Raw genomic sequence first — 47003 nt, 5'->3', positions numbered from 1 at the left:
CGCCTGACGCAAGAGCGCGACCCCGCCAACCTGAAGTGGAACGAAGTCGGTGCCGACATCGTGGTCGAGTCCACCGGCCTGTTCCTGGACAAAGTCACCGCCCAGAAACACCTGGACGCCGGCGCCAAAAAAGTCATCCTGTCTGCGCCCTCCAAAGACGACACCCCCATGTTCGTGTTTGGCGTGAACGACAAAACCTACGCCGGCCAGGCCATCATCAGCAACGCCAGCTGCACCACCAACTGCCTGGCCCCTGTGGCCAAGGTGCTGAACGACAAATGGGGCATCAAGCGCGGCCTGATGACCACCGTGCACGCAGCCACCGCCACGCAAAAAACCGTGGACGGCCCGAGCAACAAAGACTGGCGCGGTGGCCGCGGCATTCTGGAAAACATCATTCCCAGCAGCACCGGTGCCGCCAAGGCCGTGGGCGTGGTCATTCCCGAGCTGAACAAGAAGCTCACCGGCATGTCTTTCCGCGTGCCCACCTCCGACGTGTCGGTGATCGACCTGACCGTGGAGCTGAACACCGAAGCCACCTACGCTGAAATCTGCGCCGAAATGAAGGCCCAGAGCGAAGGCGCCCTGAAGGGCGTGCTGGCCTACACCACCGACAAAGTGGTGGCCACCGATTTCCGTGGCGAAACCTGCACCAGCGTGTTCGACGCTGATGCCGGTATCGCGCTGGACAGCACCTTTGTGAAGGTGGTGGCTTGGTACGACAACGAGTGGGGTTACTCCAACAAGTGCCTGGAAATGGTGCGCGTGGTGGCCCAGTAAGCATCCGTTTGCCTGGTTCGAAAAAGCGCCTGCGGGCGCTTTTTTGTTGAGTGGCGGATTCGCGTGCGGTCAACCGGGTCTACAGGTAGGCGCCGCTGATCGGTCAAACCCGGCGCTTGGTCGTCACCTGGTGCGGTGAGACCTGTTGGAACCCTGCAGCAAACAACGCCTTCGTGCTACAAAAGCCCCATGCACCTATTTCATTGGCGAACGCTGATCGCCCCCGTTGTGCTGGCTGCGGGCTTGGCCGCGGCTGCGCCTTTGTTTGCTCAATCCATGCTGTCGGCCCCAACGGCAGATCCGGTGGCGTTTGGCTTGATCATCGGGTTTCGTGCCTCTGAAGAAGATGCGTCCCCCCCTGAAGCGCCACAGGCTTCGCGGCGCGGCGGGTTTGCACCCGGCCAGCAAGCTTGGGAGCACAAGGCAAGCCAGGGGCGAGAGCGCACCGCCCGCCTGGCCCGCGAAGCCGGTTTGCCGATGCTCGCTGCCGGTGAAGCTGGCAACGCCCAGCTGCTGCGTTTTGAGCGGCCGCTGCGTGGCCAGGCGCTGCAAGATGCCGTGCGCAGAGTCCGCCTGCATCCCGACGTGGCCTGGGTGGAGCCCAATGTGTTGCTCAAACGGCTGGAAACCACGCCGAACGACAGCGACTTCACGAAGCAATGGCATCTCCAGACACCCGATGCCGTGCGTGTCTCAGCCATCAATATGCCGCCGGCCTGGGCGCTCACCACGGGCAGCGCAGCCGTCACGGTGGCGGTGCTGGACACTGGCATCTTGCCGCACCCGGATTTGGCGGGCCGCACCTGGCCCGGTTATGACTTTGTGAGCGAGGTGGAGTTTGCCGGCGATGGCAGTGGCCGCGATGCCGACCCCACCGACCCCGGCGACTGGGTTACGCGCACCGGCAACCCTGCCCCCGTGCAGCAGCTGGTGGATGCCGGGTTGTGCGACGTCTCAGACAGTTCCTGGCACGGCACATTCATTGCCGGTCAGCTGGCGGCTGCGTCCAACAACAACCTGGGTGTTGCGGGCATCAACTGGGCCAACAAGGTGTTGCCGGTGCGCGTGTCGGGCCAATGCGGCGCTTTTCTGAGCGATGTGCTGGATGGCATGCGCTGGGCTGCGGGCTTGCCGGTGGCCGGCGTGCCGGCCAACCCCAACCCGGCCCGTGTGATCAACCTGAGCTTTGGCGGTGACGTACCTTGTGCCAGCAATGCGCTCTACCAGTCCGCCATTGACGATGTGACCGCACGCGGCACCTTGGTGGTGGTGGCAGGCGGCAATCTCAGCAGCCAGTTGTTGCGCCCGGCCGATTGTCAGCGGGTGCTGTCCGTGGGGGCTGCACGGCAAGATGGGTTGAAGACCGACTATTCGAGCTACGGCCCCAAACTGGGTCTGATGGCGCCGGGTGGCTCGGTGAATGAGCGGATTGAACTCTACTCCACCATCAACTCAGGGCTCACCACGGCGGTACCTGCGGAAAACGCCTACGGGTATTTGCAGGGCACCAGCTTTTCAGCGCCGTTGGCTGCAGGTGTGGCCTCCCTGATGCTGTCACTCAATCCGGCGTTGTCGCCCGCCCAGTTGGTGGACCGCATGCGCGCCGGTGTGCGCCCCTGGTCGTCCATTGCGCGGGTGCCGATCTACCCGCTTTGCAGCAGCTTGCGTGTGACGCAATCTGTTTGCAACTGCACCCCCGACACTTGCGGCCCCGGGCTGCTGGACGCAGATGTTGCCGTGCGGCTCGCGCTGGGTCCTGCGGTGGTGATTGCACCCATAGCCGACGTGCGCCCCGGTACAACCTTGGCGCTGGACGGGCGCCAGAGCGTATCCCTTCCCGGCGCCACCATCGTCAGCTTCGCCTGGCAGCAGCTGGAGGGCCCATCCGTGCCAATTGGGTCGGCCAACACAGCGCTCGCCAGCGTGGCGCTGGCCTCTGACCCTGCCACTTACGTGTTCCAGTTGACCGTGACCGACAGTCTGGGCCGCACCGGCACCGACCGTTTGCAGGTGGTTGCGGCGGTGCCGGTGGCGTCAGGCGGTGGGGGATCCACCAGCTGGCTCTGGGGTTTGGCGTTGTGGGCCTGGGTACTGGCCACAGCTGGGGCGGTGGGCCGCCGCGCTGCGGTCTGACGCCGTCTGGCGGCGCACGCCGCGTTTCAGTTGCAGGGGCGCAAGGGCTTACCCGCCAGCGCAGCACCGAGACCCGCCACCGCGTTACGCTGGGCCGGTGTGGCATCGGGCAGGCGCAGGCTGAAGCTGGTGGACTCGGCCCTCTCCTGGGCCACCCGGGCCGTGCGAACGCCTGCGCGCACGGCATCTTGAAGCGCTTGCTGGGCGGCTGCCTCGCTCGAATAGGTGCCCAGCGCCAGCCCGGGGCTCAGGCCTGGCGCTGACACCTGGCGGAAATCCACTTTCAGTTCGCGCAGCTCGACTTTTTTGCGCTCGAGTTGCTCAGCGTTGTCGTAGCGGCCCATATAGACGATCCAGCGCCCGCCGCTGCGGCTCTCGTTCAGTTGCCAGGTGCCGCGCGGCAGGTCCAGCAGCGTCAATGCCGCGCGCAAGGTGTCGGCCTGGGGTTCGGTGAACCCCCCCGCCAGCCAGCAGGCGCGGGCGCCTGCCACGGCTGGTGCGGGCACCGGCGCCGGCGTGGCTGCGGCAGGGCTCGGTGGTTGTGGTGGCACCTTGGGTGGGGCCAGCTCGGGGGTCTGCTCTGCTGCCGGTGGGCTTGGCGCTGCCGCTTGCGGCGCCGCTTCAGCCGATGGTGCCGGTGTGGAGTCTGCGCTGGGTGGCGGCTCTGGGGTGGCTACTGGTCCCGCGTTCGGCGTGGGTGGCGCGTTCAGCAGCCGCAGGGCTTCGGGTTTGATCTGGGCCTGCAAACGCTCGGGCTCCCGCGTTTCCTGGGGCGCCAGGCCCAGTGGTGCCAGATAGCCCTGCGCAAACGCGAAATAGCCCGCATTGGCCAGCACCAGCAGCCAGATCACCCACCTCAACATGGCCGCACGCTCACTTCGGCGCTGTTGATGGCACGCATGCCTTGGGGGGTCAGCACCTGCAAGGCGCCGGTCGCGTCCACGCCGCAGGCGGTGCCCCGGGTGCCATCGGTCAGCTGCACCGCCAGGCCTTGCAGCGCGTCGAGCTGGGCAAAGCGCTGCGAAAACGCGGCGAAGCCTTGGGATTCAAACGCCAGCAGGTCACGCACCAGCGCTGGGGCCACCTGACCCAGCACCTCGCCCGCCGTCACGCCCACCAGCACCTCTGAAAGCCCGGCTGGCGCCATAGCCGCCACCTGGGTGTCAGACGGGGCCTGCACGACCACCGCAGTGGCGTCGGGCCGGGCAATGTTGATGCCCACACCCACCACCACCAGCCGTTGGCGCACCGCCGGGTCGCCGGTACCCGCTGTTTCCACCAAAATGCCGCCCAGCTTGCGCTGGTGCAGCCAAAGATCGTTGGGCCATTTCAGGCTCACATCGGGGTGCAGGCTGTTTGCCAGGCTCACGCCCACCGCCAGCGACAGGCCCGACCAGTCGGCCGGTGCCATGGGCAGGGCCAGCGAAAACGTGAGCGACTGCCCGGCCCGGCTGTGCCAGCCCTTGCCCAAGCGCCCGCGCCCGGCGGTTTGTTCGTCGGCGGCCAGCAGCACCGGCTCCATGAGGCCCGCGCGTGCGCGGCGCATGAGTTCGGTGTTGGTGGAATCGATGCTGGGCAGCACCTCGACGGTGAAACCCGGCAGGTCGGGCACGACCGCCTGCCAGACGGCCTCTACGTGGGGCAAGAGATCAGACATGCGCGCAAAGTGGTTGCATGTGTGCACGCCTGACCGGAGCGACGACTTTCTCCGAGGCAGCCGTGGAAGCGGCTTTGCCGGGCCACCAGCTGCGTCCCCCCTTTCGGGGGGCTGAGGGCCGCAGCTCCGAGCCTGCCTGCGCAGGCTCGGACAGCCCGAAGAAGCATGGGCTCTGTCCCATGCTGCGGCCTGCAAGGCGAGCGAAGCGGCGCAGGGGGGTCATCCTAGTTTCGATGGTTTGCCCGCCCGCTTGGGGGCCAATAAAGTGCCGCGGCATGTGGGCGCACCGCACCAGCACGGGTACTGGGCCTTGAGCTTGGGGGTGTAGGGCTCGTCAATCACCAGGCCGTAGTCGTAAAACAGCTCTTCGCCAGCCGCAATGTTGCGCAGCGCCCGGATGAACACCCGGCCGTCATCGATCTCGGCTTCGCAGTTGGGTGCGCAGCTGTGGTTGATCCAGCGCGACGAGTTGCCACCGAACTTGGCGTCGATCACGTGCTCTTCGTCGATGTGGAAATAAAAGGTGTGGTTCGGATCGGTGGGGTCGTGCGGATGTCGCTTGAGCGCTTCGTCCCAGGTGATGACCTCGCCCACGTACTCAATCAGTGTCTCGCCTTCGGCAAGATCCACCACGGCGTAGACGCCTTTGCCGTGCACACCCGAGCGGCGGGTCTGGATGCGCCGTGCAGCCGATGGCTTATTTTGGGCGGGCGAGAGCGGCGGGCGGGGGCTTTGCGTCACGGCCAAAATTTTTGGTAAGGTTGATTCATGCAGGTGCGCGCGAGTGTGCGCGTGCCCATGTGTGCGCGTGTGTACGCGCGAAAGCTGATTGTAGAGATGAAAACTGAAGGTTTCGCCAAAACCCTGGTCATTGCGGAGAAGCCATCCGTGGCCCAAGACATCGTGCGCGCACTGACCCCCACCGCGGGCAAGTTCGACAAACACGATGACCATTTTGAAAACGATCAGTACGTGGTCACGTCCGCCGTGGGCCACTTGGTGGAAATCGCCGCGCCCGAGCAGTTCGATGTGAAGCGCGGCAAGTGGAGCTTTGCCCACCTGCCGGTGCTGCCGCCTTACTTTGACCTGAAGCCGATCGACAAGACCAAGTCGCGGCTGAGCGCCGTGGTCAGGCTGGCCAAGCGCAAAGACGTGGGCCGCCTCATCAACGCCTGCGACGCGGGCCGCGAGGGCGAGCTGATCTTCCGTTTGATCGAGCAGTACGCCGGCGGCCAGAAAAACGGCCAATACCAGAGCCTGGGCAAGCCGGTGCAGCGCCTGTGGTTGCAGTCCATGACGCCAGCGGCCATCCGCGACGGCTTTGCGCACCTGCGCAGCGACGAGCAGATGCAGGGCCTGGCCGACGCCGCCCGCAGCCGTTCCGAGGCCGACTGGATGGTCGGCATCAACGGCACGCGCGCCATGACCGCGTTCAACTCGCGCGACGGCGGTTTCTTCCTCACCACCGTGGGCCGGGTGCAGACGCCCACGCTGTCGATCGTGGTCGAGCGCGAGGAAAAAATCCGCGCCCACCGCAGCCGCGATTACTGGGAAATCCACGCGTCCTTCCAGGCCGAGGCCGGCGCTTACCCCGGTAAGTGGTTCGACCCCGCCTTCAAGAAACCCAGCGGTGAAGACGCCGACGCCGAGCTCAAGGCCGACCGCGTGTGGAACGCCCGCGAAGCCACCGCCATTGCCGATGCGGTGCGCGGCCAGCCCGCCACGGTGAAGGAAGAAAGCAAGCCCACCACGCAGGCCAGCGGCTTGCTGTACGACCTGACCAGCCTGCAACGCGAGGCCAACGGCCGTTTCGGCTTCTCGGCCAAGACCACGCTGCAGCTCGCGCAAAGCCTGTATGAGCGCCACAAAGCGCTGACCTACCCGCGTACCGATTCGCGCGCCCTGCCCGAGGACTACCTGCCCACCGTCAAGCAGACCTTCGAGATGCTGGCCGACAGCGGCATGAAGCACCTGGCGCCGCACGCGCTCACCGCGCTGAACAACGGCTACATCCGGCCCACCAAGCGCATTTTTGACAACAGCAAGGTGAGTGATCACTTTGCCATCATCCCCACGCTGCAGGCGCCCAGCGGCCTGAGTGACGCCGAGCAGAAGCTGTACGACCTGGTGGTGCGCCGCTTTCTGGCGGTGTTCTTCCCCAGCGCCGAATTCACGGTCACTACCCGCATCACCACGGTGGCGGTGCCTGCTGTGCCCGCTGGCCACAGCTTCAAGACCGAAGGCAAGGTGCTCGTCAAGCCGGGCTGGATGGCCGTGTATGGCAAGGAAGCCGCCGAAGACGTGAGCGATGCCAAGGAAGGCGACAAGGGCCAGAACCTGGTGCCGGTGCGGCCGGGCGAAACCGTGCGCACCGACAGCGTGGAGCCCAAGGGCCTGAAAACCAAGCCGCCTGCGCGCTATTCAGAAGCCACGCTGCTGGGCGCCATGGAAGGCGCGGGCAAGACGATTGACGACGACGAACTGCGCGAAGCCATGCAGGAAAAAGGCTTGGGCACGCCCGCCACCCGCGCCGCCACCATTGAAGGCTTGCTGACCGAGAAATACATCATCCGTGAAGGCCGCGAAATCATCCCCACGGCCAAGGCGTTTCAGCTCATGACGCTGCTGCGCGGCCTGGGCGTGGAAGAACTGTCCAAAGCCGAACTCACCGGTGAATGGGAATACAAGCTGGCGCAGATGGAAAAGGGCCAGCTCAGCCGCAGCGCTTTCATGGCCGAGATTGCGCAGATGACCGAGCACATGGTCAAAAAGGCCAAGGAATACGACCGCGACACCATTCCCGGCAACTACGCCACGCTGCAAACGCCTTGCCCCAACTGCGGCGGCGTGGTGAAAGAAAACTACCGCCGTTACACCTGCACCGGCGCCGACGGCCAGTCGGACGGATGTGGTTTCTCGTTTGGCAAGTCGCCCGCTGGCCGCACCTTTGAGCCCGAGGAAGCCGAAACGCTGCTCGCCGCCAAGAAGATCGGGCCGCTGGAAGGCTTCCGCTCCAAAGCCGGCTGGCCTTTCGTGGCCGAGATCGTCATCAAGTTCAACGAAGAAGACAAAAATTGGAAGCTTGAATTTGACTTTGGCGACGACAAAAAAGGCGAAGAAACCGGCGAGCTGGTGGACTTTTCAGCCAGCGAGTCGCTGGGCGCTTGTCCCAAGTGCGGCAGCCCGGTGCACGAGCACGGCGCCAACTACGTGTGCAGCAAAGCGGTGCCCACCGAAGCCCAGCCCACGCCCAGTTGCGACTTCAAGAGCGGCAAGATCATCTTGCAGCAACCGGTGGCGCGCGAGCAAATGCACAAGCTGCTGGAAACCGGCAAAACCGATCTGCTCGACAAGTTTGTATCCATGCGCACGCGCCGCGCCTTCAAGGCCTTCCTGGCCTGGGACAAGGAAGCCGGCAAGGTGAATTTCGAGTTTGCGCCCTCCAAGTTCCCACCGCGCAAGACCGCTGCTGGCGCGTCCGCGAAAGCAGCACCTGCCAAAAAAGCAGCGCCGGCGAAAAAGGCAGCCGCCAAGAAAACCGCGGCCACCAAAACCGCCGCCGTGAAGGTGCCCAAAGCGCCGCGCAAAACCACCCCCGGCGCCGGCCTCAAGCCCAGCGAGGCGCTGGCCGCCGTGATCGGCGCCGAGCCGGTGGCGCGCACCGAGGTCATCAAGAAGCTGTGGGACTACATCAAGGCCAACGGCCTGCAAGACGCCACCAACAAACGCAGCATCAACGCCGACGCCAAGCTCACCCCGGTGTTTGGCAAGCCGCAGGTCACCATGTTTGAACTGGCTGGCATCGTTGGCAAGCACCTGAGCTGAACCCCTTTTCATTCCCCCAAAACAAGGAGACTGTTCCATGAGCCTCAAGCTTTTCTTCGCCCCCGGCGCCTGCTCGTTTGTGCCGCACGCCATGCTCGAGCTGGCCGGTGTCGAGTTCGAACCTGTCAGCGTCAAGCTGCACAAAGGCGAGCAGCGCTCGGCCGAGTACCTGGCCATGAACCCACGCGGGCAGGTGCCGGTGCTGGTGGACGGCGGCGAGGTCATCACCCAGATCGTGACCATCTTGCTGCACCTGGACGCCAAGCTGCCCGAGGCCGGCATCCTGCCCGCCAGCGGCATGGCCCGCACCCGCGCGCTGGAAACGCTGACCTGGATGAACAACACCGTGCACCCCACGTTCACGCACGTGTTCATGCCGCAAAAATTCACCGACGACGAAGCGGCGCAGAACGCGATCCGTGGCTTTGCCGTGGCGCGTTACCGCGAGCTGCTGGGCGAAATCGAAACCCTGGCTGCCCAGGCCACGCCCTGGATGGCGGGTGAAAAGCCCGGAGCGCTGGACGCCTATGCCCTCACGCTGCTGCGCTGGGGTGGCTACGCCGGCATTGATCCCACCGACTTTCCCAAGACCTGGGACCTGGCTCAGCGCTTTGCAGCCCTGCCAGCCGTAGCGCGCGCGGTGGAGCGCGAGAAGCTGCAGTTGAACGTCTACAAAGCGTAGGCCATTGCCCCCACGCTCCGCCGCTGCGCGGGTCGCTGCCCCCCAATGGGGCTAGGGCCTGCCTTGGGGCGGCCTGGCGGCTGGCCTGGTTGCCCTGCAGCTCTGGCGCTGTAAAACGGCTTATTCCTGCGGTGGCTGCTTGGTGGGTGCGAAGCGCACCGACACCAGCAGGCCGCGGTTGGGTTGGTCGGGGTGGGCGTCGTCCATGTACACACTGGCGCCGTGTTGCTGGGCTATTTCATGCACGATGGCCAGGCCCAGGCCGGAGCCGTCCACGTTGGTGCCCAGCGCGCGGTAAAACGGCTGCAGCACCAGGTCGCGCTCGTTTTCCGGAATGCCGGGGCCGTTGTCTTCCACCTGCAAAATCTGCACGCCGCTGAAGCGGTCAAGCAGCACCCGCGCCGTCACCACGCCACCTCGGCCTGAATAGTTGATGGCGTTGTCCACCAGGTTGCGCACCATTTCTTGCAGTAAGGTGGGGTTGCCGTCCATCATGCAGTCGGCAGGCACGCTGTCGGGGCCCTCGTAGCCCAGGTCGGTGCCGTGCTCCAGCGCGCGCGGCACCGAGTCTTGCACCACGCTGGTGACCAGCTTGGCCAGGTCGATCCGGGCGCTGGGCAGTGTGCGGCCGGTGGTTTCGGCCCGCGCCAGGGCCAGCAGCTGGTTCACGGTGTGGGTGGCTCGCGCACTGGAGCGGGCGATCTGCTGCAGCGAACCGCGGATTTCAACCGGATCGGTTTCGCGCTGCGCCAGTTCGGCCTGCATGCGCAGGCCGGCCAGCGGCGTTTTCAGCTGGTGCGCTGCATCGGCCAGAAAGCGCTTTTGCGTGGTCAGCGAGGTTTTCAGGCGGGTCAGCAGGTCGTTGATGGACGACACCAGCGGCGCCACCTCTTGCGGAATGAACGACTCTTCAATGGGGCTCAGGTCGTCGGGTTTGCGCGCGCGGATGCGCTGTTCCAGCTCGTTCAGCGGCCGGATGCCACGCACCAGGGCCAGCCACACCAGCAGCACCGCCAGCGGCAAGATGACGAACTGCGGCACCATCACGCCCTTGATGATTTCGGTCGCCAGCGTGGAGCGCTTGCCCTTGGTTTCGGCCACCTGCATGAGCACCAGGCGCTTTGTGCCATTGCCGCGTGACAGCCAGGTGTAGGCGACCCGCACCTCGTCACCGCGCACCAGGTCGTCGCGCATCAGCACGCGGCCCGGTTCGGGGGTTTCGTTGTCGCGCGGCAGCGGAAAGTCGCTTTCGCCGCTTATCAACTCGCCGCGCGGGTCCACCACCTGGTAATACACCAGGTCGCTGTCATCGGCCCGCAGCAGGTCGCGCGCCTGTGGCGTGAGCGTGAAGCTCACCTTGCCGTCCTGGCTCACCACAAACTGCGTCAGCGCTTGCAGGTTGAATTCCAGCGCCCGGTCAAACGGTTTGCTGGCGATGCCCTGCGCCACAAACCAGGTCAGCGCCAGCGACAGCGGCCACAGCAACAACAACGGCGTGAGCATCCAGTCCAGGATCTCGCCAAACAGGCTGCGCTGCTCACGCTGGAACAGCCCGAACGACATATGGCCGTTGTCTTGTTTCTCGGGTTCGGACATGTCAGGCGCGGCTGTTCATCGCAAACTTGTCCGGCGCGAAGGGTTCCAAGCCAGGGCACCGTGGAACCGGCTTTGCCGGGCCACCCGTGCTGCCCCCTGGGGGGTGACGGGCTGCAAGCCCGGCGCGGGGGGGGCTCATCTACCCAGGGATCTTTTCAAGGCAGTAACCCAGGCCTCGCACGGTGGCGATACGGATAGGGCCTTTTTCAATCTTCTTGCGCAGGCGGTGGATGTAAACCTCGATCGCGTTGTTGCTCACCTCTTCGCCCCATTCGCACAAGCGCTCCACCAACTGGTCTTTGCTCACCAGGCGCCCGGCGCGCTGCAGCAGCACTTCCAGCAGGCCCAGCTCGCGGGCCGACAGTTCCACCATGCGTCCCTCAATGGTGGCCACGCGCCCGGCCTGGTCGTATTCCAGTGGGCCGTGCTTGATGGTGTTGGTGCTGCCGCCCATGCCGCGGCGCGAGAGCGCACGCACCCGGGCTTCGAGTTCTTGCAGCGAAAACGGCTTGGCCATGTAGTCGTCGGCGCCGTAGTCCAGCCCTTTCACACGCTCTTCCACGCTGTCGGCGGCCGTCAGGATCAGCACCGGCAGCGACGATCCGCGCGCGCGCAGGCGCTTGAGCACTTCAAGCCCGTGCAGCTTGGGCAGGCCCAGGTCCAGAATCAGCAGGTCAAACTCGTTGTTCGTCATCAGCGCGGCATCGGCCTCGCTGCCACTGGCCACATGGTCCACGGCGGCTCCGGCGGCGCGCAAGCTGCGCAACAGGCCATCGGCCAGAACCTGGTCGTCTTCGGCAATCAAGATGCGCATGGATGTCTCCTCTGGTCTGGCGGGCGGTTTTTATGCTGCAACGGACGGATCTCTTTGTGTCAGGGCGCACAAACGCCACACAACCAAGATCCGTGCCGGTCCATTTTAGGCTCCGGGCTGGCCCTTGGGCGCCTTTGGACCCCCGGGGTTTCACCGGGTCGCGGTGTGCCGGCGTGTGTCCACCGCCTCCGAGCCATAGGCCTCCAGGCCCAGCGCCACCACGGTGGCCACGTCGTTGCCCACCTGTGCCCGGAACTCGCTTTCTGCCTGCGCCACTGCCTGGCGAAAAGCTTCCAGCCACAGCAGCCCCGTGTCGGTGAAAACGATGCGGCGCGCCCGGGCATCCAGCGGGTCGGGTTCGCGCCGCACCAGGCCCCACGCATCGCATTGCGTCACCAGATCGCCCATGGCCTGCTTGCTCATGCCGGCCTGCTGGGCCAGATCGGTCAGGCGCGAGCCTTGCAGGCCCAGGTGGCGCGTGATGTGGATGTGGGCAGCCCCAATTTGCGCGCGTGCCGCCAGGTTGGACAACGCCAGCGGCACCTCCGCGTTGTGCGCCATCAGGTGCAACACCCGCTCGTCAAAACGGCGCAAGGCCTGGCCCATCAGACGGCCCAGGTGGCCCACGCGCCAGCGGTCGTCCGCACCTGCGGTGGTGTCTGTTGAAAAGGTCGGTTCAAACATGCCGCAAATAGTAAGGCAAACTGACCATAAATCTGGTGTTTGGCGTTTTACTTGGCTGTAAACTGCTGTTCAAGCATCCAGCCTGTACGCAAAAACACATGCTGGGAGCGACCACCCACTTACCCGCCCAGGAGCTTCAAATGGACGCAGCCGTCAAACCCAACCCCCTCAACAGCGAAAAAGCCAAGGCCTTGCAGGTCGCGCTGGCCCAGATCGAAAAGCAGTTCGGCAAAGGCACCATCATGCGGCTGGGCGAGGGTGAGGTCATTGAAGACATCCAGGTCGTGTCCACCGGCTCGCTGGGGCTGGACATTGCCCTGGGCGTTGGTGGCCTGCCGCGCGGTCGGGTGATCGAAATCTACGGTCCAGAATCGTCGGGCAAGACCACGCTCACGCTCCAGGTGATCGCTGAAATGCAAAAGCTCGCCGGCACCTGCGCCTTTGTCGACGCCGAACATGCGCTGGACATCCAGTACGCACAGAAGCTTGGCGTGAATCTGCAAGACCTGCTGATTTCTCAGCCCGACACCGGCGAGCAGGCGCTCGAAATCGTGGACAGCCTGGTGCGCTCCGGCGCGGTGGACCTGATCGTGGTGGACTCGGTGGCCGCACTCACCCCCAAGGCCGAGCTCGAAGGCGAAATGGGCGACAGCCTGCCCGGCCTGCAGGCCCGCCTGATGAGCCAGGCGCTGCGCAAGCTCACCGCTCACATCAAGAAGACCAATTGCATGGTCATCTTCATCAACCAGATCCGCATGAAGATCGGCGTCATGTTTGGCAGCCCCGAAACCACCACCGGCGGCAATGCGCTGAAGTTCTACGCGTCGGTCCGTCTGGACATTCGCCGCACCGGCACCATCAAAAAGGGCGAAGACGCCATTGGCAACGAAACCAAGGTGAAGGTGGTCAAAAACAAGGTGGCGCCACCGTTCAAAACCGCCGAGTTCGACATCCTCTTTGGCGAGGGCATCAGCCGCGAAGGTGAGATCCTGGACCTGGGCGCCAACAACAAGGTGATCGAAAAGTCGGGTGCCTGGTATGCCTACAACGGCGAAAAAATTGGCCAGGGTCGCGACAACTCGCGCGAATTCCTGCGCGAAAACCCCGACCTGCGCGTCGAAATCGAAAACAAAGTGCGCGCCTCGCTGGGTGTGCCGCTGCTGCCGGTGGATGAGCCCGCCGCCGCAGCCAAGGGGGCCAAAGCGGCCAAGGCAGACAAAGCCGAGAAAGCCGACAAGGCTGAGCGCGCAGCTCCGGCTGCCGAATAACCACCCTTGAACTTCCGCTGCCCGCACCTCGGCGTGGGCAGCGCCTATTCCCGCGATGGCCTTCGATCAAATTTCTCTCAAAGGGCGGGCCCTGCGCCTGCTGAGCGGCCGTGAGCATTCGCGTGCCGAGCTGGAGCGCAAGCTGCGCACCCACGAAACCGAGCCTGGTGAGCTGGCGCGTGCGCTCGATGAACTGGAGGCCAAAGGCTTCATCAACGAGCAGCGCGTGCTCGAATCGGTGGTGCACCGCCGGGCCAGCCGTCTGGGCGCGTCGAGGGTGAAGCAGGAGCTGCAGGCCAAGGGGCTGGATCCCGTGGCGGTGGCCGACGCCGTGGCCGCGTTGAGAGGGACCGAGTTGGAGCGTGCGCGCGAGGTCTGGCGCAAGAAGTTCGGCGAACCCGCCACCGACGCCGCAGGCCGCGCCAAACACATGCGCTTTCTACTGGCCCGTGGCTTTGGCTCCGAAGTTGTCCGCCGCGTGGTCTCAGGAAGTGACGACGACTGAATCACGCGGATTCAAGCAGGACCTGCGCAAAGCCGCAGGCGGTGCGAGCGCAAGATGGCTCCCCACTGGAGGGGAAGCCGCGCAGCGGCGCAGGGGGTTAAACCCCGAGCATCAATTGCAGGTTTTGCACCGCAGCGCCGCTGGCGCCCTTGCCCAGGTTGTCCAGGCGTGCGATCAAGACGGCGTGGTGGTGACTGTCGTTGCCAAACACGCGCAGTTCGAGCTTGTTGGTGTCGTTGAGCGCGGTGGCGTCGAGCTTGCCGCTCTCGGTGGCGGGTTCCACGCTCACCCAGCCGCCCGCGGCTGCGCTGGCCGCGTAGTGCGCCACCAGCGCATCCACCAGATCGCTGGTCTTGGGTGTGCCCGGCAGCGTATCCAGGTGCAGCGGCAGCTGCACCAGCATGCCCTGGCGGAAATTGCCCACCGCCGGAATGAAGATGGGCCGGCGTTGCAGGCCGGTGTAGCGCAGGATCTCGGGAATGTGCTTGTGTGCCAAGCCCAGCGCATAGGCCTCGTGCAAGGGCGCTTCGCCCTTTTCATAGGCCTCGATCATGGTGCGTCCACCGCCCGAATAACCGCTGACCGAGGGCAGCGAGATGGGGAAGTCTTTGGGCAGCAGCCCGGCATCCACCAGGGGACGAATCAGTGCGATGGCGCCGGTGGCGTAGCAGCCCGGGTTGGCCACGCGCGCTGCGGTGGCCACGGCTTCGCGCTGGCCGGCACACAACTCGGGGAAACCAAACACCCAGTCGGGTGCGCAGCGGTGCGCGGTCGACGCATCAATGATGCGGGGCTTGTTGCCGGGCAGGCTGTCGATCATGGCCACCGATTCCATGGCGGCATCGTCGTGCAGACAAAGAATGACCAGGTCCACCTGGGCCATCAGGTCGCGCTTGGCGGCCGGGTCCTTGCGGTGCTCGGGTGCAATGCTGACCACATCAACACCCGGCATGTTGTGCAGACGCTCGCGAATTTGCAGTCCGGTGGTGCCGGCTTCGCCATCAATGAAGACTTTGGCCATGACGCTGTTTGCCTTGTCAGTTTGGGTTCAGAGATGCATCAATATAATTATGCATTACGTATCGCGCAGCAGTGCATGCCTTTGGTGCGCTGCAGCATGATACATTCCCCGGTTGCTGTTCCCAGCGCCCGATTTTCGGCCGCCTCTGGTTGGTCGTTGACCCTTTTATCCATTCCTGAGAGAGACCTCATGAAGATTCACGAGTACCAAGGCAAGGAAATCTTGCGCCAATTTGGTGTGCCAGTGCCCCGCGGTATTGCGGCGTTTACGGTGCAAGAGGCGGTGGAAGCCGCTCAAAAGCTGGGCGGCCCCGTGTGGGTCGTGAAGGCGCAGATCCACGCCGGTGGCCGTGGCAAGGGTGGCGGCGTCAAGGTGGCCAAAACCATTGAAGACGTGAAGCGGATTTCGGGCGAAATCCTGGGCATGCAGCTCAAGACCCACCAGACCGGCCCCGAAGGCCAGAAGGTGCGTCGCCTCTACATCGAAGACGGCGCCGACATCAAGAACGAACTGTATGTGTCGCTCGTGACCGACCGCGCCACGCAGAAGGTGGCCCTGATCGCGTCGAGCGAAGGTGGCATGGACATCGAAGAAGTCGCTCACTCCACGCCTGAGAAGATCATCACCGAGATGATCGATCCGCTGACCGGCATCACCGTCGAGCAGAGCAAGAAGGTGGCTGCAGCCATCGGCTTGACCGGCGCTTCCGTGGACCAGGCGGTCGACATCTTCGCCAAGATCTACAAGTGCTACATGGACACCGACGCGTCGCTGGTGGAAATCAACCCACTGAACTGCGACTCCAAGGGCAACCTGATGGCCTTGGACGCGAAGTTCAACTTTGACGCCAACGCGCTGTTCCGCCACCCAGAAATCGTGGCCTACCGCGACCTGGACGAAGAAGACCCAGCCGAAATTGAAGCCTCGAAATTTGACCTGGCTTACATCAGCCTGGACGGCAACATCGGTTGCCTGGTGAACGGCGCTGGTCTGGCCATGGCCACCATGGACACCATCAAGCTGTTTGGCGCTGAGCCGGCCAACTTCCTGGACGTGGGCGGCGGTGCCACCCCCGAGAAGGTCACCGAAGCCTTCAAGATCATGCTGAAGAACGACAAGGTCAAGGCGATCCTGGTCAACATCTTTGGCGGCATCATGAAGTGCGACACCATCGCCACGGGCGTGATCACGGCTTGCAAGGCCACCAATCTGAACGTTCCGCTGGTGGTGCGCATGAAGGGCACCAACGAAGAACTGGGCAAGAAGATGCTGGCCGAGTCCGGTCTGCCCATCATCAGCGCCGACACCATGGCAGAAGCCGCCCAAAAAGTGGTTGCCGCCGTCAACGCCTAAGCCCAGAAAAGCGAGAACAAGTCATGTCGATCTACATCAACAAAGACACCAAGGTCATCACCCAGGGCATCACCGGCAAGACCGGTCAGTTCCACACGGAAAAGTGCCAGGAATACGCGAACGGTAAAAACTGTTTCGTGGCTGGCGTGAATCCGAAGAAGGCCGGCGAGTCGATCTTCAACATCCCGATTTACAGCTCGGTGCGTGAAGCCGCCTCAGAAACCGGCGCGACCGTGTCGGTGATCTATGTGCCGCCAGCGGGTGCCGCCGCCGCCATCTGGGAAGCCGTTGAAGCCGACCTGGACTTGGCGATCTGCATCACCGAAGGCATTCCGGTCAAGGACATGCTGGAAGTGCGCAACCGCATGAAGGCCAAGGAAGCCGCCGGCGGTAAGCGCACCCTGCTGCTGGGCCCCAACTGCCCCGGCCTGATCACGCCCGACGAGATCAAGATCGGCATCATGCCCGGTCACATCCACCGCAAGGGCCGCATCGGTGTGGTGTCCCGCTCGGGCACGCTGACCTATGAAGCCGTGGCGCAGTTGACCGAAATCGGTCTGGGCCAGTCGAGCGCGGTGGGCATTGGTGGCGACCCCATCAACGGCCTGAAGCACATCGACGTGATGCGCGCCTTCAACGACGATCCCGACACCGACGCCGTCATCATGATTGGCGAAATCGGCGGCCCGGACGAAGCCGAAGCCGCCCTGTGGTGCAAGGCCAACATGAAGAAGCCGATCGTTGGCTTCATCGCCGGTGTGACCGCCCCCGCTGGCAAGCGCATGGGCCATGCCGGTGCGCTGATCTCTGGCGGTGCCGACACGGCCGACGCCAAGCTGGCCATCATGGAAGAGTGCGGCTTCAAGGTCACGCGCAACCCGTCTGAAATGGCCAAGTTGCTCAAGGCGATGCTGTAAGCACCGCTTGCGCAAACGCCCGGCGGGCGAACCAAAAAGGGCAACGGAAACGTTGTCCTTTTTTTTGGCCTCTGCGTGAAATGACGCGTCAAATCCACACAGCGCCTTGATTGGGCCGCCTGTCTTGCAACAAAATGCAACAACTTCGGCGCCATTGACAATACTCAACCAGCGTTGAATACGCGCCCGCCCGAGTATTCACACGCTACCGTGCCATTTTGTTCACGCACAGAGGCCCATTTGTTTAACCGACGCCACACCGGAAAGTCCACAGGCCCCAAGCCGGTCTGGCGTTCGGACGCCCTTGTGGGTCTGCTGGTGGTGTTGGCTGTGCTGTTGTTGCATGCCGCCACCGACCTGTTTGGCGGGCTGGAGCGGCGCTTTTACGATTTCGCCAGCACCCGCACCGACCGCGTGCCGAGCGACCGCATTGCGATCATTGCCATTGACGACCAGAGCATGGCCAACATCGGCCGCTGGCCCTGGCCGCGCGAGGTGCACGCCCAGTTGATCGACCAACTGGCCAGCGCTCAGGCCAAAACGGTGGCCCACACCGCCTTTTTCTTTGAACCGCAGACCGACCGGGGCCTGGACAGCCTGCGGGAATTGCGCACGCTGCTCGGCGACCCATCGTCCGAGCCCGCTTTCCAAGACTTGGGCGAAGCGTCCCGCCAGCGCCTGTTGGGTTTCATCAGCAGCGCCGAGCAAACGCTGGATTCAGACGCCCGGCTTGCGGCCAGCATGGCGCAGGCGGGCAGGGTGATCGTGCCATCGGTGTTCAGCCTGGGCGAACCGGCGGGCCCGCCCGATGCGCCCCTGCCCGCGTTTGCCCAGCGCAGCGCCCTGGCTGCCAGCACGGGTGTTGCCGCCTTGGGCGTGCCGGCTTTCAAGTCGCAGCAGCCCTTGCAAGCCATTGGCCAGGCGGCCGCGGCTGTGGCCCACCTGAACCAGTTGCCCGACCGCGATGGTGTGGTGCGCCAAGAGCCGCTGCTGGTTGGTTTTGACGGTTTCAGCGTACCGTCCATGGGGCTGATGGTGGCCGCCCACAGCCTGAATCTGGGCGCGCAGGACATCCGGGTGCGTGCCGGAGAAGGCCTTGAGCTGGGTCGAAATTTCATCCCCACCGCCGCTGGCGCCACGGTGTTACCGCAGTTTTACCCCGAGCGGGGTGGACGGGCGGCCTTCCCCGAAGATTCCTTTTACGACGTCATCTCGGGCAAGATCCCTGCCACCAAGTACGCCGACAAGATCGTCATCATTGGCGCCACCGCCGCCGGTGTGGGCACCTTGTTCACCACCCCGGTGTCGGCTGCGATGTCACCTGCCGCCACCGTGGCGCACATCACCTCCAGCATCTTGAGTGGCCATTTCATTGCCCAGCCTGCTTGGGGTGGTGCGGCCATGTTGGCTGTGCTGTTGCTGGTGGCCGCCTATGTGGTGGTGGTGATTCCGCGCTTGTCTGCGGGCATGGCCGCATCCATGACGGCGGCCATGTTTGTGGCGCTGCTCGGCACGGAATACGCTTTGCTCGCCTCGGCCGCCACCTGGCTGCCACTGGTGTTGCCTGCAGCCTTGTTGCTGATTGGTCACCTGGCGCTGACCACCAAACGCTTTCTGGTGACCGAGGCCGGCAAGACGCGCTCTGACGAAGAGTCGGCCGAAACCAACCGCATGATGGGGCTGGCGCTGCAAGGGCAAGGCCAACTGGACATGGCGTTTGACCGCTTCCGGCGCGTGCCGCACACCGCCGCCTTGATGGACAACCTCAAACACCTTGCGCTCGATTTCGAGCGCAAGCGCCAGTTCAACAAGGCCGAAGCGGTCTATGAACACATGGCTCAGCTCGACCGCAGCGACGCCGACGTGCAGATGCGCCTCAAGCGCGCCCGCAACTTGTCTGAAACGGTGGTGCTCGGTGGCGCTTCGTCGCACCCGGGCGGCACCCTGCTGTTAAGCGGTGGCGGCATTGAAAAACCCATGCTCGGGCGCTACCAGGTGGAAAAAGAGCTGGGCAAGGGCGCCATGGGCGTGGTGTACCAAGGCCGCGATCCAAAGATCGGTCGGGTCGTGGCCATCAAGACGCTGGCGCTGAGCGCCGAGTTTGAAGGCAGCGAACTGCAGGACGCCCGCGAGCGCTTTTTTCGCGAGGCCGAAACCGCCGGGCGCCTGCAGCACCCCAACATCGTCACCATTTTTGACGCCGGTGAAGAGCACGACCTGGCCTTCATTGCCATGGAGTTTTTGCACGGCCGCGATCTCACCGAGCACACCCGCCCTGGCCACCTGTTGCCGGTGGCCACGGTGCTGGACATGGGGGCGCAGGTGGCGCTGGCGCTCGACTACGCGCACAGCCAGCAGGTGGTGCACCGGGACATCAAGCCCGCCAACATCATGTACGCCCCTGAAACGGGGGCCGTCAAAGTGACCGACTTTGGCATCGCCCGCATCACCGATTCGAGCCGCACCAAGACCGGCATGGTGCTGGGCACTCCCAGTTTCATGTCGCCCGAACAACTCGCCGGCCAACACATCGACGGGCGATCCGATCTGTATTCGCTCGGCGTGATGCTGTTTCAGCTGCTCACCGGTACCCTGCCCCTGCGCGGCGATTCCATGGCCGCGCTCATGTACCAGATTGCCAACCAGGCCGCGCCCAATGTGCGCACCCTGCGCCCGGAGCTGCCCGAAAAATTGGCCGGTGTGCTGGAAAAATTGCTGGCCAAACAGCCGCAAGACCGCCACCAGACCGGGCGCGAGCTGGCCAACGATTTGCGGCTGGTGGACGCCAGCGCAGAGCCCCCGGCCGCCGTTCCCGCTGCGTTACCGGTGGCAGCGCCGGGTGCCACCGAGTTCGAAAAGACCCACATCCAGTCCGTTCAAGCCACTGCAGCGCTGGGCGCGCACGACAATGCCGATACATTCGCCGCCACAGTTGCCACACAATCGGGGGACGAAGCCACCAACCCTGGTTCGGCAACGGTCCATGTCCGGCTATAAACAACCACACCATGATCTTCGAGTTTTTCAGCCTGACAGACCCCGGCCTCTTGCGTGAGAACAACGAGGACGCGGTCATGGTCGACCCGGACAACCAGGTGGCGGTGCTGGCCGACGGCATGGGCGGCTACAACGCGGGCGAAGTGGCCAGCGCCATGGCCACCACCTTCATCAAGACCGAGCTGGGCCGCTGGTTGTCCGAAGGCGGTGTGGACGCGAGCGCCCGCGAGCTCAAGCGCGCCATGGAAATCTGCATCGACAACGCCAACCGATCCATCTTCAACGCCGCCAACTCCAACCCCCAGTACGCCGGCATGGGCACCACGCTCGTCATGGGCGTGTTCCAGGGCAACCGTGCACTGATTGGGCATGTGGGCGATTCCCGCTGCTACCGGCTGCGTGCCGGCTCGTTCTCGCAGCTCACCCGCGACCATTCTCTGCTCCAAGAACAAATCGACGCGGGCCTCATTTCTGTCGAGCAGGCGCAGTACGCCACCCACAAAAACCTTGTCACCCGTGCGCTCGGTGTTGAAGACACGGTGTTGCTGGAAGTCAACGAATACCGGGCAGAAGACGGCGATCTCTACCTGCTGTGTTCAGATGGCCTGAGCGACATGATGACCGACGAGCGCATCGCCGCCATACTCGTGACCGCGGGTACGTTGGAGGAGAAGGGCCGTGCCCTGATCGACGCAGCCAATGACAGCGGCGGTCGCGATAATATTTCTGTGATACTGGCGTGTGATCGTTCGAAGCCGGTCCGCAGGGGGTTGCTGTCGCGCATGCTGGGTCAGTAAGCACATCTTTAGAATTAATTATTCAGGTTCCACAGGAGTCGGCCATGCCGAAAATGATCGTTTCCATCGACGGTGTTGTCATCAAGGAGGTGCAACTCACCAAAGACCGCACCACACTCGGTCGCCGTCCCTACAACGACATCGTGATCGACAACCTCGCCGTGAGCGGGGAACATGCCGTCATGCAAATGTCGGGTGCCGACGTGTTCCTGGAGGACCTCAACAGCACCAACGGCACCTACGTCAACGGCAAAGCCATCAAAAAGCAGCAGCTGCAAAATGGCGATACGGTCGAGATTGGCAAGTACAAGATCAAGTTTGTGCACGACGGCGCGTCGGACAATTTTGAGAAAACCATGGTCATCAACTCGGGTGCCATGGTGGCCCCCAACGAGCCAGTGGCCCCAACGACAGGCAACGCCGCCATCAAGGTGATGTCGGGTGCTGCGGTCGGCCGCGAGGTGCCCTTGGTCAAAGTGGTCACCACCATTGGCAAGCCCGGCGTGGCGGTGGCGGCCATTACCCGCCGCCCTCAGGGTTACGTGGTGGCGCTGGTTGAAGGTGCCATCAAGCCCACCATCAACGGCAAACCGATCGGTACCGAAGCGGTCAACCTGCGCCATGGTGACCTGATCGAGCTCGCGGGCACGCAAATGCAGTTCATCCAGCAGTGACGCTGGCCCACGCAGGCCAACGTGCCTGCGTGAACGGCCGGTCGCACGCTCCCACCTTCCGGCACCCATGCAGGCCCAGACCAAGCACGGCCCGCGCATCGCCGTCACTCTTCTGCCGCTCATTTTTGCCATCTTGCACGCGGTGGGCATGGTGCCTATGGGCGTGCTGCAGCGGCTGGACGACATCATTTACGACACCCGGCTGCGCGCCACCATGCCCGCCACGCTGGACGACCGCGTGGTCATTGTCGACATCGACGAAAAGAGCCTGGCCGAAGTGGGCCGCTGGCCTTGGTCGCGCCACCACATGGCCCGCCTGGTGGACACCCTGTTTGAAGACCAGCGCATTGCGCTGCTCGGTTTCGACACCGTGTTTGCCGAGCCCGACGAAAGCTCGGGCTTGCGCCAGCTGCAGCAGCTCGCCAGCGGCGCCCTGGCCAACCAGCCCGGCTTTGCCGAACGCGTGCAAAGCCTGCAACCCGAGCTGGACTACGACGCCCAGTTTGCCCGCGCCTTGCAGGGCCGCCCCGTGGTGCTGGGCTACTACTTCACCAGCGACCGCGACGGCCGCACCAGCGGCGTGCTGCCCGCGCCCGTGATGCAGCCCGAAGCCCTGCAAGGCCGCAGCGTGCTGGCCACCCGTTGGGACGGTTATGGCGCCAACATCGCCCCGCTGGCCCAAGCCGCTCCCCGGGCCGGCTTTTTTAACGCCATCACCGCCCGCGACGGCGTGGTGCGCTCGCTGCCGCTGCTGGCCGAGCATCAGGGCCGCTATTACGAGTCGCTTTCGCTGGCCATGTTTCGCCTGCTGCTGGGCTCACCCCGGGTGGAGCCTGGCTTTCCAGCCGAGCGCTTTCTGGCGCCCGACTACCAGGCGCTGGAAAGCGTCCAGCTGACCCAGGGCACACCGTCAGGCACCACGTCCCTTGCCATTCCGGTGGACGACCGCGTGGCCACCCTGGTGCCGTTTCGCGGCCCGGGCGGGCCGCAGGGCGGCTCGTTCACCTACGTGTCGGCGGTCGATCTGCTCGCCGGTCGCGTCCCGCCGGGCCAGCTGCAAAACAAGATTGTGCTGGTGGGCACCACCGCGCCCGGCTTGCTCGACCTGCGCGTGACCCCCGTGGGCGAAACCTACCCTGGCGTGGAAACCCATGCCAACCTCATTGCCGGCCTGCTCGACGGCGAGCTCATCACCCAACCCGACTACGCCCTGGGCTACGAGCTGGTGGTGCTCGTGGCGTCCGGGCTGGTGCTGGCCCTGGCCTTGCCGCTGCTCAGCGCTGGGCGTGCGGTCGCGCTCAGTGTGGGCGTGGTGGGCGCGGTGGTGGGGCTCAATTTCTGGCTCTACCTGGGCCACGGCCTGGTGCTGCCGCTGGCCAGCACCCTCGTCATGGCCGCGCTCGCCTTTGCGCTCAACATGAGCTACGGCTACCTGGTGGAAAGCCGGTCCAAACGCGAGCTGGCCCAGCTGTTTGGCACCTACGTGCCGCCCGAGCTGGTCGACGAAATGGTGAAAGACCCCGACAGCTACAGCATGACCGCCACCACCCGCGAGCTCACGGTCATGTTTTGCGACATGCGCGGCTTCACCCAGTTGTCTGAAACCATGGAGCCCACCCAGCTCCAGGCCCTGCTCAACACCGTCTTCAGCCGCCTCACCCTCGTCATACGCAGCCACCGCGGCACCATCGACAAATACATGGGCGACTGCGTCATGGCCTTTTGGGGCGCCCCGGTCGACACCCCCAACCACGCCAGCCTGGCCGTGCAAACCGGGCTGGAAATGGCCGAAGCCGTGCAGCAGATCAACCGCGAACACGCCGCCCTGGGCCTGCCCGCCATTGGCGTGGGCATTGGCATCAACACCGGCGCCATGTGTGTGGGCGACATGGGCTCAGACGTGCGCCGCAGCTACACCGTGGTGGGCGACGCCGTCAATCTCGGTGCCAGGCTCGAAGGACTCTCGCGCCTGTACGGTGTCGACGTCATCGTTAGCGAAACCACCCAAGCCCAGGCGCGCCAGTTTGTCTGGCAAGAGCTCGACCGCGTGCGCGTCAAAGGCAAAGCCAGCGCCGTCACCATTTACACCCCGCTGGCCCACTCCGCCAGCCTGAGCCCCGCGCAAGCCGAAGAGCTGCGCGGGTGGAGTCTGGCGCTCAAAGCCTGGCGCGCCCAAGACTGGGACGCTTGCGACGTTCATCTGCTCAACCTGCAGCGCCAAAACGCGGAAAAAGTCCTTTACCGGCTCTATGCCGAGCGGGTAGCCTCAAGCAGGCAACAGCCGCCCCGCCCCGCGTGGGACGGCACCACCACTTTCGATACCAAATAAGCCAGCCCAGGCTGGCCAACCCCGGGTTACACCGCCAATGCGCGTCAGAGTTCTCGGCTGTTCCGGCGCCATCGCGCACGGCTGCCGCACCACTTCCTTTTTGCTGGACGACGACGTCCTGATCGACGCCGGCACCGGCGTGGGCGACCTCACCCTGGACGAAATGGCGCGCATCCACCACGTGCTGCTCACCCATTCCCACCTCGACCATGTGGCCAGCCTGCCCCTCATGCTCGACGCCGTGGCCGCCCGCCGCCTGGCCGCCGGTGCACCGCCGCTGCAAGTGCACGCCCTGCCCGCCACCATCAGCGCGCTCAAAGCCCACATTTTCAACAACCTCATCTGGCCCGACTTCTCCAGCATCCCCAGCGCCACCGCACCGCTCATGCGTTTCGTGCCCATTGCCGTGGGCCAGGTGTTGCAAGTGGGCGGCCAAGCCATTGAAGTGCTGCCCGCCGTGCACACCGTGCCCGCCGTGGGCTTTGCCGCCGCCTCGGCCACCGGCTACTGGGTGTTCAGCGGCGACACCGAGCGCAACCCCGCCTTCTGGCAGCGCATCAACCAGCTGCCCGTGGCCCTCCTCGTCATTGAAACCGCCTTCAGCGACCGCGAAAAAGACCTCGCTCGCCGCAGCCTGCACCTGTCGCCCGGCACCCTGGCCGAAGAGCTCGACCAGATCAACCCCGCCCAGCCCCACCCGCGCTACCCCATCTACATCACCCACACCAAGCCCGCAGAAACCGGCTTGATCATGGAAGAAATTCAGCGCTTCGACACCACACCCAGCCACGCCCAAGACCTGCGCCACGACATCCGCTGGCTCAGCGCCGGCATGGTGTTTGAGTTGTGAACGGGTCGTGGCCAGTGGGCCTCGCAATGGGCGAAACAGATGCCAACCCGCCGGCCTGGCAAGTAAAATACAGGGTCGTTTTATCCACTGAGGCCCTACCCGTGAAAACGCTCAGCTTGAAAGCCAAAGCGGCCTACTGCGCCCAATCCCGCCAATCCAACTACGTCGCCAGCCTTCGACTAGAGGGCTACAGCGTCAAGCCCGTAGATGCCGAGCGCAAGCTACCCACCCGGGAAGCCGTGTTGAAAACCTATCAACAAGCACGGACTTGACCGCTGACAAGTACGGCACAGGCCAGGACCCCTATTGCTATCCTGGCTCAGATACCCTGAAGAATCGTCTCGGACTTCTCGACGATGCATTGTTGAGTGAGGCCGAACGAGAGATCTCGAGCGTCGCAGCCAACGAAATCGACTTCTCACCTCCCCCTTACGACCTTGGCTATCTGAAGCGCATCCACCAGCGGTTGTTTGCCGATCTCTATGACTGGGCGGGCGAACTGCGTAGCATCGACATCGCCAAGGGCGGCACCCGCTTTTGCAACATCCATCGCATGGAGCCTGAATCCGCGAAGCTCTTCGAGCGCCTGCGAAGGGCGCAGTGGTACGAGGGGTTTGAGCGCATGGAGCTGGTCAGGCTGGTGGCGCAACTGTTCGGTGATCTCAATGTGATTCACCCGTTCCGCGAAGGCAACGGCCGCGCCCAGCGCATCCTCTTTGAGCACATCATCATCAACGCAGGCCACCAGATCAGCTGGTGGGAGGCAGAGCCCGGTGAATGGGTTCAAGCCAACATTGACGCAGTGCTTTGTGACTACCGCGCGCTGGAATCAATTTTTGAGCGATGCATCGGTCGAGGCATTGAGGAGTGATTGACCCCAGCCCGGGCTGCGGTGACCCAGGGTCAACAGCGCGTCGACGCCACACCCAGCCACGCCCAAGACCTGCGCCACGACATCCGCTGGCTCAGCGCCGGCATGGTGTTTGAGTTGTGACAAAACTTGTCTGCGTAGCGTGATGTGACAATTTTTGTTACTCCAAAACGGCGAGGCAAGACACAAAACGTCACCCTTAGGTACTAAACCGTGAAAAAGGCCGCAAAAACAGCGTCATTTCAGGTTGGCACGGTCCCTGCTGAATAGAACCCGTAACCGACCCAACCATGTTTTCCCCCCTTCCAAGGAGTTTTCAAATGAAGCGTTCCATGCAAAAAGGTTTCACCCTGATCGAACTGATGATCGTGGTGGCCATCATCGGTATTTTGGCTGCTGTGGCTTTGCCGGCTTACCAGGATTACACCGTTCGTTCGAAAATTACCGAAATGATGATCGCTGCCAGCTCACCCAAGAGCCTGATCAGCGAGGCTTTCCAGAGCGATGGTCTGACTGGCGTGACGGCTGCTGCCACCGAGTACAACGCCCGTCCGGCCGCTGAGAAAACTTCGAAGTATGTGTCCGACCTTCAAGTTGACGTCGACAACGGCTCTATTACGGTGACCTCTGCTGCTGCAGCCACTTCGGGTTTGCCAACCGATGCAGCATTGATGACTTTGGTGCTCACGCCCAACGTGAACAACACGGCTCTGATTGCTGGTGCCACCGGTGCGATCGACTGGGCCTGTGCCTCGCTCAGCGCCAACACAGCAACGGCTCGTGGGTTGACTGCGGCGCCTCTGGGTACCATGCCTGCCAAATACGCGCCTTCCGAGTGCCGTTAATTCCGGGTTCACCCCTGGGCTAGAAAAGGGCGCTACGGCGCTCTTTTTTCGTCTGTGTACTCCCTCATCCCTTGTCGGTAATGCAGACTCGATCATTCGGTATGCTCAGGCCATCATTGCGATCGTTGGCACACACGACGCCGAGATACCTGCATTGCGATAAACCCATGACACTTCCCAGTTCCCGATTTCGTTATGCCCTTCGCTGGGCGCTGGGTCACCTCGCGGTCAGCCTGGCAGTGGCTGCCCTTTCGGCCTTCTTGGTCTTTGGCTTGTGGTATCCGGCTCCCTGGCGGCAAATGCTGGGCGTGGCTGGCATTTTTGGCCTGGTGATGGTCGCGGATGTGGTCTGTGGTCCCCTGCTCACGCTGGTGCTGGCCAGTCCAGGCAAGTCCCGTCGGGAACGCTGGGTGGATCTTGCGCTGGTTGCGAGCATTCAGCTCGCGGCTTTGGCTTATGGTTTGTGGTCGGTACACGGAGCACGTCCTGTCGTATTGGCTTTCGAGGTGGACCGCTTCGTGGTCGCTACAGCGAACGAGGTGCAGACCAGCCAGCTCCAAGATGCGCCGACGGAGCTGCAGAGCCTACCTTGGGCAGGTGTGCGTAGGGTGGCCTTGAGAAAAGCGACGTCTTCGCAGGAATTTCTGGAAAGTGTGGATGCCTCCTTGCAAGGCGTATCGGCCGCGATGCGCCCGGGTTGGTGGCGTCCTTTTGAAGAGGCTCGTCCTGAAATAGCACAGCGGGCCAAACCGCTGTCAACGTTGCTGGAAAAGCGCCCGGAGCAGAGAGCCCTGCTTGAAGCGGCAGCGTCGGAAACAGGGCTTCCCATGGAAGGCCTTCGGTATTTGCCGCTGACGTCCAGCAAGCAGATGGATTGGGTCGCGCTGCTCAACGCCTCGGGCGATATCGTCGGGCATGCGCCCGTGGATGGTTTCGACTGAATCGTGGAACATTTGGGATCAGAACAATTGGGGTCAGATACCGTCTTGAAAGTCAAGCCTTGGTCGAGCGATGCTTGGGTCAAAGGGCACCCCAGACTTCAAGACGCCGTAGATCAGTTGCACCAATTTGTGCATGCACGCACCGATCACCGCCTTGGGCGCCAAGCCAGCGGCTTGCAGGCGAAGGCCAAAGGCCTTGACCACGGGGTTGTATTTGAGTGCCACCATGGCCGGCATGTAGAGCGAGTGACGCACGAGGTAATCGGGGTCAGATTCCAATTACCTCAGGTGTACCAAAAAGTCGTCCCAGAGGCGCTGGACAATCTGGGCTTGCAGTGCGTCTTTGGGGCGCTTGAGCGGGTCGCGCTGGGGCGACGCGGCAATGGCGGTTTTGACCCTCACGAAGTCCAGCGGGTGCACGGTACGCATCATGGCCATGTCACCCTTGGGTGATGCAACCATCCGCTCGAACTTCCGGCCCGACACCAGTTGGTTGCCCGATGAAACCTGCACGGCCCAGAAGTCTTCTTCCTTGGCGCTCATGGGCAAGGGGTGCGGATCGCCATCGATCGCGGTACGACGGATCAGGTCTATTTCAAAGCCGTCGTCATTGACCGCAGTTTGCAACTGGTCTGAGCGGACGCGAAAGGTTTTGTCGGCCTTGCGGAAGATGTCGATCAGCGAAGAGTCCAGGCGTTTCAGGGTGGTCACGAACGACACATGTCGGCGGGTGTCGTACAGCAGGTCCATGTCACGTGTGGCCAGCGCGTCGGTGCCCACCCGCACGCCGCAAGCCGACTCGTAGGCGTACAGCGCATGGGTGCCCACGGTCAGGAACTGTTCGGCAATGCCCGCCTTCTCCATCGATTGCAGCAGCGAGACCACGACGTGCGGTGTGCGCCCGACGCCATAGACCCTGTTGAGCTTTCGCATCTCGTCGAGCTTGAGGGCCAGCGACTTTTTGCTTTGTTCGGCCTGCTTTTTTCGCTTCATGAAGCTGGCGTAGATCGCTTGTGTCTGCTCAGAATCGGGACCCAGGCTGCGTTGGGCACCAGCCGCCGAGGTGCGAATGAGGGTGTTGACGCCCCTGAGCTCGCGCCAGAACATGGTGCCCCGAACGGCGGCGGCTTCCTTGACTGCGCGCGAGTGGGCACCGAAGACGGCCGCCGCGTCGGTGTACTGGCGCAACTGGTTTTCGCTGTTCTCGGTGACGAGGTGCGCCAGGGTCATGGCTTGTTCAATGATGATTGCAGAAAATCACTTTTACATTGAACAATGAAATAAATCAATAATCTCTTGCGACAGGATGCTCCGAAGGCTGGGGATGCGTGGTCAGTCCTTTGCCGCCACAAAATGCCCACTCTTCCCACCCCGCTTTTCCATCAGGCGCACCCCGCTGATGGTCATGCCCCGGTCTACCGCTTTGCACATGTCGTAAATGGTGAGCAGCGCCACGCTGCACGCGGTCAGGGCTTCCATTTCCACGCCGGTCTGGCCGGTGCATTCGGCGGTGGCTTTGCACCGCACGCTGTTGGCCGCCGCGTCCACCTCAAATTCCACCGCCACGCGGGTGAGCGCGAGCGGGTGGCACAGGGGAATGAGGTCGCTGGTTTTTTTGGCGCCTTGTATGCCGGCTATGCGGGCAATGCCCAGCACGTCGCCCTTTTTGGCGTTGCCGCTCTGAATGAGCGCCAGGGTGGCGGGCTCCATGCTGATCTGGCCTTCAGCCACGGCCACGCGGTGGGTGCTGGCTTTGGCGGACACGTCGACCATGTGGGCCTGGCCCTGGGCGTCGAAGTGGGTGAGGGGGCTGCTGGGGGTGGCGTTTGTGTCGGTCATGGCGGTGGCTTTGCGCGTGCTTTACAGAAACCTTGTGGGGTTGGCGGCATCATACGGGCATGCGTTTGCCTTTGACTTTCCCTGTACACCGCACCCACGGTGGTGTTTGCCAGCTCACGGCCGCCTTGGTGGTGGCGCTGGGCCTGGCCCCGGTTTCTTTGACGGTGGCCCAAAACCTGCCGCCTGCGGCCGAACCCCCTGCGCTGGTGTCGGGCGGTTTGCCGGGCTTGGGCGATGGGCAGGGCATGTCGATTGCGGCCGAGCGCCGGCTGGGTGACCGCATTGCGCGCGACATTTACCGCGACCCGGACTACCTGGACGACCCGGTGCTGGGCGACTATTTGCAGGCCATCTGGCAGCCGCTGCTGGCAGCGGCGCGGGCGCGGGGCGATGTGCCGCCCGAGCTTTCAGAGCGGCTGGCCTGGGAGCTGATGATTTCACGCGACCGGCGGGTGAACGCGTTTGCGTTGCCCGGTGGTTACCTGGGCGTGCACCTGGGGCTGATAGCCGCCACTGACAGCGCGGCCGAGCTGGGCTCTGTGATGGCGCACGAGCTGAGCCATGTGTCGCAGCGCCACATAGCGCGGCTGGTGGCGCGGCAAGACCGCATGGCGCCCTGGATGATGGGCGCCATGATTTTGAGTGCTCTGGCCGCCCGCGCCAACACCGAGGTGGCCAGCGCGGCCATGCTGGGCAGCCAGGCGGTGGCGGCGCAAACGCAACTGAACTTTTCACGGGACATGGAGCGCGAGGCCGACCGGGTGGGCTTTGGCGTGCTCACCGGCGCAGGCTTTGACGGCCAGGGTTTTGTGGACATGTTTGACAAGCTGCAGCAGGCTTCGCGCCTGAGCGACGACGGCTCGTTTCCCTACCTGCGCAGCCACCCGCTGAGCAGCGAGCGCATGGCCGACATGCGTGCGCGCCTGCCGCTGGAGCCCACGCGCCCCGCCGTGGGGCCGCTGCGCGATGCCCCCATTGCGCCAGCGCCGGTTCGCCCGGGGCTCGCGCTCAGCCTGCCAGCGGGCACCGGCGCGGCCATGAATGGCGCGCCCACGCTGCGCAGCGCTGCACCGGTGGCGCCCGAGCTGCACACGCTCATGGCCGCGCGCGCGCGCGTGTTGGCCGAAAACGGGCCCGACCGGCTGCGGGCTTGGCTGCAAAGCGGCCAAGGGCCGCAAGCTGCACCGGGCGAGCGCTACGCCGCGGCGTGGGCAGCTCTGCGCCTGGGGCAACCCGACCGCGCGCTGGACCTGGCGCAGCGCCTGCGCCCGCAGGTGGTGCCGGCGGCGCACTGGGTGGTGGACGCGCTGCTGCTCGAAGTGCTCTTGACCGCCCCGCCCGCCACCGGCCCCGCCGCCACGGCACGGGCCAGCGCCCTGGCTGCGCTGCGAGACCAGGCCCTGGCCGGCAGTGGGCGCACGCTCACCCTGCTAGGGGCCCAGGCGGCCCTGGCCACTGGCGAGCCCCAGCGCGCGGCCACGCACCTGCAAAACTGGGTGGTGCAGCACCCACGCGACGCGCTGGCCTGGCAAACGCTGGCCCGGGCGTACCAGGCGCAAGGCCAGACGCTGCGCGCCATACGGGCCGAAGCCGAGTCGCGCGTGGCGCACCTGGACTACGCGGGCGCGGTGGACCGTTTCAAGGCCGCGCAAGCTTTGCCCGCAGCGCAGCGCGCTGCCGACCCGATGGAGCTGGCGATTGTGGACAGCCGCCTGCGGCAGGCCGAGGCGCTGCTGCGCGAGTCGGTGTTGGACGAGTAGCCTGTTGATGCGACCAGGCGACGGATCAACCGTTGGCCCTGGACCGGACCTTCGACAGGCTCAGGACGAACGGGATACAGGGCTTCGACAGGCTCAGCCCGAACGGAAATCAAGACTTCACTGGACCGGATCAATGGGAGCCCGCGCGGCTGGGCGCTTTAAGAGCGGGGAAACAGCGCCTTCAACGCCGCGTCCACCACCAGCATCAGCACGGAATAGATCAGCGAGCCCAGCAGCGCGGCCCAGAAGCCGTCGACGTGGAAACCGTCAAGCAGGCTGGCTGCCGCCCAGAACATCAGGGCGTTGATGACGAACAGAAACAGGCCCAGCGTGACCACGGTGACCGGTAGCGTGAGCACCACCAGAATGGGCCGCAGCAGCGTGTTGAACAAGCCGATGAGGGCCGCAGCGATGAGCGCCGAGCCGTAGCTCTGGATGTGCACGCCAGGGTGGAGGTAAGCCACCAGCAACAGGGCGCACGCGGCAAACAGCCATTTCACGATGAGTTTCATGCGGCTCAGCATAGCAGCGCACCGGCCTTGGCCCAAGCAAAAAAGCGCGGGCGGCCAGCGGCTGGGTGCGTCAGGCCTGTTGCAGCGCGTTGCGCGCGGCCAGCCGTTTGCCCACCGTCAACACCAGCAGCGCACCGGCCACGGCCGCACCGTAATGGATGGCGTTGGTCTGCTCCAGCTTGAGCATCCAGGTCCATTGGTCGGGGCTGGCAAAGGCAGGGTCGGACACCAGCATGCCGCCCGCGATCCAGCCCAGCAGCATGGCGCCAGCGGTGATGATGATGGGGAAACGCGCCATGAGCTTGATGACCAGCTGGCTGCCCCAGACGATGATGGGAATGGAGATGAGCAGACCCAGCACCACCAGCAGCATGGAATGTTCGCCGGCATTTTGAGCGGCGCCGGCAATGGCAATCACGTTGTCCACGCTCATCACCAGGTCGGCCACGATGATGGTTTTGACAGCGGCAAACAGCTTGTCACTGCCCGCCACGTCGCCGTGGCCGTCTTCGTCGGGCGCGAGCAGCTTCACGCCAATCCACACCAGCAGCAGCGCGCCCACAAATTTGAGGAACGGCACATTGAGCAGCGTCATGGCAAACGCGATCAGGATCACGCGCAGCACGATGGCACCCGCCGTGCCCCAGATGATGCCCTTGGTGCGCTGTGCCGGCGGCAGCTTGCGGCAGGCCAGGGCGATCACCACCGCGTTGTCGCCACCGAGCAAGATGTCGATGATGACGATCTGGCCCAGCGCAACCCAGAATTCGGGTGAAGTGAGGAAATCCATAGAGCTTTGTTGGTCGAGTTGTTGGGGGCCGGCTGGCCTGCGTCAGGCCCCGCTGACTGCGGCACGGGATGTTGTGCGGCCTGGGGTCCCTGGGGGGCGAATTGTATCGGCGGGTACCTGTCGGCAGCTGTCAACCCGGTACGCACTTTCCACACCTGCAAAGGCCCGGCACGGCGCGGGGCGGGGTGGTGCTCGTTATCATCCGCCCCCATGGCAGGCATTCACATCACCGACATTGAAGCCGCGATCAACTTCTGGCGTGAGCGCTCACCCTCGCCCGACGGCTTGTCGCTGGCTGTACCTTTGCGTGCGTTGGCCGAGGTGTATGCGCTGATGGTGTACTTTCATGAAGCCGAGGCCGACGAAGCCACTCTGCCCGCAGCCGCCCGTGAGGCATGGCTGGCCTGGTTTGACAGCATGCCCGACACGCCCTGCATTGCCATTTGCTCCACCAGCCAGGGCGATGCCCTGTGCAAGGGTTGTGGCCGCACATTTGACGAAGTGCAGCGATGGACCGAAATGTCGCCCGGCGAAAAGCGCGTGAGCTGGCGGCGCATCACGCTGGAAGGCGATTCCTGGCGGTTCAACCGCTACGCCGAACGGGCGCTGGAGAAAGGCTCCCCCCGCGCCGCAGTACAGTGCTCACCCCCATCGCTTGTTCGCTTCGCGTAACCGCTCCGCCCCACAAGGGGCGATGCGAGTGGCCCGGCGAAGCCGGTTCCACCGCATCCTGGGGCTGAGGCTTCTCGCGCCGGAGAGAAGAACTATGCCGCTGCGGGGGAGTTGATCCCAGGGCACCGCCGGGCCGGCTTTGCCGGACGGCCAGTGCCGCCCCCTGGGGGGTGACGGCGAAGCCGGCGCGGGGGGTTACTTGTTACTGAGGAACGGTGTAGTTGGCTTGCGTCAGGTGGTCCACGCCGCAGTCCACGGTGCCAATCCAGTCGATGAATTCTTTCACCGCCGGCCCGGCCAGGGGCGCGCCGTGCTGCGGCACGATCATGTGGATGGGCAGCGTGCGTGCCATGTTGGCCCACAGGCGCAACACCTTGTTGGACACCATGTAGCGGCGGTGAAACGCTTCCATTTTCGGGATGTGGGCGGCCAGCGAGGTGATGGGTTGGGCCGCGTCGGCCGAGGTGCCCATGGACACACCGAGGTCACCCGAAAACAGGATGCGGCTGACCGGGTCCCAAAACTGGAAGTTGCCTTCGGAGTGCATGAAGTGCGCCGGCAGCGCCACGATTTCGCTGCTACCCAGGCGGATGCGCATGCCGGGGTCGGGAATGCCGATGATGCGGCCCTGGGTTTTGCCGGGCTTGCAAAAGTGCGGCGCAAAGCGTTCCCACAGGCGCGAAATGTAGAGCGTGGCCTGGGTGCTGGTCATCCATCGGTCGAGCGAGGCGATGATGTCCGGGTCGGCGTGCGAGGCCAGGATCATGGACAGTTTTTGCGGCGAAAAATAGCGGCCCACCGTGAGCAGCAGCTCGTTGTAGGCCATGTTGCCGCCGGGGTCGATGATGGCGCCGGTGTCGCCGTGGATCACCAGAAACTGGTTGGCCTGCACCGCTTCACCGCCCTCGTCGCTGAGGTGGGCAAACATGAGGCACACATGGCCGTTTTGGTTGAACAGTTCGATCGCCATGGCGGCAGCTCCGGTGTTGGTCGTTGGGGGTCGCTTGTGTGCGACAAGGGCGGACCAACAGGGTGCGGCCGCGCAGGTGGCGACTGTAGGGGCGCGCCAGGAGCGGCTGTTTGCGCTATGTCAAACGGGTGGCAAACGCCGCTGGCGAGCCCGCCAGCGGTAAGTTCAAAGTGTGCAGTTCAGGCCGCTGAGCGCGGCGACCGGGCCATCAGACGCGCTGCGCCAGCTCGGTGGCCTTGCCGATGTAGCTGCCCGGCGTCATGGCCAGCAGGCGGTCTTTCTCGGCCTGGGGAATCTCCAGGCTGCGAATGAGTGCGTGCAGCGCCTCGGCCGTCACGGTTTTGCCGCGGGTCACTTCTTTGAGCTTTTCGTAGGCGCCTTGCACGCCAAAGCGGCGCATCACCGTTTGAATGGGCTCGGCCAGCACTTCCCACGAGGCGTCGAGGTCGGCCGCCAGGGCTTCTTCGTTCAGTTCCAGCTTGCCCAGGCCTACGCTCAGCGAGTGGTAGGCCAGCACCGCGTAGCCCATGGCCACACCCATGTTGCGCAGCACGGTGGAGTCGGTCAGGTCGCGCTGCCAGCGCGAAATGGGCAGCTTTTCAGAAAGGTGGCGCAGCACCGCGTTGGCCAGGCCCAGGTTGCCTTCGGCGTTTTCAAAGTCGATCGGGTTGACCTTGTGCGGCATGGTGCTGGAGCCAATTTCACCGGCCTTCAGGCGCTGCTTGAAATAACCCAGGCTCACATAGCCCCAGATGTCGCGCGAAAGGTCGATCAGGATGGTGTTGGCGCGGGCCACCGCGTCGAACAGCTCGGCCATGTAGTCGTGCGGTTCAATCTGGATGCTGTAGGGCTGGAAGGTGAGGCCCAGGCCCAGCGGCTCGGCGGTTTCCACCACCTCGCGGCTGAAGGCTTCCCAGTCAAAGTCGGGCCAGGCGCTCAGGTGCGCGTTGTAGTTGCCCACGGCGCCGTTCATTTTGGCCATGAGCTTCACGCCGGCAATGCGGTCGCGGGCGGTGTTCAGGCGCACCACCACGTTGGCCAGCTCCTTGCCCACGGTGGTGGGGCTGGCGGTCTGGCCGTGGGTGCGGCTGAGCATGGGCACGGCGGCAAAGGCGTGGGCCATGTCGCGCAGCTTGACGATCAGGCCGTCCAGCGCGGGCAGCAGCACCACGTCGCGCCCGCCCTTGAGCTGCAGGGCGTGGCTGGTGTTGTTGATGTCTTCGCTGGTGCAGGCGAAGTGCACAAATTCGGAGGCTTTTTCCAGCTCGGGGCGGGCGTCAAACTTGGATTTGATCCAGTACTCCACGGCTTTCACGTCGTGGTTGGTGACCTTTTCAATGTCCTTGATGGCCACCGCGTCGGCCTCATTGAAGTTTTTCACCAGACCCATCAGGTAGGTGCGGGCACCGGGCGAGAGCGGCTTGAATTCGTCGAACCCGGCGTCGGACAGGGCAATGAACCAGGCAATTTCGACCTGCACGCGGCGGTGCATGTAGCCCTGCTCGCTCATGAAGGGGCGCAGGCTGGCCAGGCGGCCGGCGTAGCGGCCGTCCAGCGGGGACAGGGCCGAAACAGGGGACAGGGCGGCAGAGGCCGGGGCGGATGAAGCGGTGGGGTTGGGTGTGGTCGGGCGCATTTGTCGATTGTAGGAGCAGGGCTGGCGCGGGCCTCGTGGTGTGGCCGGGGCGCTATGGGCCGTGTCAGCGCAGCGGTATGCGCGCATCGCTAAAATGGCGAGCCCCAGGGAACCCTGCAACAAAAAACCCACGTCCATGAAACTCATCGGTGCCATCACCAGCCCTTACGTGCGCAAAGTGCGCGTCGTCATGGCCGAGAAAAAGCTCGACTACCAGTTCGTGCCTGAAGACGTGTGGGCGGCTGACACGAAAATTGCCGCGTCCAACCCGCTGGGCAAGGTGCCTTGCCTGGTCATGGAGGGTGGCGAAGCGGTGTTTGACTCGCGCGTGATCGTGGAATACCTGGACACGCTGTCGCCCGTGGGCAAGCTCATTCCCACGCAGGGGCGCGAGCGCGCCGAGGTGAAAACCTGGGAAGCACTGGCCGACGGCGTGCTGGACGCGGCCATTCTGGCCCGCCTGGAAGCCACTTGGCCCGGGCGCACCGAAGCCCAGCGCAGCGGCGCCTGGATCGATCGCCAGATGGGAAAAATCCACGCGTCGCTGGCCTCCATGAGCCAGGGCCTGGGTGACAAGGCGTTTTGTTCGGGCGTGCACCTGAGCCTGTCTGACGTGGCGGTGGGCTGCGCCCTGGGCTACCTCGACTTCCGCTTTCCCGCCATTGAGTGGCGCGCGCCCTACCCCAACCTCGCCAAACTCAGCGACAAGCTGGCGCTGCGCCAGAGCTTCATCGACAGCAAGCCGGACTGAGCTTCGCTTGGGCGCCCCGCTCAGCTGTTGGCGCGGCGCTTGAGCCAGCGCATCAACCTGCCCACCACGGGCAGCTTTTCATACAGCTCCTCGGCTGCGTCCCAGTAGTCGCGGTGGTCGCTGATGCGGCCGTCCGCTGCCAGTACCAGGTGCGAGCCGCCCCGGATCACCTGTTCGGTGGTGGTGTCAAAGCGCTTGAAGCGAAAGCGGAATTCCCACACCAGAAAGGCCTGCGCGCCGTCCACCACTTGCTGCGTGACCACGAAGCGCGGCTCGTGGAGGTTGTGGAACATGTGCTCAAAAATGCCGGTGATGGCGGGCACGCCCTGCACCGCGTTGAACGGGTCTTTGAAGCGAGCGTCGGGCGCGTAGAGCGTATCCATCAGCGCCAGCGACTGCGGCGACAAGGCTTCAAAAAATGCGCTGATGCGCGCCACGGCGGCCCGGGGTTCGGTGGGGTTCATCGTTGGTTCACAGGCCGGTGAAGCGGCGCACGGCCGGGAAATACAGGCGGTAGGGCAGCAGGCGCAGCAGTTTCATCCAGCGCGTGAAGCGCTTGGGGTAGTGGATGTCAAAAGCTCCGTTGGCCCAGCCGTCAACCATGGCCTGCGCGGCCTGGTCGGGCGTGATCAGGGCAGGCATGGTGAAGTCGTTTTGTGCAGTGAGCGGGGTTTGCACAAAGCCGGGGTGCACCACACTCACGCCCACGCCCAGCGGCCCCAGGTCGAGGTAGAGGGTTTCGGCCAGGTTGGTGAGCGCGGCTTTGGTGGGGCCGTAGGCCAGGCTCTTGGGCAGGCCGCGAAAGCCGGCCACGCTGCTGATCAGGCTCACGTGGCCGCTGCCCCGGGCGATGAGGCTGGGCAACACGGCGTCGATCACGTGCAGGGCGCCGGTGTAGTTGATGTCCAGGTGGCGCTTCAGGTCGGCCATGTCCATGGCGGTGGCCCGCATTTCGCGGTAGTGCCCGGCGCAGTAGAGCACCAGGTCCAGCGGCCCTTGTTGCAAGATGGCCTGGGCGGTGCGGGTCACCGCCTGCGCGTCGGTCACGTCCAGCGGCCAGGCCTGGGGCGTGAGGCGGCTGCCGTCGGCTTCGGTGTGTTCGGCCACAAATGCATCGAGCGCGCCTGCGCTGCGGGCCGACACCAGCACCTGCGCACCCCGCGCCTGCAGCGCCGCCGCCGTGGCTGCACCAATGCCGCTGGACGCGCCAATCAGCCAGACGCGTTGGCCGCGCCAGTCGGCGATGGGTGGGTTGAAGGGGCGCAGCAGATGCCAGCCACGTTGCCGCTGCGCGGGGGGGGCTTTGCGCGCGGGGCTGGGTTCAACAAAACTGCTTTGGGGTGTCATGGGTGGGGCCGGTAGGTCAATGAATTCGTGTCAGGTGTTCGTGGCGCCGGAGTGCGACAGCAGCCAAGGGCACCGCCGGGCTGGCTTCGCCAGACGGCCAGTGCCGCCCCCCGGGGGGCGGTGACGCGAAGCGACGCGGGGGGGTCATCTTTTTATGAAGGTCAGCGTGACTTCACCCAGGCGCACGCCGAACTTGCTCATGACCGCTTTGTTGAGCATGACGCGCTCGTCCATCAGGTACATCCAGTCGTCAAACGTGACGTTCCAGACGCGACCGTCCACCGGCAGGGCCAGGGTGTATCCCCAGCGAAAGGCGTTGCCACGGGTTTCGCCCAGGGCCTCGCCCACCACGTCGTCGGCGGTGCCGCTGTAGCGGCCGTCGCCCAGGTGTTTCATGCGCCAGATGCGCTTGCCGGTGGTGCCGTCCGAGTACACAAAGTCTTCATCGAACACGCCGTTGTCGCCGTCCCAGGTGCAGCGCATGACCACGGTGAAGCGCTTGACCACCTGGCCCGAGCGGTCGGTGAACACGCCGTAGGCGTCCAGCATGCCGTTGAAATAGGTGCGCAGGTCCAGCGCAGGCTTTTCGCCCGCGTATTGGGCGATCTGTGGGCCGGCGCAGCCGGCCAGGGTGGCCGCGCCAGCCAGGCCGGCGGTGAGCAAAAGGCGTCGTTGCATGGTGGGGCTTTCAGGAAACAGGGGTGTGGACGAGGTGGCTGGCGGCGGCCCGGCGTTCGGGTCGGATCACCAGCCCATACAGGGCGCCAGCGGCCAGCAGCTTGAGGGCGCAAGGCAGCAGGCAGTAGGCGATGGTGAGGGTCAGCAGGGCTTCGGGCTCGCGCGCGCCGGGGGTGTAGCCAAACCAGGCCAACAGCGGCAGCGCCAGGCCGGCGGCGAGCGCCAGGTTGAGCTTGGCGGCAAAGCTCCACCAGCCGAAGTAGGCGCCTTCGCGCTGTCCGCGCTCGCCCAGTCGGCCAATGAGACCCGCCAGCAGGGCACTGGGCAGGGCCAGGTCGGTGCCCAGCGCGATGCCGGACAGCGCACACACAATGAGAAACGCGGTGGTGTCGCCCGCGCCCAATGTGGCCGCCCAGATGAACACCGCCACGGCCAAGCCCATACCCGTCAGCCAGGTGCGCGCCAGGCCCAGCCGGCCCACCAGCTTCACCCACAGCGGCATGGACAGCGCAGCGCACAAAAAGTAGGTGGCCAAAAACGCGGGTTCCAGGGCGGGCGACGCCTGCAGGCGGTCTTGCACAAAAAACAGCACCAGCGTGGCGGGCACGGCGCTGGCCGTGCCGTTGAGCACAAACACCGCGAGCAGCCGCAAAAAGGCGGGCTGGCGCAGCGGAGAAGGCGCTGGCACCGCACCCGGCAGTGGCGAAGCCGCCATGGCAGCCGGCACCAGCGAACGGCTCCAGGCCCAGCCGCCCAGGGCCAGCAGAACGGCAAAGGCCGACACCGTGGCGCCCAGGCCCAGCGTGCCGGGCAACACCGCGGCCAGCAGCACGCCCACCAAGGCCAGCCCTTCGCGCCAGGCCACCACGCGGCTGCGCTGCGCTTCGCTGCCGCCCAGCCGCGCGCCCCAGGCCTGGTGCGCCACGCTCACCACGCTGTAGGCGGTGTAGGTGACGGCCATTACCGCGCCCGCCCAGCCCAGCAAGGCGGCCATGCCGGCGCTGCGCACAGCCGGCGGCGGAAACAGCAGGCCCCACAGGCCCAGCGCCAGCACCACGGCAGCTACCGCCGCAGCAGCCAGCACGGCGCGGGTTGAGCGGGCAAACAGGCGGTCGCACCAACGACCGATCCAGGGGTCGAGCACGGCGTCGATCAGGCGCGCGCCCAGCAGCACCGCACCGAGGGCGGCCAGCGGCGCGCCAAATTCGCGGGCGTAGTGGTTGGGCAAGATCACATACAGCGGCAGCGCCACAAAGGCCAGCGGCAGCCCCAGCAGGCCATAGCCCAGGCCGTGGCGCCAGGCGCCGGGGCCGATGAAGCGCGCCGCTGGGTCTGTGGCCGTTGCGGCGGTGGGATTCATGGTGTGCGCGGCGCCGCAGCGGCCGCCTGGATCAGCGTGGCGCGCATGGCGGGTTGCGATGTTTTGGGCGACAGCCAGATGCCAAAGAACAGGCGCGAGAAATTTTCGTCGGCCAGTTCGCCGCGCAGCCGGCCGTTCAGGTAAAAGCGCGCGCCGCTGCCGGGCACGTGCACGCCGGTGATGCGGTCGCCGCGCTGCACGTCGGGAAACAGCGTGCTCATGGCCGCCAGCCAGCGCGTGGCCTGCTCGGGCGTGATGGCGGCAATGCCGCGCATTTCGTCGATGGAGCGCTCGGCGATGTCGCGCCCCTTGAAGCTGCGCAGGTAGTTCAGCTCCAGCGCAAAGCGGTGTTGCTCGTAGCGCTGGGCGTCAAAGGCGTTGCCGGCCCACAGGGTGGCGTCGTACACCTCAAAGCCCCACACGCGCAGCCGTGCGTTGCCCTGCAGCTGCTTGTCTTGCAGCGCAGCACTCACGGTGGGCTCGGGCGTGGTGGCTTGCACCAGGGCGGGCCACCACGCGGCGGCTGTCACAGCCAGCAAAAACGCGGCCGCGGGGTGGACGCGACGCAGGCGCAGGGGGCGGGTGGTGGACGGCATGGCAGGCTTTCGGTGGGCGGGCTTTTAGCCGGGTTTGCGCAGGGTGAACTGCACCACGTCGATGTTGGCGCCGGTGAAAGCGGCTTCGCAGTAGGCCAGGTAAAACTCCCAGATGCGCAGGAACCGCTGGTCAAAACCCAGCTGGAGCACACGCTCTTGTTCGTGCAAAAACTGCTCGCGCCACAGCTGCAGGGTGCGGGCGTAGTCGGGGCCGAATGCGAACTCGTCCACCACCTCCAGGCCGGCTTTGGCCGCCTGGGCACGCAATTCGCGCGGGCACGGCAGGCAGCCGCCGGGGAAGATGTACTGCTGAATGAAGTCGGTGCCGGCGATATAGCGTTCAAACAGCGCGTCGTCGATCACGATGCTCTGGATGCAGGCGCGCCCGCCCGGCTTCAGCAACTTGGCCACCGACTGGAAGTAGGTGGGCCAGTATTCGCGGCCCACGGCTTCGAGCATTTCAATCGAACAGATGGCGTCAAACGGCGCGTCGGCAATGTCGCGGTAGTCCTGCAAACGCAGGTCTGCACGGCCTTGCACGCCCAGCGCTTCCATGCGCTGCTGCGCAAACGCCAGCTGCTCGGTGGACAGGGTGACGCCGGTGACGGACGCGCCGAATTCGGTGGTGGCTTTTTCGGCCAGGGCGCCCCAGCCGCAGCCAATTTCCAGCACGCGGTCGCCCGGCTGCACACCGGCCATGCGCAAGGCGCGGCGCACCTTGGCGTGTTGGGCGTCCACCATCGGCTGGTCGGGCGCTTCAAACAGGGCCGACGAATAGTTCATCGTGCCGTCGAGCCAGAGTTCGTAAAAGGCGTTGCCCAGGTCGTAGTGGGCGTGGATGTTTTTGCGGCTGTTGGCTTTGGAATTGCGGTTGAGCAGGTGGCGCACGCGGTAGGCCAGGCGGCCCAGCCACGAGCCGTAAATGGCGTCTTCCACTTCGCGCCGGTTGGCCACCATCAGGCCCAGCAGCGCGGTGAGGTTGGGCGTGTTCCAGTCGCCGGCAATGAAGCTTTCGGCAAAGCCAATGTCGCCCGACTTGAGCACAGCGCGGCACATGTTCCAGTTCACCATGTGCAGGCTGGCGTGGGGGCCGTCGGTGCTGCCAAAGCGCTGCACCGAGCCGTCGGGCAGTTGCAGCGTGAGGCTGCCATGGCGCAGCCGCTGCAGCAGTTGCATGAGCGTGCGGGCGGCGGCGGGGGCGTTGCGGGGCAGGGCGAAGCCGGCGGGGTTGTCGGTGGCGGTGGTGCTGTTCATGGGCATTGAAGGGTTCAGCTGCGGCGCGTGTGCGCGGGCGTGTCGCCTGCGGTCACGAAGTCGGTTGGGGCAGCGGGCTGGCGAAAAAACGGGGTGTGCTTGAGCCACAGGCGCACGGCCTGCCAGTGGATGCGGGCGATCACGCCCAGCGTCATGGCCGGGTGCGCCCACAACGCGCGGCGTTGGGTTTGTGCGGTCAGCGGCTGCAGCACACCGCTGACGCTGGTGTTGATGAGCACCGGCTCGCCGGCGGCGTCGAAGTAGTCGATGCGGGCCACGGTGCGGTCTTGGCCGCCCTGCTGGGTGCGCATGAACACGAAACGGTAGTGGCCGCGCACGGGGCAAAACGGCGATACGTGAAACACCTTGTCGGCTGTGCAGGGCACGCCCAGGCGCGGTGCGTCCAGCAGGTAGCAGTGGCGCTCGCCAAAGGTGTTGTTCACTTCGGCCAGCACGGCGCGCAAGCTGCCGTCGGCCCGGTGGCAATACCAGAAGCTCACGGGCTTGAAGCTGTAGCCCAGCACGCGCGGGTAGGTGTGCAGCCACACCTCGCCCTGTGCGTCGGTGACGCCGTGTTGCAGCAGCAGCTGGTCAAGCCAGGCCAGGCTGTCCGGGCCGCCGTCGCCGTGGTCGCTGTCGTGAAATGCGAGCGCGGCGCGCCGGTTGCGGGACAGCGCGCCGGGGCCGTGTGCGCGCAGGCTGCGCATGGGCAGCATCAAGAAATAGGTGGGGTAGGCAAAGGCGTTGCGCTGGGGGCGGTGGCGCACGTGGCGCACCTGGCCGAAACCAATGAGGGCTGACCCGGCTTGGGTTGACCCGGCTTGGGGCGGCCTGGCGCTCAGGTCGGTGGCCCCCACGCTGGCGCCATTCCCACTCATGCAAACACCCCAGGCAAGGCGGCGCGGCGCGAGTCGGCAGGGTTGGCGGTGGTGGTGAGGCCGTGGACATCCATCAGGGCGCGGGCGGCTTGCAAGCCGGCTTTCAGGCCGTCTTCGTGGAAGCCGTAGCCCATCCAGGCGCCGGCAAAAAAGCTGTTTTGCTGGCCCTGCATGGCGGGCACGCGGGCCTGCGCCCGGATGGCGGCCAGGTCAAACACCGGGTGGGCGTAGGTGTATTCGCCCACCACTTTGGCCGGGTCGATGGGGCTTTGCGGGTTCAGCGACACCACCACCGGCTGCTGCACCGGCAGCGGCTGCAGCTGGTTCAGCAGGTAGTGCAGGCACACCTGGGCCGACTCCTGGCTGGCACTGGGCGAGCGCTCGTAGTTCCACGCGGCCCAGGCCTGTTTGTGCTGGGGCAACACGGCGGTGTCGGTGTGCAGCACGGCGTGATTGGGCTGGTAGCGGATGGCGCCGAGTACCGCGGTTTCTTCGGCAGACGCCTGGTTGCCCAGCAGCGCCAGCGCCTGGTCGCTGTGGCAGGCAAACACCACCGCGTCAAAACGTTCGACCTGGCTCTGGGTGACCACGCGCACGCCTTGCTCGTCGCGCAGCACCTGGTGTACCGGGGTGTTCAGGCGGCGGTCGGGGATGCGGGCGGTGATCTTGTCGACATACTGGCGCGCGCCGCCGGCCACGGTGTACCACTGCGGCCGGTTGGTGATCTGGATCAGGCCGTGGTTGTGGCAAAACCGCACCATGGTGGCCACGGGGAAGGCCAGCATCTGGTCGGTCGGGCAGCTCCAGATGCAGCCCATCATGGGCAGGAAATACCAGTCGCGGAACTCGTCGGAAAAGCGCTGTTCCCGCAAAAATTCGCCCAGGGTTGCAGCAGCGGGCTGTTGGGTTGCAGGTCTTCACCGCGCTGCGCCAGCTTCGTGGTGATGCGGTTGAAGCGCACGATGTCGGCCAGCATGCGCCAAAAGCGCGGGTTGGTCAGGTTGCGGCGCTGGGCAAACACGGTGGACAGGCTGGAGCCGCTCCATTCCAGCGTGCCGCCGCCGGGCGCAGCGCCGGGCGCCTGCACCGAAAACGACATGTCGGACTTGGCAATCGGCACGTCCAGGGCGGCGAAAAGCGCCAGCAGGTTGGGGTAGGTGCGCTCGTTGAGCACCAGAAAGCCGGTGTCTACCCCAAACGTGGTGGGCACGCCCTGCGCGTTGGGCAGGGTCATGTCCACGGTGTGGGTGTGGCCCCCAAAGTAGTCGCCCGCTTCAAACAGGGTGATGTCGGCCAGCCCTTGCAGCGTGTGGGCGGCGGCCAGCCCGGCAATGCCAGAGCCGATGATGGCGACACGCGGTTGGCGTGGGCGGTGTGCGGAAGGCTGGGCGGCGGGTGCGCGGGGGTCTGAATACATGGGTCAGACTCCGCTGCCTTGCGGCAGTGCACGGCCGGTAGAAAAAGAAAAGCCTGCGAAGCGCCCCAAGACGAACAAGGGAGGGAGGGAGGAGGAGGAGAACCGCCTCGGGATTGCATCCAGACACACGCCTGGAAGGCTTCGCAGTGCAGAAACGGGCTGAGGGTGGGCTACTGGCGCCTGCACCCGCAAGTTGCTTGTTATGAGCGTTGGCGGTTCAAAAAAGTTCCGCTGAATGTGGGTCATGGTTCCCTCCCGACCGGTGGTTGGCGTCCGCTTGTGTGGTGTGTTCAAGTGTGGCGGGCTCAAAAAATATACTAATTGGTTTTATTGTGACTGATCAGTCACAATTTGGTCGATAGAAATCGTTCAATGTCCTTGATCAAGTCAGGGTTATTGGGTTCAACCGCGCTGCCAAAGCTGCGCACCGTCTGGCCATCGCGCCCGATCAGGTACTTGTGAAAATTCCACTGTGGCGTCTGGCCGGTGCGCGTGGCGAGCTGTCGGTACAGCGGGTTGGCGTCGCGGCCCACCACGTTGGTTTTGCTGAACATCGGGAATTTCACGCCAAACGTGTTCTCGCAAAAATCGGCAATGGCCTGGTTGTTGCCGGGCTCCTGGCGCCCAAAGTTGTTTGACGGGAAGCCCAGCACCACCAGTCCGCGCCCCTGGTAACGCGCGTACAGCGCTTCAAGGCCTTCGTATTGGCCGGTGAAACCACAAAAGCTGGCGGTGTTGACCACCAGTACCACCTGGCCGGCGTACTGGCAGAGCGATTGGGGTTTTTCGTCTTGCAGCCGGTCAAAGCGGTGCTGCAGCAGGGGCGCGCAGGTGGCGCTGGCACCCGCCTTGGCTGGCAGCGGCTGGGCCTGCACAGCTGGGCTCAAGCTCAAGCCAAGCGCCCACCCCAAAGCAACAGCGGCGCGCCAGGGTTGCCATCCGCGTTGTGCGGGCTTGCCATAGACAACTCGCTCGTTCATATATAAAACTCCATAATGCGGTAAACCATTGGATCATTTGTCCATGACAAGTTCAAGCCTTACCGCCGAGATACGCCACACCATTGCCGATGTCGAACGCGACACCGGGCTGTCCAAAGACACGTTGCGGGTGTGGGAGCGGCGCTATGGCTTTCCCACGCCCGAACGCGACGCGCTGGGCGAGCGCCAATACGACGACACCCAGCTGCTGCGGCTGCGCCACATTCGCCGCCTGCTCGACGCCGGCCACCGCCCAGGTGGCGTGGTGGCGTTGCCTTTGGGACAGCTGCTGCAACTGGGTACGCAAGCGAGCGCCGAACGGATTCAAACCCCTGCCGCCGAACCACCAGCGGCACGCCTGGGCAAAACCCGCCCCCGAGCGGCCGCCCAGGCCGCTGAGGCCCCGCGCGGCGTGCCGGTGGATCACTGGATGCAGTTGCTGCGCCAGCACCAGGCCCACGAGCTGCGCCAGTCCATGAACCAGTACCTGCTGGCCCACGGCCTGGCTGCGCTGATCCGCGACGGCGTCACCGCCATGAACGTGCGGGTGGGCCAGTCCTGGCTGGATGGTCAGCTCGCGGTGTTTGAAGAGCACCTGTACACCGAGGTCGTGCAAGCCCTGCTGCGCCACGCCATGGCCCAGGTGGCTTCGAACCAGCCGCTCCATCCACCCCGGGTGCTGCTGACCACGGTGCCCGGCGAGCCCCACGCCCTGGGCCTGCTCATGGCAGAAAGCTTCATGGTGCTGGAAGGCTGCGACACCGTGGCGCTGGGGGTGCAAACCCCCCTGCCCGACATCGTGGCCGCCGCCAGCGCTTACCGCGCCGACGTGGTGGCCCTGAGCTTCACCGCCGTGCAAAACCCGCGCGACGTGCTGGCGGCGCTGGACCGTTTGCGCGAGCGCCTGCCGCCCTCGGTGGAGATATGGGCCGGCGGGCAATCGCCAGCGCTTTACCGCCAGCGCCGCGGCCTGGGCGCTGCGCAAGCGCCCGCCTTTTGGCCCATGGGCCAGCTAGACGACATCACCTCCGGTGTGGCGCGCTGGCGCGCGGGCGCAGCCGAAGTCCAGGCGCAGCCAGCGCCGGAGGCCGCATGAGCGGCTTTCGCGGCAACAAGGCCAGCCTGCCCCAGAAACCCTGCGCCGCCTGCGGCCGCCCCATGACCTGGCGCAAAAAATGGGCACGCACCTGGGAGCAGGTGAAGTTTTGCAGCGACCGCTGCCGCGCCGTCGCCAAAGACCGCCCAGCATGACCCCGGCCGCTCAAAACCCGCTGCGCCGCCTGGTGCTGGTGTTGGGCGACCAGCTCTGGCTGGGCAACCCGGCGCTGGCCGGCTTCGACCCGGCGCAAGATGCCGTGCTCATGATCGAAGCGCCCGGTGAAGCCACCCAGGTGTGGAGCCACAAGGCGCGCATTGCCCTGTTTTTGTCGGCCATGCGGCATTTTCGGCAAGCCCTGGCCGAGGCCGGCCTGCCCTGCCACTACCTGGCGCTGGACGACCCGGAGCTCGAAACGCTGGGCAGCCTGCCCGCACGCCTAGCGCACACGCTGAAAGCGCTCGCACCGCAAACGCTGTGGGTCTGCGAGCCGGGCGAATGGCGGCTGCAACAAGACATGGAAGCCGTGGCGCAAGCCGCCGGCGTGCCCTTGCAGTGGTTGGAGGACACGCATTTTTTGTGCAGCCGCCCGCGCTTTGCGCGCTGGGCCAGCGGGCGCAAAGAGTGGCGCATGGAGTACTTTTACCGTGAGATGCGCCGCGAACACGGCGTGCTCATGGAAGGCAAAGAGCCGGTGGGCGGCCAATGGAACTTCGACGCCGACAACCGCAAAAGCTACCCCAAGGCCGGCCCGGGCTGGATTCCCGAGCCCGCCCGCTTTGAGCCCGACGCCACCACCCGCGAGGTGATCGCGCTGGTGCAGGCGCGCTTTCCCGAGCACCCGGGCGAGTTGGCGCACTTTGGCTGGCCCGTGACCGCTGCACAGGCCCAGCAAGCGCTGCAGCGCTTTGTGGACGACCGGCTGGAA

45 protein-coding genes and 2 pseudogenes (1 of these 47 only partly in view) are annotated in these 47003 nt (G+C 64.9%); 24 read left to right on the top strand and 23 right to left on the bottom strand.

What is annotated here, in order from left to right; translation table 11 throughout:
* A partial coding sequence (locus AC0GNR_RS08435) for a type I glyceraldehyde-3-phosphate dehydrogenase (RefSeq protein ID WP_472900515.1) occupies positions 1-780 on the top strand: 780 nt, incomplete at its 5' end.
* A gap of 189 nt (positions 781-969) precedes the next feature.
* The gene (locus AC0GNR_RS08430) at positions 970-2913 is read left to right on the top strand and encodes a S8 family peptidase (RefSeq protein WP_472900514.1); all 1944 of its coding nucleotides are present in this window, start codon (positions 970-972) and stop codon (positions 2911-2913) included.
* Between the two features lie 26 nt (positions 2914-2939).
* Here the strand turns inward: AC0GNR_RS08430 and AC0GNR_RS08425 are convergent, their stop codons facing one another.
* The 3 genes and pseudogenes from AC0GNR_RS08425 to AC0GNR_RS08415 all read right to left on the bottom strand — a co-directional run.
* On the bottom strand, positions 2940-3776 hold the full coding sequence (locus AC0GNR_RS08425) for an SPOR domain-containing protein (protein WP_472900513.1): 837 nt from the start codon (positions 3774-3776) through the stop codon (positions 2940-2942).
* On the bottom strand, positions 3770-4570 hold the full coding sequence (locus tag AC0GNR_RS08420) for a biotin--[acetyl-CoA-carboxylase] ligase (RefSeq protein WP_472900512.1): 801 nt from the start codon (positions 4568-4570) through the stop codon (positions 3770-3772). Before AC0GNR_RS08420 ends, AC0GNR_RS08425 begins: the two co-directional genes overlap by 7 nt.
* Before the next feature lie 222 nt (positions 4571-4792).
* A pseudogene (locus tag AC0GNR_RS08415) lies at positions 4793-5311 on the bottom strand (SET domain-containing protein); the annotation flags it as partial.
* A gap of 96 nt (positions 5312-5407) precedes the next feature.
* Between AC0GNR_RS08415 and AC0GNR_RS08410 the strand changes: the two are divergent.
* Both AC0GNR_RS08410 and AC0GNR_RS08405 read left to right on the top strand, forming a co-directional pair.
* Complete coding sequence (locus AC0GNR_RS08410) at positions 5408-8395, top strand: DNA topoisomerase III (protein ID WP_472900511.1); 2988 nt, start codon at positions 5408-5410, stop codon at positions 8393-8395.
* A gap of 37 nt (positions 8396-8432) precedes the next feature.
* Positions 8433-9077 (top strand): glutathione S-transferase family protein, encoded by a 645-nt coding sequence (locus tag AC0GNR_RS08405; RefSeq protein WP_472900510.1) that lies wholly within the window; start codon positions 8433-8435, stop codon positions 9075-9077.
* A gap of 120 nt (positions 9078-9197) precedes the next feature.
* On the opposite strand, the gene AC0GNR_RS08400 is transcribed toward AC0GNR_RS08405, so the two are convergent.
* The 3 genes from AC0GNR_RS08400 to AC0GNR_RS08390 form a co-directional block, all read right to left on the bottom strand.
* A complete protein-coding gene (locus AC0GNR_RS08400; protein ID WP_472900509.1) occupies positions 9198-10673 on the bottom strand; it encodes a sensor histidine kinase N-terminal domain-containing protein in 1476 nt (491 codons plus the stop codon).
* Between the two features lie 139 nt (positions 10674-10812).
* Positions 10813-11487, bottom strand: a complete 675-nt coding sequence (locus AC0GNR_RS08395) for a response regulator (protein WP_472900508.1) — start codon at positions 11485-11487, stop codon at positions 10813-10815.
* Between the two features lie 150 nt (positions 11488-11637).
* Entirely contained in the window at positions 11638-12171 is a 534-nt protein-coding gene (locus tag AC0GNR_RS08390; protein WP_472900507.1) for a MarR family winged helix-turn-helix transcriptional regulator, read from the bottom strand.
* A gap of 140 nt (positions 12172-12311) precedes the next feature.
* Between AC0GNR_RS08390 and recA the strand changes: the two genes are divergently transcribed.
* Both recA and recX read left to right on the top strand, forming a co-directional pair.
* Positions 12312-13439 (top strand): recombinase RecA, encoded by a 1128-nt coding sequence (gene recA, locus AC0GNR_RS08385; RefSeq protein ID WP_472900506.1) that lies wholly within the window; start codon positions 12312-12314, stop codon positions 13437-13439.
* Between the two features lie 55 nt (positions 13440-13494).
* Positions 13495-13944 carry a recombination regulator RecX gene (gene recX, locus AC0GNR_RS08380; RefSeq protein ID WP_472900505.1) on the top strand — a complete coding sequence of 150 codons (450 nt, stop codon included), beginning with the start codon at positions 13495-13497 and terminating at the stop codon, positions 13942-13944.
* A gap of 97 nt (positions 13945-14041) precedes the next feature.
* Here recX and argC read toward each other — a convergent pair whose 3' ends face one another.
* Positions 14042-14965 carry an N-acetyl-gamma-glutamyl-phosphate reductase gene (gene argC / locus AC0GNR_RS08375; RefSeq protein WP_472900504.1) on the bottom strand — a complete coding sequence of 308 codons (924 nt, stop codon included), beginning with the start codon at positions 14963-14965 and terminating at the stop codon, positions 14042-14044.
* A 189-nt stretch (positions 14966-15154) separates the two neighbouring features.
* Here argC and sucC point away from each other — a divergent pair, with 189 nt between their 5' ends.
* The 12 genes from sucC to tfpZ all read left to right on the top strand — a co-directional run bounded on the left by sucC (position 15155) and on the right by tfpZ (position 27539).
* A complete protein-coding gene (gene sucC, locus AC0GNR_RS08370) occupies positions 15155-16318 on the top strand; it encodes an ADP-forming succinate--CoA ligase subunit beta (RefSeq protein WP_472900503.1) in 1164 nt (387 codons plus the stop codon).
* 23 nt (positions 16319-16341) lie between these two features.
* Positions 16342-17235: a succinate--CoA ligase subunit alpha gene (gene sucD / locus AC0GNR_RS08365; protein ID WP_472900502.1), complete on the top strand. Its 894-nt coding sequence runs from the start codon at positions 16342-16344 to the stop codon at positions 17233-17235.
* A gap of 240 nt (positions 17236-17475) precedes the next feature.
* Positions 17476-20232: a CHASE2 domain-containing serine/threonine-protein kinase gene (locus AC0GNR_RS08360; RefSeq protein WP_472900501.1), complete on the top strand. Its 2757-nt coding sequence runs from the start codon at positions 17476-17478 to the stop codon at positions 20230-20232.
* An 11-nt stretch (positions 20233-20243) separates the two neighbouring features.
* Positions 20244-21029 carry a Stp1/IreP family PP2C-type Ser/Thr phosphatase gene (locus tag AC0GNR_RS08355; protein ID WP_472900500.1) on the top strand — a complete coding sequence of 262 codons (786 nt, stop codon included), beginning with the start codon at positions 20244-20246 and terminating at the stop codon, positions 21027-21029.
* Between the two features lie 44 nt (positions 21030-21073).
* Positions 21074-21703 carry an FHA domain-containing protein gene (locus tag AC0GNR_RS08350; protein WP_472900499.1) on the top strand — a complete coding sequence of 210 codons (630 nt, stop codon included), beginning with the start codon at positions 21074-21076 and terminating at the stop codon, positions 21701-21703.
* Positions 21704-21770: 67 nt separating this feature from the next.
* Entirely contained in the window at positions 21771-24032 is a 2262-nt protein-coding gene (locus tag AC0GNR_RS08345; RefSeq protein ID WP_472900498.1) for a CHASE2 domain-containing protein, read from the top strand.
* A 37-nt stretch (positions 24033-24069) separates the two neighbouring features.
* Positions 24070-24882: a 3',5'-cyclic-nucleotide phosphodiesterase gene (locus AC0GNR_RS08340; protein ID WP_472900497.1), complete on the top strand. Its 813-nt coding sequence runs from the start codon at positions 24070-24072 to the stop codon at positions 24880-24882.
* A gap of 26 nt (positions 24883-24908) precedes the next feature.
* Positions 24909-25154, top strand: a complete 246-nt coding sequence (locus AC0GNR_RS08335; RefSeq protein WP_472900496.1) for a YhfG family protein — start codon at positions 24909-24911, stop codon at positions 25152-25154.
* Positions 25151-25753 (top strand): putative adenosine monophosphate-protein transferase Fic, encoded by a 603-nt coding sequence (locus tag AC0GNR_RS08330; protein ID WP_472900495.1) that lies wholly within the window; start codon positions 25151-25153, stop codon positions 25751-25753. Before AC0GNR_RS08335 ends, AC0GNR_RS08330 begins: the two co-directional genes overlap by 4 nt.
* Entirely contained in the window at positions 25754-25876 is a 123-nt protein-coding gene (locus tag AC0GNR_RS08325) for a hypothetical protein (protein WP_472900494.1), read from the top strand.
* A 197-nt stretch (positions 25877-26073) separates the two neighbouring features.
* On the top strand, positions 26074-26598 hold the full coding sequence (locus tag AC0GNR_RS08320) for a pilin (RefSeq protein WP_472900493.1): 525 nt from the start codon (positions 26074-26076) through the stop codon (positions 26596-26598).
* 167 nt (positions 26599-26765) lie between these two features.
* On the top strand, positions 26766-27539 hold the full coding sequence (gene tfpZ, locus AC0GNR_RS08315; protein ID WP_472900492.1) for a TfpX/TfpZ family type IV pilin accessory protein: 774 nt from the start codon (positions 26766-26768) through the stop codon (positions 27537-27539).
* A 33-nt stretch (positions 27540-27572) separates the two neighbouring features.
* Here the strand turns inward: tfpZ and AC0GNR_RS08310 are convergent, their stop codons facing one another.
* The 3 genes from AC0GNR_RS08310 to moaC all read right to left on the bottom strand — a co-directional run bounded on the left by AC0GNR_RS08310 (position 27573) and on the right by moaC (position 29378).
* Positions 27573-27818 (bottom strand): hypothetical protein, encoded by a 246-nt coding sequence (locus tag AC0GNR_RS08310; protein ID WP_472900491.1) that lies wholly within the window; start codon positions 27816-27818, stop codon positions 27573-27575.
* Positions 27819-28769, bottom strand: coding sequence for a GSU2403 family nucleotidyltransferase fold protein (locus AC0GNR_RS08305; protein ID WP_472900490.1), 951 nt, complete (start codon positions 28767-28769; stop codon positions 27819-27821).
* Positions 28770-28871: 102 nt separating this feature from the next.
* Positions 28872-29378, bottom strand: a complete 507-nt coding sequence (gene moaC / locus AC0GNR_RS08300; protein WP_472900489.1) for a cyclic pyranopterin monophosphate synthase MoaC — start codon at positions 29376-29378, stop codon at positions 28872-28874.
* Positions 29379-29437: 59 nt separating this feature from the next.
* Between moaC and AC0GNR_RS08295 the strand changes: the two genes are divergently transcribed.
* On the top strand, positions 29438-31138 hold the full coding sequence (locus AC0GNR_RS08295; protein WP_472900488.1) for a M48 family metalloprotease: 1701 nt from the start codon (positions 29438-29440) through the stop codon (positions 31136-31138).
* A gap of 158 nt (positions 31139-31296) precedes the next feature.
* Here the strand turns inward: AC0GNR_RS08295 and AC0GNR_RS08290 are convergent, their stop codons facing one another.
* Both AC0GNR_RS08290 and AC0GNR_RS08285 read right to left on the bottom strand, forming a co-directional pair.
* Positions 31297-31650, bottom strand: a complete 354-nt coding sequence (locus AC0GNR_RS08290) for a phage holin family protein (RefSeq protein ID WP_472900487.1) — start codon at positions 31648-31650, stop codon at positions 31297-31299.
* Between the two features lie 70 nt (positions 31651-31720).
* On the bottom strand, positions 31721-32440 hold the full coding sequence (locus tag AC0GNR_RS08285; protein WP_472900486.1) for a TerC family protein: 720 nt from the start codon (positions 32438-32440) through the stop codon (positions 31721-31723).
* A gap of 210 nt (positions 32441-32650) precedes the next feature.
* Between AC0GNR_RS08285 and AC0GNR_RS08280 the strand changes: the two genes are divergently transcribed.
* A complete protein-coding gene (locus AC0GNR_RS08280; protein ID WP_472900485.1) occupies positions 32651-33112 on the top strand; it encodes a DUF3717 domain-containing protein in 462 nt (153 codons plus the stop codon).
* Positions 33113-33314: 202 nt separating this feature from the next.
* Here the strand turns inward: AC0GNR_RS08280 and AC0GNR_RS08275 are convergent, their stop codons facing one another.
* Together AC0GNR_RS08275 and purB are read right to left on the bottom strand one after the other, a co-directional pair.
* Positions 33315-34082 carry an oxygen-binding di-iron domain-containing protein gene (locus tag AC0GNR_RS08275; protein WP_472900484.1) on the bottom strand — a complete coding sequence of 256 codons (768 nt, stop codon included), beginning with the start codon at positions 34080-34082 and terminating at the stop codon, positions 33315-33317.
* Between the two features lie 208 nt (positions 34083-34290).
* A complete protein-coding gene (gene purB / locus AC0GNR_RS08270; protein WP_472900483.1) occupies positions 34291-35718 on the bottom strand; it encodes an adenylosuccinate lyase in 1428 nt (475 codons plus the stop codon).
* 136 nt (positions 35719-35854) lie between these two features.
* Between purB and AC0GNR_RS08265 the strand changes: the two genes are divergently transcribed.
* Positions 35855-36469, top strand: a complete 615-nt coding sequence (locus tag AC0GNR_RS08265) for a glutathione S-transferase N-terminal domain-containing protein (RefSeq protein WP_472900482.1) — start codon at positions 35855-35857, stop codon at positions 36467-36469.
* 20 nt (positions 36470-36489) lie between these two features.
* Here AC0GNR_RS08265 and AC0GNR_RS08260 read toward each other — a convergent pair whose 3' ends face one another.
* The 9 genes and pseudogenes from AC0GNR_RS08260 to AC0GNR_RS08220 all read right to left on the bottom strand — a co-directional run bounded on the left by AC0GNR_RS08260 (position 36490) and on the right by AC0GNR_RS08220 (position 44979).
* The gene (locus AC0GNR_RS08260) at positions 36490-36933 is read right to left on the bottom strand and encodes a nuclear transport factor 2 family protein (RefSeq protein ID WP_472900481.1); all 444 of its coding nucleotides are present in this window, start codon (positions 36931-36933) and stop codon (positions 36490-36492) included.
* Positions 36934-36940: 7 nt separating this feature from the next.
* On the bottom strand, positions 36941-37816 hold the full coding sequence (locus AC0GNR_RS08255) for an SDR family NAD(P)-dependent oxidoreductase (RefSeq protein WP_472900480.1): 876 nt from the start codon (positions 37814-37816) through the stop codon (positions 36941-36943).
* Positions 37817-37960: 144 nt separating this feature from the next.
* Positions 37961-38494, bottom strand: coding sequence for a DUF3833 domain-containing protein (locus tag AC0GNR_RS08250; protein WP_472900479.1), 534 nt, complete (start codon positions 38492-38494; stop codon positions 37961-37963).
* A 10-nt stretch (positions 38495-38504) separates the two neighbouring features.
* The gene (locus tag AC0GNR_RS08245) at positions 38505-39854 is read right to left on the bottom strand and encodes an MFS transporter (protein WP_472900478.1); all 1350 of its coding nucleotides are present in this window, start codon (positions 39852-39854) and stop codon (positions 38505-38507) included.
* Positions 39851-40450: a chalcone isomerase family protein gene (locus tag AC0GNR_RS08240; protein ID WP_472900477.1), complete on the bottom strand. Its 600-nt coding sequence runs from the start codon at positions 40448-40450 to the stop codon at positions 39851-39853. The genes AC0GNR_RS08245 and AC0GNR_RS08240 overlap by 4 nt, the downstream gene beginning before the upstream one ends.
* A gap of 24 nt (positions 40451-40474) precedes the next feature.
* Positions 40475-41704: a class I SAM-dependent methyltransferase gene (locus tag AC0GNR_RS08235; protein ID WP_472900476.1), complete on the bottom strand. Its 1230-nt coding sequence runs from the start codon at positions 41702-41704 to the stop codon at positions 40475-40477.
* Positions 41705-41718: 14 nt separating this feature from the next.
* Complete coding sequence (locus AC0GNR_RS08230; RefSeq protein WP_472900475.1) at positions 41719-42582, bottom strand: DUF1365 domain-containing protein; 864 nt, start codon at positions 42580-42582, stop codon at positions 41719-41721.
* Positions 42579-43999: pseudogene (locus tag AC0GNR_RS08225) on the bottom strand (NAD(P)/FAD-dependent oxidoreductase). The gene AC0GNR_RS08230 and the pseudogene AC0GNR_RS08225 overlap by 4 nt, the downstream one beginning before the upstream one ends.
* A gap of 344 nt (positions 44000-44343) precedes the next feature.
* Positions 44344-44979, bottom strand: coding sequence for a glutathione peroxidase (locus AC0GNR_RS08220; RefSeq protein WP_472900474.1), 636 nt, complete (start codon positions 44977-44979; stop codon positions 44344-44346).
* Between the two features lie 43 nt (positions 44980-45022).
* Between AC0GNR_RS08220 and AC0GNR_RS08215 the strand changes: the two genes are divergently transcribed.
* The 3 genes in view from AC0GNR_RS08215 to AC0GNR_RS08205 are tightly spaced (each overlapping or abutting the next) and all read left to right on the top strand, a layout consistent with a single transcriptional unit that may run on beyond the window.
* Positions 45023-46075 carry a MerR family transcriptional regulator gene (locus tag AC0GNR_RS08215; protein WP_472900473.1) on the top strand — a complete coding sequence of 351 codons (1053 nt, stop codon included), beginning with the start codon at positions 45023-45025 and terminating at the stop codon, positions 46073-46075.
* Positions 46072-46230 carry a DUF2256 domain-containing protein gene (locus AC0GNR_RS08210; RefSeq protein ID WP_472900472.1) on the top strand — a complete coding sequence of 53 codons (159 nt, stop codon included), beginning with the start codon at positions 46072-46074 and terminating at the stop codon, positions 46228-46230. The genes AC0GNR_RS08215 and AC0GNR_RS08210 overlap by 4 nt, the downstream gene beginning before the upstream one ends.
* On the top strand, positions 46227-47003 hold the beginning of the coding sequence (locus AC0GNR_RS08205; protein ID WP_472900471.1) for a cryptochrome/photolyase family protein. 789 nt of this gene lie beyond the right edge of the window; 777 of the gene's 1566 nt are visible here — the first part of the coding sequence; it begins with the start codon at positions 46227-46229; its stop codon lies off the right edge, out of view. Before AC0GNR_RS08210 ends, AC0GNR_RS08205 begins: the two co-directional genes overlap by 4 nt.

The organism is Hydrogenophaga sp. LT287 (genome assembly GCF_055702805.1).
Note: the sequence above shows the minus strand (reverse complement) of the source record. Positions and strands in the feature narration are given on the sequence as shown.

What these genes read in the sequence shown, in the direction of transcription:
- AC0GNR_RS08430 (WP_472900514.1), top strand. Translation starts at nt 970, where the DNA reads ATGCACCTATTTCATTGGCGAACGCTGATCGCCCCCGTTGTGCTGGCT.
- AC0GNR_RS08425 (WP_472900513.1), bottom strand. Translation starts at nt 3,776, where the DNA reads ATGTTGAGGTGGGTGATCTGGCTGCTGGTGCTGGCCAATGCGGGCTAT.
- AC0GNR_RS08420 (WP_472900512.1), bottom strand. Translation starts at nt 4,570, where the DNA reads ATGTCTGATCTCTTGCCCCACGTAGAGGCCGTCTGGCAGGCGGTCGTG.
- AC0GNR_RS08410 (WP_472900511.1), top strand. Translation starts at nt 5,408, where the DNA reads ATGAAAACTGAAGGTTTCGCCAAAACCCTGGTCATTGCGGAGAAGCCA.
- AC0GNR_RS08405 (WP_472900510.1), top strand. Translation starts at nt 8,433, where the DNA reads ATGAGCCTCAAGCTTTTCTTCGCCCCCGGCGCCTGCTCGTTTGTGCCG.
- AC0GNR_RS08400 (WP_472900509.1), bottom strand. Translation starts at nt 10,673, where the DNA reads ATGTCCGAACCCGAGAAACAAGACAACGGCCATATGTCGTTCGGGCTG.
- AC0GNR_RS08395 (WP_472900508.1), bottom strand. Translation starts at nt 11,487, where the DNA reads ATGCGCATCTTGATTGCCGAAGACGACCAGGTTCTGGCCGATGGCCTG.
- AC0GNR_RS08390 (WP_472900507.1), bottom strand. Translation starts at nt 12,171, where the DNA reads ATGTTTGAACCGACCTTTTCAACAGACACCACCGCAGGTGCGGACGAC.
- recA (WP_472900506.1), top strand. Translation starts at nt 12,312, where the DNA reads ATGGACGCAGCCGTCAAACCCAACCCCCTCAACAGCGAAAAAGCCAAG.
- recX (WP_472900505.1), top strand. Translation starts at nt 13,495, where the DNA reads ATGGCCTTCGATCAAATTTCTCTCAAAGGGCGGGCCCTGCGCCTGCTG.
- argC (WP_472900504.1), bottom strand. Translation starts at nt 14,965, where the DNA reads ATGGCCAAAGTCTTCATTGATGGCGAAGCCGGCACCACCGGACTGCAA.
- sucC (WP_472900503.1), top strand. Translation starts at nt 15,155, where the DNA reads ATGAAGATTCACGAGTACCAAGGCAAGGAAATCTTGCGCCAATTTGGT.
- sucD (WP_472900502.1), top strand. Translation starts at nt 16,342, where the DNA reads ATGTCGATCTACATCAACAAAGACACCAAGGTCATCACCCAGGGCATC.
- AC0GNR_RS08355 (WP_472900500.1), top strand. Translation starts at nt 20,244, where the DNA reads ATGATCTTCGAGTTTTTCAGCCTGACAGACCCCGGCCTCTTGCGTGAG.
- AC0GNR_RS08350 (WP_472900499.1), top strand. Translation starts at nt 21,074, where the DNA reads ATGCCGAAAATGATCGTTTCCATCGACGGTGTTGTCATCAAGGAGGTG.
- AC0GNR_RS08345 (WP_472900498.1), top strand. Translation starts at nt 21,771, where the DNA reads ATGCAGGCCCAGACCAAGCACGGCCCGCGCATCGCCGTCACTCTTCTG.
- AC0GNR_RS08340 (WP_472900497.1), top strand. Translation starts at nt 24,070, where the DNA reads ATGCGCGTCAGAGTTCTCGGCTGTTCCGGCGCCATCGCGCACGGCTGC.
- AC0GNR_RS08335 (WP_472900496.1), top strand. Translation starts at nt 24,909, where the DNA reads ATGGGCGAAACAGATGCCAACCCGCCGGCCTGGCAAGTAAAATACAGG.
- AC0GNR_RS08320 (WP_472900493.1), top strand. Translation starts at nt 26,074, where the DNA reads ATGAAGCGTTCCATGCAAAAAGGTTTCACCCTGATCGAACTGATGATC.
- tfpZ (WP_472900492.1), top strand. Translation starts at nt 26,766, where the DNA reads ATGACACTTCCCAGTTCCCGATTTCGTTATGCCCTTCGCTGGGCGCTG.
- AC0GNR_RS08305 (WP_472900490.1), bottom strand. Translation starts at nt 28,769, where the DNA reads ATGACCCTGGCGCACCTCGTCACCGAGAACAGCGAAAACCAGTTGCGC.
- moaC (WP_472900489.1), bottom strand. Translation starts at nt 29,378, where the DNA reads ATGACCGACACAAACGCCACCCCCAGCAGCCCCCTCACCCACTTCGAC.
- AC0GNR_RS08295 (WP_472900488.1), top strand. Translation starts at nt 29,438, where the DNA reads ATGCGTTTGCCTTTGACTTTCCCTGTACACCGCACCCACGGTGGTGTT.
- AC0GNR_RS08290 (WP_472900487.1), bottom strand. Translation starts at nt 31,650, where the DNA reads ATGAAACTCATCGTGAAATGGCTGTTTGCCGCGTGCGCCCTGTTGCTG.
- AC0GNR_RS08285 (WP_472900486.1), bottom strand. Translation starts at nt 32,440, where the DNA reads ATGGATTTCCTCACTTCACCCGAATTCTGGGTTGCGCTGGGCCAGATC.
- AC0GNR_RS08280 (WP_472900485.1), top strand. Translation starts at nt 32,651, where the DNA reads ATGGCAGGCATTCACATCACCGACATTGAAGCCGCGATCAACTTCTGG.
- AC0GNR_RS08275 (WP_472900484.1), bottom strand. Translation starts at nt 34,082, where the DNA reads ATGGCGATCGAACTGTTCAACCAAAACGGCCATGTGTGCCTCATGTTT.
- purB (WP_472900483.1), bottom strand. Translation starts at nt 35,718, where the DNA reads ATGCGCCCGACCACACCCAACCCCACCGCTTCATCCGCCCCGGCCTCT.
- AC0GNR_RS08265 (WP_472900482.1), top strand. Translation starts at nt 35,855, where the DNA reads ATGAAACTCATCGGTGCCATCACCAGCCCTTACGTGCGCAAAGTGCGC.
- AC0GNR_RS08260 (WP_472900481.1), bottom strand. Translation starts at nt 36,933, where the DNA reads ATGAACCCCACCGAACCCCGGGCCGCCGTGGCGCGCATCAGCGCATTT.
- AC0GNR_RS08255 (WP_472900480.1), bottom strand. Translation starts at nt 37,816, where the DNA reads ATGACACCCCAAAGCAGTTTTGTTGAACCCAGCCCCGCGCGCAAAGCC.
- AC0GNR_RS08250 (WP_472900479.1), bottom strand. Translation starts at nt 38,494, where the DNA reads ATGCAACGACGCCTTTTGCTCACCGCCGGCCTGGCTGGCGCGGCCACC.
- AC0GNR_RS08245 (WP_472900478.1), bottom strand. Translation starts at nt 39,854, where the DNA reads ATGAATCCCACCGCCGCAACGGCCACAGACCCAGCGGCGCGCTTCATC.
- AC0GNR_RS08240 (WP_472900477.1), bottom strand. Translation starts at nt 40,450, where the DNA reads ATGCCGTCCACCACCCGCCCCCTGCGCCTGCGTCGCGTCCACCCCGCG.
- AC0GNR_RS08235 (WP_472900476.1), bottom strand. Translation starts at nt 41,704, where the DNA reads ATGAACAGCACCACCGCCACCGACAACCCCGCCGGCTTCGCCCTGCCC.
- AC0GNR_RS08230 (WP_472900475.1), bottom strand. Translation starts at nt 42,582, where the DNA reads ATGAGTGGGAATGGCGCCAGCGTGGGGGCCACCGACCTGAGCGCCAGG.
- AC0GNR_RS08220 (WP_472900474.1), bottom strand. Translation starts at nt 44,979, where the DNA reads ATGAACGAGCGAGTTGTCTATGGCAAGCCCGCACAACGCGGATGGCAA.
- AC0GNR_RS08215 (WP_472900473.1), top strand. Translation starts at nt 45,023, where the DNA reads ATGACAAGTTCAAGCCTTACCGCCGAGATACGCCACACCATTGCCGAT.
- AC0GNR_RS08210 (WP_472900472.1), top strand. Translation starts at nt 46,072, where the DNA reads ATGAGCGGCTTTCGCGGCAACAAGGCCAGCCTGCCCCAGAAACCCTGC.